Annotated in this window: 28 protein-coding genes and 1 CRISPR repeat array; of the genes, 19 read left to right on the plus strand and 9 right to left on the minus strand. The window is 50.0% G+C overall.

Annotated features, from left to right (window positions below):
* From DEF47_RS23760 to DEF47_RS23780, 5 genes are all read right to left on the minus strand, one after another.
* The coding region (locus tag DEF47_RS23760) for a type I polyketide synthase (RefSeq protein WP_287045369.1) at positions 1-2,705 on the minus strand (2,705 nt) is incomplete at its 3' end.
* A gap of 17 nt (positions 2,706-2,722) precedes the next feature.
* Positions 2,723-6,106, minus strand: a complete 3,384-nt coding sequence (locus DEF47_RS23765) for a non-ribosomal peptide synthetase (RefSeq protein WP_012189958.1) — start codon at positions 6,104-6,106, stop codon at positions 2,723-2,725.
* A 187-nt stretch (positions 6,107-6,293) separates the two neighbouring features.
* Positions 6,294-11,744 (minus strand): SDR family NAD(P)-dependent oxidoreductase, encoded by a 5,451-nt coding sequence (locus DEF47_RS23770; RefSeq protein WP_041304469.1) that lies wholly within the window; start codon positions 11,742-11,744, stop codon positions 6,294-6,296.
* Positions 11,745-11,809: 65 nt separating this feature from the next.
* Positions 11,810-16,519 (minus strand): non-ribosomal peptide synthetase, encoded by a 4,710-nt coding sequence (locus tag DEF47_RS23775; RefSeq protein ID WP_012189956.1) that lies wholly within the window; start codon positions 16,517-16,519, stop codon positions 11,810-11,812.
* A 16-nt stretch (positions 16,520-16,535) separates the two neighbouring features.
* The gene (locus DEF47_RS23780; protein ID WP_012189955.1) at positions 16,536-22,355 is read right to left on the minus strand and encodes a type I polyketide synthase; all 5,820 of its coding nucleotides are present in this window, start codon (positions 22,353-22,355) and stop codon (positions 16,536-16,538) included.
* Between the two features lie 1,212 nt (positions 22,356-23,567).
* Between DEF47_RS23780 and DEF47_RS23785 the strand changes: the two genes are divergently transcribed.
* From DEF47_RS23785 to DEF47_RS23815, 7 genes are all read left to right on the plus strand, one after another.
* On the plus strand, positions 23,568-24,317 hold the full coding sequence (locus DEF47_RS23785) for a rhomboid family intramembrane serine protease (protein WP_012189954.1): 750 nt from the start codon (positions 23,568-23,570) through the stop codon (positions 24,315-24,317).
* Positions 24,318-24,583: 266 nt separating this feature from the next.
* Positions 24,584-25,546 carry an ATP-binding cassette domain-containing protein gene (locus DEF47_RS23790; RefSeq protein WP_012189953.1) on the plus strand — a complete coding sequence of 321 codons (963 nt, stop codon included), beginning with the start codon at positions 24,584-24,586 and terminating at the stop codon, positions 25,544-25,546.
* Positions 25,547-25,560: 14 nt separating this feature from the next.
* Positions 25,561-26,322 (plus strand): ABC transporter permease, encoded by a 762-nt coding sequence (locus tag DEF47_RS23795; RefSeq protein WP_012189952.1) that lies wholly within the window; start codon positions 25,561-25,563, stop codon positions 26,320-26,322.
* Positions 26,323-26,510: 188 nt separating this feature from the next.
* The gene (locus tag DEF47_RS23800) at positions 26,511-27,854 is read left to right on the plus strand and encodes a glycosyltransferase (RefSeq protein ID WP_012189951.1); all 1,344 of its coding nucleotides are present in this window, start codon (positions 26,511-26,513) and stop codon (positions 27,852-27,854) included.
* A gap of 206 nt (positions 27,855-28,060) precedes the next feature.
* Positions 28,061-29,557: a class I adenylate-forming enzyme family protein gene (locus DEF47_RS23805; RefSeq protein ID WP_012189950.1), complete on the plus strand. Its 1,497-nt coding sequence runs from the start codon at positions 28,061-28,063 to the stop codon at positions 29,555-29,557.
* Positions 29,558-29,617: 60 nt separating this feature from the next.
* Positions 29,618-31,276 (plus strand): HAL/PAL/TAL family ammonia-lyase, encoded by a 1,659-nt coding sequence (locus tag DEF47_RS23810; RefSeq protein ID WP_012189949.1) that lies wholly within the window; start codon positions 29,618-29,620, stop codon positions 31,274-31,276.
* A gap of 197 nt (positions 31,277-31,473) precedes the next feature.
* Complete coding sequence (locus tag DEF47_RS23815; RefSeq protein ID WP_012189948.1) at positions 31,474-33,279, plus strand: CSLREA domain-containing protein; 1,806 nt, start codon at positions 31,474-31,476, stop codon at positions 33,277-33,279.
* 71 nt (positions 33,280-33,350) lie between these two features.
* Here the strand turns inward: DEF47_RS23815 and DEF47_RS23820 are convergent, their stop codons facing one another.
* On the minus strand, positions 33,351-33,953 hold the full coding sequence (locus tag DEF47_RS23820; RefSeq protein ID WP_012189947.1) for an LOG family protein: 603 nt from the start codon (positions 33,951-33,953) through the stop codon (positions 33,351-33,353).
* 198 nt (positions 33,954-34,151) lie between these two features.
* On the opposite strand from DEF47_RS23820, the gene DEF47_RS23825 reads away from it, so the two are divergent.
* The 3 genes from DEF47_RS23825 (at position 34,152) to DEF47_RS23835 (ending at position 38,539) form a co-directional block, all read left to right on the plus strand.
* The gene (locus tag DEF47_RS23825) at positions 34,152-36,131 is read left to right on the plus strand and encodes an FG-GAP repeat protein (protein WP_012189946.1); all 1,980 of its coding nucleotides are present in this window, start codon (positions 34,152-34,154) and stop codon (positions 36,129-36,131) included.
* A gap of 53 nt (positions 36,132-36,184) precedes the next feature.
* Complete coding sequence (locus DEF47_RS23830; protein ID WP_012189945.1) at positions 36,185-36,853, plus strand: endonuclease III domain-containing protein; 669 nt, start codon at positions 36,185-36,187, stop codon at positions 36,851-36,853.
* Positions 36,854-37,180: 327 nt separating this feature from the next.
* Positions 37,181-38,539 (plus strand): GH1 family beta-glucosidase, encoded by a 1,359-nt coding sequence (locus tag DEF47_RS23835; RefSeq protein WP_012189944.1) that lies wholly within the window; start codon positions 37,181-37,183, stop codon positions 38,537-38,539.
* Here DEF47_RS23835 and DEF47_RS23840 read toward each other — a convergent pair.
* Both DEF47_RS23840 and DEF47_RS23845 read right to left on the minus strand, forming a co-directional pair.
* Positions 38,531-39,865 (minus strand): DJ-1/PfpI family protein, encoded by a 1,335-nt coding sequence (locus DEF47_RS23840; RefSeq protein WP_012189943.1) that lies wholly within the window; start codon positions 39,863-39,865, stop codon positions 38,531-38,533. The genes DEF47_RS23835 and DEF47_RS23840 overlap by 9 nt on opposite strands.
* Positions 39,859-40,833 carry a GlxA family transcriptional regulator gene (locus DEF47_RS23845; protein ID WP_012189942.1) on the minus strand — a complete coding sequence of 325 codons (975 nt, stop codon included), beginning with the start codon at positions 40,831-40,833 and terminating at the stop codon, positions 39,859-39,861. The genes DEF47_RS23840 and DEF47_RS23845 overlap by 7 nt, the downstream gene beginning before the upstream one ends.
* Positions 40,834-41,272: 439 nt before the next feature.
* Between DEF47_RS23845 and DEF47_RS23850 the strand changes: the two genes are divergently transcribed.
* The 9 genes from DEF47_RS23850 (at position 41,273) to DEF47_RS23890 (ending at position 53,032) form a co-directional block, all read left to right on the plus strand.
* The gene (locus tag DEF47_RS23850) at positions 41,273-42,358 is read left to right on the plus strand and encodes a LacI family DNA-binding transcriptional regulator (protein WP_287045370.1); all 1,086 of its coding nucleotides are present in this window, start codon (positions 41,273-41,275) and stop codon (positions 42,356-42,358) included.
* Between the two features lie 96 nt (positions 42,359-42,454).
* Positions 42,455-44,248, plus strand: coding sequence for an ABC transporter substrate-binding protein (locus DEF47_RS23855; protein ID WP_012189940.1), 1,794 nt, complete (start codon positions 42,455-42,457; stop codon positions 44,246-44,248).
* A gap of 84 nt (positions 44,249-44,332) precedes the next feature.
* Complete coding sequence (locus DEF47_RS23860) at positions 44,333-45,310, plus strand: ABC transporter permease (protein WP_012189939.1); 978 nt, start codon at positions 44,333-44,335, stop codon at positions 45,308-45,310.
* Positions 45,311-45,320: 10 nt separating this feature from the next.
* Positions 45,321-46,325 (plus strand): ABC transporter permease, encoded by a 1,005-nt coding sequence (locus DEF47_RS23865; protein WP_012189938.1) that lies wholly within the window; start codon positions 45,321-45,323, stop codon positions 46,323-46,325.
* Positions 46,273-47,286 (plus strand): ABC transporter ATP-binding protein, encoded by a 1,014-nt coding sequence (locus DEF47_RS23870; protein ID WP_012189937.1) that lies wholly within the window; start codon positions 46,273-46,275, stop codon positions 47,284-47,286. Before DEF47_RS23865 ends, DEF47_RS23870 begins: the two co-directional genes overlap by 53 nt.
* Positions 47,287-47,294: 8 nt before the next feature.
* Complete coding sequence (locus DEF47_RS23875) at positions 47,295-48,338, plus strand: ABC transporter ATP-binding protein (RefSeq protein ID WP_012189936.1); 1,044 nt, start codon at positions 47,295-47,297, stop codon at positions 48,336-48,338.
* Positions 48,335-50,353, plus strand: a complete 2,019-nt coding sequence (locus tag DEF47_RS23880) for a beta-galactosidase (protein ID WP_012189935.1) — start codon at positions 48,335-48,337, stop codon at positions 50,351-50,353. Before DEF47_RS23875 ends, DEF47_RS23880 begins: the two co-directional genes overlap by 4 nt.
* Positions 50,346-51,128: a hypothetical protein gene (locus DEF47_RS23885; protein WP_012189934.1), complete on the plus strand. Its 783-nt coding sequence runs from the start codon at positions 50,346-50,348 to the stop codon at positions 51,126-51,128. The genes DEF47_RS23880 and DEF47_RS23885 overlap by 8 nt, the downstream gene beginning before the upstream one ends.
* Positions 51,129-51,229: 101 nt before the next feature.
* Entirely contained in the window at positions 51,230-53,032 is a 1,803-nt protein-coding gene (locus DEF47_RS23890; RefSeq protein ID WP_012189933.1) for a sensor domain-containing diguanylate cyclase, read from the plus strand.
* Here DEF47_RS23890 and DEF47_RS23895 read toward each other — a convergent pair.
* Positions 53,013-54,347 carry a DUF2254 domain-containing protein gene (locus DEF47_RS23895; protein ID WP_012189932.1) on the minus strand — a complete coding sequence of 445 codons (1,335 nt, stop codon included), beginning with the start codon at positions 54,345-54,347 and terminating at the stop codon, positions 53,013-53,015. The genes DEF47_RS23890 and DEF47_RS23895 overlap by 20 nt on opposite strands.
* Before the next feature lie 169 nt (positions 54,348-54,516).
* Positions 54,517-54,991: direct repeats of the CRISPR family, unit length 37 nt; unit sequence GTTTTAATCCCCTCTTCCTCGGGGCGTTGATTGAAAT.
* The last annotated feature ends 58 nt before the right edge of the window (positions 54,992-55,049 follow it).

Below are 55,049 nucleotides of genomic sequence, written 5' to 3' on the forward strand. Positions count from 1 at the left end.
TAACCACCTTGCGCCGCTTCGAGCAAGGTCGGGCCTTGGGTTTCATTATTGATAAATTGCTCAACCCAGTAGCGTTTGCGTTCGAAGGGATAAGTTGGTAGGGCCACGCGGCGACGCTTGCTGGCGCTTAGTTTGGCCCAATCGATCGCCACGCCAGCCAGCCATAACCGCCCGACCGCAGTCAACAAACATTGGGTGTCAGTTTGTTGATCTTGGGGATGGCGCATCGACTGCGCTACCACCCGTTCGGCTCCAAAGTTGGCTTGAGCGCGAGTTAAGGTTGTGAGCGTTTGGCCAGGCCCAACTTCGAGAAATAGATGAGCTGGATTTTGCAAAAGTTGGCTCATCCCAGCGCTAAATCGCACGGTCGATTGTAAATGCTCAGTCCAATAGTTCGGGTTTGACCATTGTTCATGGCTCATCCAACCGCCAGTTACATTGGAAATATAGGGAATTGTGGCTGGTTGCATGCTGATCGTCTGGGCAAATGTCGCAAATTCGGCCACAATTGGCTTGAGCAAACTGGAATGGGCTGCCACGCGAATTGGCAAGCGTCGATATTTGATCGCCCGCTGTTCTAGCTCAAACTCAAGGGCTTGAATTGCTGCAATCGAGCCAGCCACGACCGAATGTTCAGGCCCATTGACTGCCGCTAGCGAAAGTTGTTCGCCGAGCAACGGCAAAACCTCAGCTTCAGCAAGGGCAATGTTGATCATCGCGCCATCTTCAAGCTGATCCATCAAGCGGCCACGTAGCTCAACTAAGCGCAAAGCCGCCTCAAGTGAGATCGAGCCAGCCAAATGGGCCGCGGTATATTCACCCAAACTATGGCCAATCAAGGCGACAGGCTGAATGCCCCATGCCAGCCATAATTGAGCAAGCGCATACTCACTGATGAAAATTGCCAACAAACTGTAGAGCATTGTCGCCAATTGTTGCTCATGAACTTTGGCGTTTTCGCTATAGACCAACTGGCGTAGATTGGCGCTGATTTCAGGTTTAAGCATGGCCAAACAGCGTTCAACCGCCGCACGGAAGATCGGCTGAGTTTGATAGAGTTCTTGGCCCATGCTGGGATATTGTACGCCGCCGCCCGGAAACATAAACACCACCGCAGGCGTAGCCGCGCTGACTTGGCCGCTGATCATGCGCTTATCGCGTTGGCGCAAAATTTGGCTGGCTTCATCCAGCGAACGGCACAGCAACACCCGCCGATGATTAAAGGCTTGGCGGCCAACTTGTAAGGTGTAGGCAACATCAGCCAAGGCCAATTGGGGATTAGCCTCAAGGTGCTCGGCCAGATTTTTGGTGGCCGCATTCAAGGTAGCCCGATTACGCCCCGAAATCACCAGCATGTGCCAAGCGTCAGTTTCCTCGGTTGGTTCGAGCATGGGCGCTTCTTCGAGCACAATATGCGCATTCGTGCCGCCAATCCCAAATGAACTGACCCCCGCCCGCCGAATTGGCTGATCGCTTGGCCAATCACTTAATTTAGTGTTGACATAAAATGGTGAGCTTTCTAGCTCAAGTTGCGGATTGGGGGTTTGAAAATGCAAGCTGGCGGGAATTCTATTGTGATGCAGGGCCAGCACGGTTTTAATCAAGCTGGTTACGCCCGCCGCAGTATCAAGATGCCCAAAATTGGATTTGACCGAGCCAAGCATACAAAACTGCGTTTTATCAGTTTGTTGACGGAAGGCCTTGGTTAAAGCGGCAACTTCGATTGGATCGCCGAGGGCAGTGGCCGTTCCATGGGCTTCGATATAGGAAATCGTTACTGGATCAACATCAGCCACCGCTTGAGCGGCCTGAATCACAGCGGCCTGCCCATCAATGCTCGGTGCCGTGTAGCCAATTTTGAGCGCACCATCGTTGTTGACGGCTGAGCCTTTGATTACCGCATAGATCGAATCGCCATCAGCCAAGGCATCGTCGAGCCGTTTCAAAACCACGATACCTGCACCGTTGCCGTTGAGTGTGCCTTGGGCTTGGGCATCGAATGTGCGGCAATGGCCGTCTGGGGCGAGAATGCCGCCTTCTTGGGCCAGATAGCCTTGATGTTGCGGCACGGTGATCGAAATTCCGCCAGCCAGCGCGATATCGCATTGATAGCCCAACAGGCTTTGGCAGGCCAAATGGGTTGCGACCAATGAGGTTGAGCAGGCACTTTGCACGCTAAAACTTGGCCCGCGCAAATTCAACTTATAGCTGACTCGAGTGGGCAAAAAGTCTTTGTCGTTGCCCATAATCAGTTGAAACAGATCGGGAATTGTGCCTCGGCCTTGTTGGCTGGCTAGGTTACGCAGCAAGTAGGTATTGAGGCTTGAACCAGCAAATACGCCGATTAAGCCGGGATAGGTTGAGGCGTTGTAGCCTGCATGTTCCAAGGCTTGCCAAGCACATTCCAGAAAAATCCGCTGCTGCGGATCGAGCAATTCGGCCTCGCGTGGCGAATAGCCAAAAAAGGCTGCATCGAATAGCTCGACCCCTTCGAGCACCGAGCCAGCTTTGACATAGCGTGGATGGGCTAGTTGCTCAGGCGTTACGCCTGCGGCTAGCAATTGCTCGTCATCAAAAAAGCTAATGCCCTCGGCTCCAGCACAAAGCTGCTGCCAAAAGTGATCAATATCGGGAGCGCCAGCCCAGCGCCCCGCCAAACCTACCACAGCAATATCAAAATTGCCATCGGTTTCATCATAACTCATCGATATATTCCTCTCTGCTAGCGGCGGCGACGTTGACGTTGCATAGCTTGGCGCTGTTGCTGCGCTCGATTGTCGCGATCAACAAAGGTTGACGCTTGAGTTGATTGCTCGCTGTTCAAGTAAACCGCTAAACTTTGAATGGTTGGGTATTTGAATAAATCTAAAAGCACCAACTCGCGCCCCAAAAGCTCTTGCAAGCGGCTATGCACCTGCACCATTGCCAGCGAATTGCCGCCAAGGTCGAAGAAATTGGCTTGGGTGCTTAGGGTTGGCACATTTAATACTTCTTGCCAAAGTGTGGTCAAGGTTTGTTCAAGGTTGGTTTGGGGTACAACATCAACACTCGTAGCTGGATTTGGGTTGGGGGTGTGCTCGGCCAATTTGCGCTGATCGATCTTGCCGTTGGGCGTTAGTGGCATGCTTGGCAACACCACGAAGGCACTAGGCACGGCAAATGCTGGCAGTTTTTGCTTGGCATAGGCTTGTAAATCTGCCGCTAAATCGTAGCTTGCTGGTGCTTGGCTGGTTCCTGCGGCGATTTGCAATTCGCTGAGAGCATTGCTGCTGGTGCTATTTGCCACAACATAGGCAATCAGCCGCGCCGTGCTGCTAGCGTGATCGTGCACCAACACCACACTTTGCTCGACTGCTGGGTGAGCATTCAGCAGGCTACTAATTTCGCCTAGCTCGATCCGATGGCCGCGTAATTTGATCTGCTGATCGATCCGCCCAACAAATTCAATTTGGCCATCAACCCGATAGCGGCCTAAATCGCCAGTGCGATACAAACGTTGGCCTGGAGTTGAGCTAAATTGGTTGGGAATAAAGCGCTCGGCGGTCAGAGCGGGCCGTTTCAGATAGCCACGGGCTACACCAACCCCGCCAACATAGATTTCGCCAATCACGCCAACGGGCACGATCTGCTGCTGTTGATCGAGCAAATAGACTTGTAAATTGGCTAGTGGTCGGCCAATCGGTGGCGTACCTGCCAGATTTGGCTCAAGCCGAGTCAGGCTCGCGCAAACTGTGGTTTCACTTGGCCCATAGGCGTTGATTAAATTGCGCTCAACTGCCCAGCGTTGCACAACCTCATTGCTCGAAGCCTCGCCAGCAGCAATTACTGTGGTCAAACTGGGAGCTTGATCCGCTGAAAGCACTGCTAATAATGATGGTGGCAAGGTCGCTACCGTAATGTTGTGTTGGCGAATCAATGCTAGCACATCGGTTCCGGCGGCTAGGCCACCTGCTGGCATGAGCACCAAACTTGCGCCTGAAGCCAACGCCATGCCAATCTCGGAGATCGCCGCATCGAAACTGAACGAAGCAAATTGCAACACCCGACTTGCTGAGGTTACCCCAAAGCCGGCAATTTGGGCTGTTACCAAGTTGGTTAAGCCTTGCTGGCTAGCCATCACGCCTTTGGGCTGGCCAGTTGAGCCAGAGGTATAGACGATATAGGCTAAGTTGGCGGGCTGAACAGCACTGACAAGATTTTGGCTTGGCTCATTGCCATCGCAAATCTTCGCCAGATCAAGCACGGTTAAATCAGCCTGCTTGAGTTGTTGTACTTTTTCAAGCAAATGGCTTTGGGTCAAAACTAGTGCTGCTTGCGAATCGTTGAGCATCCAAGCCAAACGCTCGTTGGGGTAAGCTGGATCAAGCGGGATATACGCGCCGCCGGATTTGAGCGTGGCCAATAACGCAACCACCATCGCAATTGAGCGATCGCAACAGATGCCAACCAAGCTTTCGGGGCCAACACCTTGGGCTTGCAACCGATAGGCCAATTGATTGGCACGGCGATTAAGTTCGTGATAGCTGAGCACCTGATCTTCGCCAATCAGGGCAGTTGCTTCAGGTGTTTTGGCAACTTGAGCCTCAAATAGTTGGGCAAATGTAAGCTGCTCAGGGTAGGTTTGGCTGGTGTTGTTCCAAGTTTTGATGATTTGGGTTTGCTCAGCCGCCGTGAGCATTGCCAATTGTGAAAGTTTGGTTTGCGGTTGTTGATTGATGCTGCTGAGCAATGTGACATAATGTTGACTCATGCGGTCGATCGTGCTGGCATCAAACAGATCAACATTGTATTCAATTGTTGCGCGTAAACCCTGCTCAAACTCAAACATCGACAGTGTGAGATCGAATTTTGAAGGGCTAGCCACATCTTCCAAAATATCGAAGGCTGAATGCTGACCGCCGATCGAAACATTTTGCAGCACAAACAACACCTGAAAGAGCGCTGAACGGCTCAGATCGCGAGTTGGTTGCAGGGCATCGACCAACATTTCAAACGGCAAGTCTTGGTGGGCGTAGGCTCCCAGCGCTACTGCACGCACATGCTCCAGCAAATCGAGGAAGCTTGGATCATCAGCACATTTGACTCGCAGCACCAAGGTATTGACGAAAAAGCCGATCAGATCTTCTAGCTCACGCCGATTGCGGTTGGCGATCGGTGAACCAACAATGATGTCGTTTTGGCCGCTGTAGCGATGGAGTAAGCTGACCCATGCGCCGAGCAACAGCATAAATAGAGTTGCTTGGTGCTGTTGGCTGAGCTGATTGAGTTGATTGGTTAGTTCGGTGCTGATCCAAAAGGTATGGCGACCGCCTTTGAAGGTTTGAATGGCTGGGCGTGGGCGATCGGTTGGCAAGGCCAGCACTGGCAATTCACCAGCAAGCTGGTTTTTCCAATAGCTGAGTTGTTGATTGAGAGTTGCACCTTGCAACCATTCGCGTTGCCAAGCAGCAAAATCGGCATATTGCAAGGCCAATGGCTCGAATTGCGGCAACGGCTGTTGATTTTCCAAGGCCGTAAAAATCGCCTCAAATTCTTGGATAAAGATCTTGACTGACCACGCATCAAAGGCAATGTGATGAATGATTAGCAATAAAAGATGCTCGTCGGGACTGATGCGTAGCAAATTGGCCCGAAACAGTTGATCATGACGCAAATCAAACGGGCGTTCAGTTTCAGCTTGCATAAATTGATGTACGGCGGCTTCACGCTCGCTTGGGGTTAATTCACGTAGATCAACAATCGGTAATTCGACGCTTTCCAAGGCCATAATTGATTGCTGGGGAAGGCCATCGACCATGCTGAAACTGGCACGTAATGGCTCATGGCGTTGGAAAATCGTGGTCAAACACTGGGTCAAAATGCTCGGCAATTCAGGGTAAACGCCGCGAATCAGAATTGGAATTGAAATGTTGTATAAAGCCGCGTTGGGCTGAAGTTGCTCGATCAGCCAGAGCCGTTGTTGAGCAAACGACAACGGATAGCTGTTTTGATCAAGCCTTGGCTGAATCTGTTGGGCGGCTTTATTGGCTTTGTCTTGAATTTTTTGCAAAAGTAAGGCCCGTTTGGCTGGCGAAAGTGCCGCTAAACGCTCAGAATAATCGCTCACAATCAAACCTCAACTACACACAAAACTACCTATGTATTCCCTCACCCCCTAGCCTCCTCTCCCGCCCGCGAGGCGAGTGGGAACCCTCTAGCATGATCTATTGGATCTCTCCTCGCCCGCCGCAGTGGGAGAGGGGTTGGGGGTGAGGGAACTTAACACCTACCCTTGTAAGTCGGGGGTGAGGGCTTTACCCTAATCCTGCTTCAAGTTCGGCTTCTGATAATCCCTCAAGCTCGGCTAAGAGTGCATCCATCTCGGCTGAATCGATTTGTTCAAGTTGCAGCTCGGCGATGCAGTTGGCAAGTTCGGCGATGGTTGGCGCGGCGAAGAGTTGATACAACCGTACTTCAAGGTTAAAGCCGTCGCGCAAACGTGAAACAAGCTGGGTTGCCAGCAGCGAATGGCCGCCCAAGGCAAAAAAGTTGTCGTGAATGCCGATCTTGGGCTTGCCGAGAATCTCTTGCCAAATGCTGACCAACTGTTCTTCGATGATATTGGTTGGTTGATCGAGCGCGGTTTGTTGGTTGGTGGCATCGAGTTGGCCTAAAGCAGCCAGATCGATTGCGCCGCTACTGGTGCGTGGCAATTCTGCAACGCGATACCATTCAAGCGTGGCCGAGCCAAAATAGCTATTGGCAAGTTGGCGATAGCGATCGTGGCTGAGCGGGCCATGCTGATGGGTTGTATAAAGATTGATGCGTTGTTGCAAGGGCTGGCTGACTGCCAGATGTTGGCGCAGCGCTGGGCTATCAGCATTTAAGCCAATCATTAACAGTGGATATTGGTTTTGGCTGATGCCCGCCAAGAGCGATTGCAAACCCTGTTGCAAACCAATTACGTTGTAGCCGCGCTCGGCAGAAAGGCTGCGAATTTGCTGCGGATTATTGAGACTCATCCCAATATTGTCCCATTGCGTCCAATTTAAACAGAGCGCTTTGGGATGCGAGGTTTGGCGTTGATGCAGCATAAAGCTATCGAGAAAACTATTGGCTGCCGAGTAGGCACTAAATGTTGCTCCGCCAAAAAAGCTATTAATCGACGACATTGCCACAATTGGCAGTTCTGGGCGCTGGCTCAAGGCTCGTTGCAAGGCCCACGTGCCATAGACTTTGGGCGCGAACATCATTTCAAAGGTGGCGAGGCTTTCGTTGGTAATCCAGTGATGATCCATCACTGTCCAGTGATAAGCCAAATTGCCAGCCCCAGCAAAGTGGAAAACTCCGGCCAATGGTTGATTCCAGCGCTGTTCTGCATCATTAATTAAGCGAGCCAATTGAGCTGAATCGGTGATATCCACCGCTTGGTAATGCACATCGTTGCTAATATCGATTAGATCTTTATAAGCACGTAAGCGTTTGCTCAGGCTGCTATCGGTGCCCAAATGCTTGGCCCAATCGCTGCCCAATGGCAATTCAGTTGAGCCTGTGATCAGCAAACGAGCATTGTAGTTTTGCAGCAACCAGCGAGCAAATTGGCTGCCAATGCCGCCTAAGCCGCCAGTCACCAAATACAGGCCACCTTTGACCAGCGGCGATTCGACTGGGCTTGATTGGGCCATTTCGGCTTCAACTAACTGTGGAACGAGTCGTTGACCTGCCCGATAGGCCACCTCGGCGCTGGGCTTCGGTTGGGCTAGTTCATAGTAAATTTGTTGGCTGTTGGTGGTTGCACTTGCTGCATCAAGGTCAACATGCTGGCAGCTGAGCCAATCAATTTCTAAGGGCATGGTTTTGAGCAAACCATGAATTGGAGCCGCCGCATAAATCACCTGATCGCTTTGGTTAATCGCATGACTGCGTTGTGAAACCACGGTTAAGCTGGCTTGACTGAGCTTTTGCTTGGCCAAGGCTTGGGTCAGGAACAAAAGACTATAGGTTCCACGATATTGGGCGGCGGCCAAATCGCCAACGTGCTCAATCTCGCTTGGTAGATCACAGCTATACAAGTGAACATAATCGTGAATATTGGTGGCTGCAAGAGTGGCAGCGATCTGATGGTAATGCTCAGGATCGTGCAAATTAATCGTGTAGTGTTGACCCTGCTGGCTGAATGTTTCGCCAGCGCTGATCAAGACCCAATCGCGATGGTGCTGTTCAAGCACATCAATCAACTCACGCGCTAGCGTGGTATCGTCGCTGAAAATTGCATAGCTTGGCTTGAGCAAGGCCGAATTATGGCGCTTGCTGACAGGTTGCCATTGCTTGCTAAAGAACCAGCGTGGCAAGGTTTGCTGGTTGGCTAGGGCTAAATCGATTGGCTTGGTGATGCTGCTAAATTCGCCATTGATAAAGCGCTGGCTCAATTGCGAACGCTGAATCTTGCCAATTGCTGTTTTGGGAATATCGCTCTTAGCAACTGGCAGCACATAGCTGGGGTTGATGCCAATTTTTTGCACGACAACTTCGCGAATCTGGTTAATTTGGGCTAGCTGTTGATCAAATTCAGCCGATTTTGAAACGTAAAAAATGACCAGCGACTCCGTGCCGCCTGTATGTTTGCTTGGCACGCTACAAGCCGCCGTGTAGGAAACTTCCACGCCTTCGATTGTTTCAACCAAGGCTTCGATTTCGTGGTTGTGATAATTGATGCCATTGATGATGATTACATCTTTTTCACGGCCAGCAATTGTCAAACGCCCTTGGTGCAAAAAAGCCAAATCGCCAGTCGTAAACCAACCATCGTCGGTAAAGACTTCGCGGTTAAGCTCAGGGTTGCGGTAGTAGCCAGCGGTGATCGTCGGGCCTTGAATTTGCAAACGGCCAATCAGATCTTCGCTGAGCAATTGATTGTTGGTGTTGACAATTCGTAGTGAAACCCCCGGCAATGGTGCGCCAACTTCGACGAATGCTACACCAATGCTATCGGCGCTGGCTGGCTGAATCACCCCGGTTAATGAGGCTTGGTCGAGTTCGTGAAAGCCTGTGGTTGCCCCAAGCACCAGTTGATCGGATGAGCTGATGCCCGATGAGGTTTCGGACATGCCATAAGCGGGGTGCATAGCCGTTGCGGGCAGGCCATGGGCTTGCAACAAACCAAGAAAATTCAAGGCAGTTTGTTTATTGATGCCCTCGCCACCATTCAAAATAAAACGCAACGAGCTAAGATTGCGGCGGCGACTATTGACCCGTTCGTGCTGATCGTTGATTAAGGCATAGGCAAAGTTAGGAGACCAAGTAATTGTGGCGCGATACTGCTCAAGCAAATCTAGCCAACGCACTGGATCTTCCAGAATATAGTCGGTTTTGGCCTGAATTTGGCGGCAGCCCAAGCACACATCGTGAACGTGGAACATCACAATCCCACCAACATGATCAAGCGGCATCCAATTTAATGAAACATCATTATGATCAAAACGATTGTGTTGAGCGCTAGCCTTGGAGCGGCTAATAATATTGTGATGGCTTAATTCGACCCCTTTGGGAAGGCCAGTGCTGCCCGATGTAAACAACAACAAGGCCGAATCCTGCGGCGCGAGGTGCTGATGCTGCTGATCAGGCTGATGTTGGCGCAACTGTTCGGTGATCTGAATCGCTGGTTTTACCACGCCCAAGCCATTAAAAATGCGCTGAAGCAGGCTGAAGCTGGCTTGTTCACTAACGATCAGTGGTTGCTCCAAGGTTTGCCACGTGTTATAGAGCTTGCTCACCGCGGGGTTATTGGGATCGCTGCTGTTGGGCAAGGCCAAGGGAACCGCCGTAAAACCACCAAGCATACAAGCCCAAAATGCCACCACAAATGGCTCGTTATGGGCAAATTGCAGCACAACATGTTGGCCATGCTTCAAACCTGCCGCCCGTAAACCAGCCAAAACCGCCTCAGCATCGGCCAATAGCGCGGCATACGATTGAAACAACGCTTTGCCATCGGCTTCGATATAGCTAATGCCATGTTCAGGGTAGTGTTTGGCGGCGAGCACTAAGGCCTCAGCTAAGGTCAACGGCGCTTGTTCCGCCTTGATCAACGGTGGGCCAACTGCCAACGCTGGCTTGGCCTGAGTTGACAACATTTCAACTGGTTGCTCGCTGATCGTGCGTTGCGATGTACCAAAATTGCTAGTTTCGACCATTGGCACAAGATCGTCGATGTGCAGCGGGCTTGAAACTGGCAAGATCGGCTGAGCGACCACCGCTAGCTCTGCGCCATTAGCTGCTTGTTGCAGTTGAGCCTGCAAATCGGCAATTTGGCGGTTATCGAGCAGGTTAGTTTGGGCCAATTGTTGACGATCAAGCTGACCATCGGCGGTGCGCGGTAGCTGATCAACCTGAATCAAGCCGAGGTTTGCGAGTTGGCAGTCAAGCTGATCTTCAAGGTAATTCAGGATCTCGCTTGGCTCAACGCGCTGTTTGGCGACCACAAAGCCCGTTAATTGCTCGGTGTTGCTCAGGGTTATGCGCCGCACGATACAACATTCAACAATTGCCGGATGCTGTTCGAGCAGACGTTCTACTTCTTGGAGCAAGATTGGGGTGGCAGCCAGTTCGATCGTTGAATCAAGGCTACCGCTGATGCTCAGCCGCCCATCATCTTGCCAACGGGCCAGATAGCGCGTTTGGTAGAGTTGAGTGTCGGCAGCAAATGGGCTGGCGATAAAACGCTCGGCATTCAATTGAGCCTGCTCAAAGCCTGCAAAAACCCCTGCTCCAGCCACATATAACTCACCAGTTAAGCCGATTGGCGCGAGTTGTTTGTGTTGGTCAAGAATCAAAGCTTGGGTATGTGGTACCGGCTTGCCGCTATGAATTTGGCTTGCTGTTTGGGTTTGAGTGTTGGCTCCAACCACCGTCAGCAATTGAAAGGCTGGGAACCCATAGTAGTTGTGCCAAGCGGTTTGTTGCTGTTTGAGTTGTTGTTTGAGCGCTTCGCCATCGAGCAAGCCTTCGCCGCTACTCAAAATATGGCGCACTTTGGGCAATGCTGACTGTTGCGCGAACAGTTGGCCCAACGTTGCAAGCGTCAGCATCAAGGTTTGCGCTTGTTCATCAAGATCGTGATCGAGCGTTTCAAGTGTGCTAAATCGCAGCGTGCCGCCACTAGCAAGGGTTGCCAAACTCGCAAAGGCGCTAAAATCGTTGAATTCCTCGCCGAGCCACAGGCTTTGTTGGAAACTAACTTTGGCTTTGCTCAGATTAAAATCGATAAAACTCAGCAGATTGGTTTGGCTGAGTTGGCCTGCTTCAATCAACCCACTCGGATTCGAGGCCAAACTCAAGCCGATCAAGCTTTCGGCAGTTGCTGAATGAGGAGTGATTTCCGCTAATTCGCTATTAGCAAGTTGCTCAAATTCGATATAGTTAGCAGCTAAATTGTTGCTAGCGGCTGAGCCAACCAGCACAAATTGTTGGCGGGCCAAGACCTGTTGCAGCCGAAGCTTGGCTAAATTAGGGCTAAGCAAAGCATAGCGTGCACCCAACAGCAATGTGGCCAAAATGGTGCTACAAACATCTATTGGGTTGGTTAGCTGAATTGCGACATTGGTATTGACCCCAACCTGCTGATTGGCTAGGCCGCTGGCAATGCGTTGGGCATGCTCAGCCAGCTCGTGATACGAAACTACTTGGTCGTGATAACGCAGCGCCGCCTGGCTCGATCGTTGTTCAACAGCAGTTGCAAAACGTCGCTGGATACTCTGAAAATCCATTTCCATTTCACCCTTTGCACACGTAACCAAGGGTCGGCCTGAACCAGCCCTTGATCGACGTAGATCTAGAACAAATCGTAGTCGTCGTCGCTTCCTTGCGACCAGCCGCCGAGTAGCCGTTCTTTTTCTGCCGAACTGACCAACGAAACTTGGCTGATGCGTTGTTGTGGATCGGTGGTCATGCTGGTGAGCAATTGTTGTAACTGCTCGACCATGCGGCCAATCGTGGTGGGTTTAAACAGGTCGGTGTTGTATTCAATCCAAGCGTCGATGCTTGAGCCGTTGTCGTAGAGCACCAAACTTAGCTCAAACTTAGCCGAGTTGGTTTCAACGCTGCGCGGCGCAATCTGCACCTCGGCCAAATCGAGGTTGCTGCTCTGTGAGGCGTTTTGCAGCACCAACATAGCTTGGAAAATTGGTGAGCGATTGGCTTGTCGTTCAGGCAAAAGCTCGCTGACCAACAAATCGAACGGTAAATCTTGGTGGCTATAGCCATTTAGGGCGGTTTCGCGAATCCGTTGCACCACTTGTTGAAGCGTTGGATCGCCAGTTAAATCGGCGCGAATGGCCAGGGTATTCGCAAAGAACCCGATGATGCCCTCTAGCTCTTGGCGGTTGCGGTTGGCGATTGGCGTGCCGATAACAATATCAGTTTGATTGCTATAACGATTGAGCAAAATCGCCCATGCTGCCATCAGCAACATAAACATGGTTGCTTCGTTATCTCGCGCCAATTGATTAAGTTTGCGATACAGTTCTGGCTCGATGCTCAGCATTTCGTGTGCGCCATTGAAACTTTGTACGCTAGGCCGTGGGTAATCCAGCGGCATTTCGAGCAATGGTAATTTGCCACTCAATTGCTGTTTCCAGTAATTCAATTGGTTTTGTAAAACTTCGCCTTGCAACCATTGACGTTGCCAAGCGGCAAAATCAGGGTATTGCAAAGCTAGCTCGGGCAATGGCGAGGCTTGATTGTTGGCAAAGGCCTGGTAGAGCTTGGTCATTTCATCAAACAAAATGCCCTGCGACCAATCATCAAAGGCAATATGATGAATGCTTAGGCCGAGCACATGCTTGGTTGGAGCTAGTTTGAGCAAGCGCCCGCGCAACAGTTGATCGCGATCAAGCTGGAAGGGTTGATTAATCTCCTGCTCCAATAATTGGTTGATCGCTGTTTCTTGGGCTGCCTCAGCTAAATCACTGAGATCATGAATTGGCAATTGAATTGGCTGAGCTGCTTGGACTTGCTGAAGCGTTTGGCCTTCGTGGCTCACAAACAGGGTGCGCAAGCCATGATGGCGCTGCACAATCTCGCTCAAGGTGCGTTCTAAAGCGGCAACTTGCAAGGGGCCAGTAATTTCTAAGGCCACAGGGACAGTATAAAAACTGCTGGTTGGATCGATTTGAGCCAAGAACCAAATGCGCTGTTGGGCATAGGAAAGTGGCAAACGTGCCTGCGGATCAGCTTTGTGAATCGCGATAATTGGCGTTTGCTCTGGTTTTTGGTTGGCCTGCTCGATAACGCTGGCTAAGCCCTTGATGGTTGGGTTGAGGAAGAAATCGCGCAAGTTGAGGCTAACATTAAACACCTCGCGCACCCGTGAAATAACTTGGGTTGCCAACAATGAGTGCCCACCCAAATCAAAGAAATTATCCTGAATGCCAACTTGGGTTACTCCCAGCAAATTGCTCCAAATCGCGATCAACGATTGCTCGGTAACACTGGTTGGAGCCGCGATCGGTTGGCTGCGCTCAAGTTGTTTGGTCTGTTGTTGGCTGGGCAAAGCGCGATAATCGATTTTGCCGTTGGCAGTCAGCGGAATACGCTCAAGCATAATGAATGAGGTTGGCACCATATATTCTGGCAGGCGTTGCTTGAGAAATGTGCGCAATTGGCTAAAGCGTGGCACTTGATTAGGCTGGGTTACCAAATAGGCCACCAAGCGCTGATCATCGGCTGAGATTGTATTGACCGCCACAATCGCATCGGTGATCGCGGGGTGGCTCATCAGGGTGGCCTGAATTTCGCCTAGCTCAATTCGGAAGCCGCGAATTTTGACTTGGTTGTCACGCCGCCCCAGATATTCGATCTCATTATTAGCCAAGCGCCGCACTAAATCGCCAGTTTTATAGAGGCGGCCTGTTTCAGCAAAGGGATGCTTGATAAAGCGCTCGTTGGTTAGTTCGGGTCGATTCCAATAGCCGCGAGCCAAGCCCGCGCCGCCCACATATAGTTCGCCAGTAATTCCCAATGGCACTGGCAAACAATGATCATCAAGCACATACAGATCCAAATCGGGAATTGCCGTGCCAATCGGGCTGCTTTGGGGATTTTCAACATCGTGCATGCTCAGCGGTCGGTAGGTCACATGGACGGTGGTTTCAGTAATGCCATACATATTGACTAACTGCGGGCGTAGATCGCCATGGCGCTCGAACCATGGTTGCAATGCCCCAACGTTCAGTGCTTCGCCACCGAAGATGACATAACGCAAGGCTAGGCGCGATGGCAAGTCATGTTCAGCATCGCTGATGATCAATTGGCGGAAGGCCGAGGGCGTTTGGTTGAGCACCGTCACGCCTTCATCAACCAGCAATTGATAGAAGCCAGCGGGGTTGCGGGTGGTCATAAATGGCACGACGACCACGCGACCACCATACAGCAAGGCTCCCCAAATTTCCCAAACTGAGAAATCGAAGGCGAACGAATGGAACAAACTCCAGACATCGTGGTTGTTGAAGTTGAACCATGCTTCGGTTGAACTAAACAGTCGCGCCACGTTGCGATGGGTGATCAATGCACCTTTGGGCGTGCCAGTCGAGCCTGAGGTGTAAATCATATAGGCCAAGTCATCGAGCTGGGCGCTAGCTGGCAGATTACTGGTTGGCTGATTGCTCAGCGCTGAATCGACGGCATCAAGCACAATCAATTGCAACCCAGCTTGGGGTAATTTGTTGACACAACGAGCTTGGGTAACCACCAAGCCAACCTTGGCATCAGCCAACAACCAAACAATTCGCTCTTGAGGATGTGCAGGATCGATCGGCAGATATGCGCCGCCAGCCTTGAGAATTGCCAAAATTCCAATGATTGTATCGAGCGATGGCTCAACACATAGCCCAACCAAGGTATCTGGGCCAACGTCGAGCGTTTTGAGTTGATGGGCCAGTTGGTTGGCGCGGCTATTTAGCTCGGCGTAGCTTAGTTGGCTTTGCTCAAAGCGTACCGCAATCGCTTGCGGATTGGCCTGCACCTGCTGCTCAAAGCGTTGGTGCAAGGGCAACAAGTTTGCTTCGAGCGCTGTTGGCGTTGGCAACAATTGGGCTAGCTCAGCCTTGCCCAACATGGGTAAGCGCGAAAGCTCCAAATCGGGCGAAGCAAGCACTGCTTCGAGTAAATTTTGGTAATGTTGGGCCAAGCGTTCAATCGTCGCTGGATCAAACAGATCAGTTTTATACTCGAAATTGAGCTTGATTTGCTGATCAAGCGAGACGGCTTCAAGGCTAAGGGCAAACTTGGCCGTACCAGTTTCAATTGGCAATGGCTCAACCGAAAGCTCAGGCATTTGAAAACTATTGACCGTATCGCGCTGAAACACAAACAAGCTTTGAAAAATTGGCGTATGTGCCAAATTACGATCAGGCTGCAAAGCCTCGACCAATTGCTCAAATGGCAAATCTTGATGCTCTTGCGCTGCCAAATTCGCCGCTCGCACTTGATCCAAAAAGCTGCGGAAACTGAGGTCGCCAGCGGCTTTGGTGCGAATCACCAAGGTATTGACGAAATAGCCGATTAAGGCTTGCAAATCGTTGTAATGGCGATTGGCGATCGGCATGCCGACCAGCAAATCGGTTTGGTTGGTGTAACGAAAGAGCAGGGTTTTCCAGATGGTGAGCAAAATAATGTTGAGTGTATAGCCCTCGCTGCGACTCCAATTGACCAATCGTTCAACCAAATCGGCACTCAATTGCACCCGATAATGTGCGCCACGCGACGATTCAACTGGTGGATAAGGCCGATCAGTCGGTAATTGCAGAATTGGCAATTCGCCAGCGAGTTGTTCTTTCCAATATTGCAGTTGCTGCTCCAACACCTTACCTTGTAGCCAATTGCGTTGCCAAACCGCATAATCGGCGTATTGAATTGGCAAGGCTGGCAAGCTGCTTGGCTCGCCAGCATAGGCCGCATTCAGCAAATGATTCAATTCGGAGATGATCACTCCAGCTGACCAGCCGTCAAAAACACTATGATGCACACTGACCAATTTGATATATTCGTGATCGCGGATGTGCAGCAACAGCACGCGCAATAATGGCCCAGTTTGCAAATCAAACGGCAGCTGGGTTTCGGCTTGAATCTGCGCTTGGATGGCGGTATCGCGCTCAGTTTCGGCCAGATCGCGTAAATCGACCACGCTAAACCCTGGCTTAAGCTCAGCATGGATCTGCTGATGGGGCACTGTATCAACCAGCAAAAAGGTCGTGCGCAACACCTCATGGCGCTGGGCAATGGTGTTGAAGCCTGCTTGCAAGGCGGCAATATCAAGCTTGCCACGGTAGCGCACCCCATAAACGATGTTATACAGCGGGCTGGTTGGGTCCCACTGATACAACACCCATTGGCGCTCTTGGGCAAACGATAACGGCAGCGTATTGGTTGTCCGTGGTTGGGCAACCAAGGCTGGTGGCTCGTTGGCTGCTTGTTGCAGTCGGCGAATCAACAGCGCTTGTTTTTCTGGTGGTAATGCAGCAATTTTTGCAGCAAAATCAGTCATGTGAAATCTCCATACCTCACCCAACCAGACGAGATTTAGCCTCATCAGTGGAGAGTTGTTCTAATTCAGCAAGTATTTGAGCGATCTGGTCGTGATCGCTTTGCTGTACTTGTTCAAGTAGCACCTGAAGCGCATCATCGCGGGTTTCAGGCGATGCAAACATCTCCGATGATAGTTCTAGGGATAGTTGTTGATTGACATTGGCAACAATTTCATCAATGCTGGGACCCTGAATCAGATAGGCAACCGACAAGGTTACGCCAAGATTTTGGCTAATACTGGTTTTGAGTTCAATTGCCATAATCGAGTCGAGGCCGAGGGTATGGAGTGCTAGTTGGCTGTCCAGTTTTGATGGATCAAGCTGCATAACCTTGGCAATCAATTGTTTGAGTTGTTGAGTTATCAACGCTTGACGTTCGCTGGGCTGGGTCTGTAAAACCCGTTGGCGAAATTCATGCTCTTGGGTTAAATTGCTGGCTGTTTGAGCAATGGTGGTTGACGGCGCAAGTGCCGCAAAGAAGGGTAGGGTTGCGACAACCTGATTATTTTTGAGCCACGTTGCCCAATCGATCTCAGCAATCGTCGTCTGAATTGCTTGATCGTTGATCAGCTGCTCCATTGCAACTAAGGCTTGTTGGGGTTGCAGTAGTTGCACGCCATGGGCTTCAAAAAGTTGTGGATTAAGTTTGGCGGCCATTCCCACCTCGGCCCATGGCCCCCAATTAATGCTTAGCCCAACCAAGCCTTGGCTGCGACGATAGGCTGCCAGGCTATCCATAAAGCTGTTGGCGGCGGCATAATGCGCTTGGCCAACCGAGCCAATGCTGGCCGCCAGCGATGAACAGAAGATCATAAAATCAAGTGGTTCTTGGCTGAAAACTTCGTGCAAGGCCCATGCGCCAGCAACTTTGGGCGCAAAAACGCTGGTCAGGGCACTTGGCTGCATGCGATAGAGCATTTGATCATCAAGCACACCCGCAGCATGCACAATCCCACGAATGGCAAGGCCAGTTTCGGCGCGATATTGCTGCAAAAATTCGGCCAAGGCCGCCTGATCGGCTACGTTGATTGCGGCATACCGCAGGTTCGCCCCAGCTTGTTCGAGTTGGCTGAGTGCATTCACAAGTTGCGATTGCTGCTCGGATACAGCGTTATGGCTTGGTTGCAAAGGTCGGCGACCAAGAATAATCAAGTTGCTCGCACCCTTGGCCAGCATCCAATGGGCAATCTCCAAGCCCAAACCACCGCTACCACCAGTAATCAGATAGGCCGCTTGATTGCTCAACTTGAGCGTGGTTGACTTGGTGATTGGGCGTTGTTGCAAGCGAGCTACCAACTGCTGTTGATTGCGCAAGGCCTGTTGATGCTCGTTGGCGCGTTGCAACAGTGTCTTGGCCAGTTGGCTTGCTTCGTTGCTTTCAGCCATTGGTGCAAGGTCGATCAAGCTTGGCGCTAGTTCGGGGTGTTCTAAGGCGGCGCTGCGCACCATTCCCCAAAGCGGTGCTTGTGCCAGATTAATAACTTCGTGATCGAGCACGGCCTGTGCTCCGCGCGTGACACACCACAAGCGTGGCGTGGCGCTGCCTGAATCGCTGAGTGTTTGCAGCAGGGTTAACATTGCCAAGCTTTGCTGGGTTGCGCTTGTGACTGGCGCGTGATCATTGCTAGCGGCCAGTGGCCATAAACAAACGATTTGTTGATAATTGGCTTGTAACTGGGTTTTGAGCCAATCGCCTAAGCCATTGGCTTCGATTGATTGTTCGAGGCAATCGACCTGCTGGCCATGGGCTGCCAAGCTGTTGCTCAACTGTTTGGCGAATTGATCGTGGGTATTGGCCAAAATTAGCCAACGTTCAGCGGGATGCTCAATAGTTTGGATTTCGATCGGTTGCCAGCGATAGTCATACAACGCTTGTTGGGGTTGGTTGGCATTCCGCGCGGCAGCCACTTGGAATAACTTCAAGCCAGCGATTTCTACCACAACTCGCCCTTGGGCATCAGCAATCACCAAATCTGCTTCATACATCAGGGTTTCATCAGCAGGAGCCGAGCGCAACGCCGCATGACACCAAGCTTCGGCGGGAATTCGATCAAGCACATTCAAGCGCTCAAGCGCAATTGGCAAGTAGGTTTGATCGTTGGTGTGTTGGGCAAGCATCACCGCAACGAGCTGGAAAGTGGCATCAAGCAAGGCCGGATGCAGCTGATCGTGCTGGGCAAGTTGGCCGATTGCTGGTGCTAATTGCAATTGGGCCAAGGCCTCAGCCTCGCCGCGCCAAATTTGGCTGAGCGATTGAAACGCTGGGCCATACACCAATTGTACTGCTTGCATGCGAGCATAATGTTCACTCACTGCGATGCTTTCGGTACAGCGGGCTTGCAATTCGTCGAGGGCAAGATAGGCTGAATGATTTACAGGTGTGGCATTATCAAGCGCATTGGCGGTTGCATGCAATTCCCAAGGGCTATCTGGCTCGGCGGCTTGGCTCAAAATTTGGAGATTAACGCCATTATCATCAGCGTTGCACACCAGTTGGACGGTGCGTTGGCCTTGGTTTGGCAAGATCAATGGCTGTTTGAACACCAAGTTATTGATTGTGACATGGTGTTGCCCTCGACTCCGCAGGGCGGAAACGATCATCTCAACATAGGCCGCGCCAGGCAACAACACCTGTTCTTGCACCACATGGTCGGCCAAATAAGCCGGATAGTTGGCGGCTAAATTGGTTTGCCAAAACTGACTTTGATTGACTGCTGAAGCGATCGAAAGACCCAGTAACGGGTGTTGAGCGCTGGTGGTAGCCTGAAGGTTGCCCGCTAAGAGCGCTGGCACAAACCCACCACGGGCCGACGTTTGATTGCTGCTTGCTGGCAAAAGCTGATCGAACCAGTAGCGTTCACGTTGCCAAGGATAGCTGGGCAAGGTGCTGCGCTGGCGTGGCTCGGGATAAACTTGCTGCCAATCGGGGCTATAACCAGCCACAAATAAGCGCCCAAGCGTCTCAAACAGTAAATCCAATTCAGCTTGATCGCGGCGTAACGAGCTAAACACTTGGGCTGACTGCTTGAAATGTTGGATGCTGCGCAACATCGATTCGCCCAAAACCGGGTGTGGGCTGACTTCCAAAAATGTGTCGTAGCCCTTGTCGAGCAAATTTTTGATCGCGTTGGCAAACAAGAATGGTTCACGCAGATTACGACCCCAATAGCCCTCGCTGTAGAGTGCTTGCTCGGCAAATGTGCCAGTCACGGTTGAAACCAAGGGAATTATAGGTGCTTGTGGTTTGAGCTGGGCCAAAGCGGCGTTTAATTCAGGAACTAGTGGCTTCATCTGTGGGCTATGAAAGGCAATATCAACCCCGCGCACCAAGCGAGCAAACACATCGTTATGCTGCAACGAGGCAACTAATTGCTCTAACGTGCTCGGATCGCCCGCCAAAATACACGAGGTTGGGCTATTGATGCCAGCAATTGCTACCTGTTGTTCGCGGCCAACCAACAGCAAGCGGGCTTGTTCGAAGGTCAATTCGACGGCGGCAGTTTTGCCTTTGCCCGCAACCTGCTTCATCAAACGGCTGCGATGATAAACCACTTGCACCGCTTCATCGAGCGTCAGCACGCCGCTAACATAGGCCGCAGCGACCTCGCCCAAACTATGCCCAACAATCGCCGCTGGGGTAATGCCCCATGATCGCCAAAGCGCTGCGAGACTGACTTGCAAGGCAAAAATCAGCGGTTGAGCACGATCAGTTTGGTTGATCTGCTCAGCAGCTTGATCATCGCGCAAGGCCTCGATCAACGACCAACTAGCGTAGTTACGAAAAGCTTGATCGCAGGCTTCGAGGGTTTGGCGGAAGATTGGTTGTTGGGCCAGCAGACCGCGACCCATGCCAACCCAATGCGATCCTTGCCCCGAAAATACCCAAACCAATTTGTGAGCTTGTGAACGATCTTGGGTGATCAAACCAGTGGCGGAGCGGCCTTCGGCGAAATCGTTGAGCTGTTCGCTTAGCAAAGCTGGGCTGGCTGCATATACGGCAATGCGATGATCAAGCTGGCTGCGCCCAACGCTAGCGCTATAGCAAATATTGGCAACTTCGCTGGGGCTGGCGGCGGCAATCTGGCTGGCATAACGGGCTGCAAGTTGCCGTAAAGCTGGCTCGCTTTGGGCTGATAATGGCAATAACAATGGCCAAGCATCGTTGCTGCTTGGGCTTTGGGTTTCGCGAATGGGAGCCGATTCGAGCACCACGTGGGCATTTGTACCCCCAAAACCAAAGCCACTAACCCCTGCCAAGAGCGAGCCACTAGCATTGGGCCATGGCCCACGTTGGGCTTGAACCTGCAAGCGGAGTTCTTCAAAGGGAATCATGGGATTGGGGGTTTCAAAGTGTAAACTTGCAGGCAAGAGCTGATGCTTCATTGCCAGGGCGACCTTAATCACCCCGGCAATCCCCGCCGCAGATTCACTGTGTCCGATATTGGTTTTGACCGAGCCAATCGCACAGGGTTGTTGGGCTGAGCGTCCGACTGCCAAAACTGCGCCAAGCGCTTGGGCCTCAATCACATCGCCAAGGCTTGTGCCCGTGCCATGAGCTTCAATGTATTGCACTGCTGCGGGGTTAACTCCAGCACGACGATAGGCTTCTTGCAGCACAACCTCTTGCGATTGACGGTTGGGTGCCATAATCCCGTTGGTACGGCCATCGCTATTGACGGCGCTGCCACGAATGACTGCATAAATTGGGTTGCCATCGGCCAAGGCTTTTTGCAAAGGCTTGAGAATTACAATGCCTGCGCCGTCGCTACGCACAATTCCATTGGCGCGAGCATCGAAGGTTTTGCAGCGGCCATCGGGCGATAAAGCTCCAGCTTTGGAGAAAAATAGATTGCCATCAGGCAACAAGCTGGCATTGACCCCGCCAGCAACCACCAGATCGGCTTCGCCCGTTTGCAATGCTTGGCAGGCCATATGAATTGCGACGAGTGATCCCGAGCAAGCTGTGTTGATGTTGATACTTGGGCCTTGCAAATTCAGCACATACGAAAGCCGATTGGCCAAAATGCTGTGGGCTGTACCTGGGCCAGTGTAGGCATCGATAATTTCGGGGTGGCTGAATAAAATTCGGCCATAATCTTCGCTGACTGAAGCAATAAAGACCCCAGTTTTGCTGCCAGCCAATGCTTGCGGCGATTGACCAGCATCTTCGAAGGCTTCCCATGTGCATTCCAACAACATGCGCTGTTGCGGATCAAGGTGAATGGCTTCGCGGGGCGAGATGCCAAAAAAGCCTGCATCGAAATAATCAGGCTGATCAACAAAGCCACCCCAACGGGTGTACATCGTGCCGGGCACACTGCGATCGGGGTTATACACGGCCTCTAAATTCCAGCGCTCGGCAGGAATTTCGGTAATTGCATCGCGACCATTAATCAGTAAATTCCAGTATTCGGCCAAATTGCGAGCACCAGGAAAGCGACAACTCATACCGATAATGGCAATTGCATCAGCATTTTGGTCGGAATCAGCCACGGTTGCGACTTCAGGCTGTTCAGTACCGATCAGCGCTGGAACCAACGTTGCAATGCTTGGATAATCCCAAAGCAATGTTGGTGAGAGCGAACGCCCCAGAAACTGCTCAAGCTTACTGATTAAACTAAGCGCTTGGATTGAATCGATTTGATAGTGCGCAAAAGGCAAGCGCACATCAATTTCATTCGAGGAAACGTTTAAATAGGTACAAAAGTGATTTACTAACCACTCAGTTAATATTTCTGCGGTTGTTTCGATTGTTTCAGGCTTGATGCTATCCGTTCCAGATGGTAGGTTGTTCATAGTCATCCTCTGTAATGTAGCATTGTGCGATAAGGTTTAATCGAAGTTGTGAGCATCTATATACTGGAAGTTACATCAGATTGAAATCGGTCTTTATATGTATTGAACTGTTAAACTTCCGCTACTTGCTAGAAGTATCAGAATTAATGTACCTAAGACGATCTGAATCTTATCTATTAAATAAGTAATTTATATTAGAATAAGATTCAGGTTTTATGGTAATAAATAGCTTAATGATGTTATAATTAAGTAAAATTGAATAAATTTACTCGATGTAAATTCTAAATAATTAATTTAGAACAATCTAGATTTATAAAACTGTATTGATCGGTATGATATTGAAGTTTCATGCTGATCAATAATCTAATGCTGTAAAGCTATTCGAGTAAATGTATATTATACAAACTATCCAAAAAAGTTTCCACGACTTATTGTGCAAACTATCTAAATTTAGCTGTAGCTATATACATTTACATCGTTAAATAAAAAGCCTGAGTATCTGTTATCTTGGTAAAGGTGTAGGATGAAATAAGAGGATTTACCTTGATTAAACAGGAGAGTTTGCTATTTATAATGAGCTGATTGTGAAGCCCTAAAATGTACTATTTTATTTGTTAAGTCGAGTTAACTTGAGGTTAAGAGATTAACACAAGCCTAGCTCGACCAACGATTTTTAGCACAATTGACTTACAACGCGCCTATTATAGTTAGACTTCATTAACATTGTCAAGGCAGATTAAAATATATCTAGGCATGCTTGTGATTTGATTGAGCATGTATATGCAGTAGATTTGGGGTTCTTGCATAATTTATTTTCTTAGGTTATTATCCACGCTGTGTGCGAAGATTCGTTAAATTTAAGCTTAATTTGTTGATGTATCGCCAGCAACATAAATCAGCCCTAAGACTCATTAATTTTGCGACTATTTGCCAGAAGTCATCCTAAAATCGATCATAAAACATCTTCCAAGTAGTTGCTGATCAATTAAGCTTTACATTGTACGATTTAATCAGTTATCGATTGATTTATCGGTCTATAGACTGATGTGCAATCGCCACGATTCGCCAAAGCTGCATCACAAAACAACATTTTTGCCCCAGCTTGGGTTGTGATCCCAAATCCTGTCCTTTGGTTTTGCCACTGGCAGATCAGCAATTTGATGACGTTAGTTGATTTAGCTAGCCAATCGATTGAGGAGTAGCAACAACAGCATGAACATATTTGATCGATTAAGCATGATTGGGTTGGGTTTGCAGGCCACCAAACAACTTTTTGCCCTCAGCGAACATGCAACCGTTGACGATAGCGCCCTAGAATCAACTGACGCTGCCGATTTGCTGCCAGTTGGTGCATTGTTGGTGCCAGTTACCGATAGTTTGGTCAAGGTGGCGGTGCTGTATGGGCTGAGTGGCCTGAGTGCGTTGATGAATGCCAACTCAAGCAAAGCCGAGACCAAAGCAGGCTGGGGTGCGTTTCAAAAATCGCAGCTTAACGCAGGCCAAGTTTGGCGAATTCTCAGCTATAGTTTGGTTCACCCGAGCTTCGCTGCGGCCCTTCGTGAAGGTGCTGCCGTCAGCATTTTGGGCACAGCAACCACCCGCTTCCAATCGTTTAGTCTCGCCTTTTCAGCAGTACGGCTGGGTATTTTTGTGCCACTGCTGGTGACCGCGCCCCAAGCTGACGACGATGCTGTGCTGACGAATATGTCTGGTTCTTCCTACTGTTTGTTGGGGGTCTTTTTGGCTTCGCTGGCAACCGATCGCCAGCGCTTGACCTTCCGCTCGCAACAAGATGTCTTGGCTGCAACTGCTTTGGGTGTGCTTTGCTCGCAGATGTTATCGGGGCTGTTGCAATCAAAAGGTTCTGCCCGCAAAGCTGGTTTGGCCTCGCTGGGCGCAGGAGTCATCAGCACCTTGATTATGCAGATCGTGCGACGAGTTAACGCTAATAAACCTGAATAGTCATAAATAATCCCAAAACCTAGTTTGGGAGACCAATAGGGTGCTCGCTAGGCAACGAAGCCGACGCTAGCGCCATGAATATGCTTGCGCCATCTGCTGCCGCATCTCACCCCTGGCGTACTATCAACCTGAAACACCAGGTTGCTCGGTGAACAATTGTTCTAACTGAACATAACGTTTGCCGCCAATTCCTCGTTCCATCATGCGGTCGAGGCTTCCAATGCTGAAAACGGTCTATCACACATGAACCTCAACGGAGCAGCTTGATGATTATTCTTGAAACCAAGGAATTGGCCAAAAGTTTTCGGGTGCGTGGACGCTTAGTCGAGGCCGTCAAAGGTGTAACGATGAATGTCCAAGCAGGCGAGATTTTTGGATTTCTCGGGCCGAATGGGGCCGGTAAAACGACCACGATGCGCATGTTAACGACCTTGCTCAAGCCAAGCAGTGGTCAGGCAACGATTGCTGGCATCGATCTGTTACAACATTCGCGCCAGGTTCGCGAAAAAATTGGCTATGTGAGCCAAGCTGGCGGCGCTGAGGGTGCTTGTAGCGCTCGCGAAAATTTGATTTTACAAGCCCGTTTTTATGGCATAACCCCTCACGATGCCAACGTTCGAGCCAACGAATTATTGGCAGCGCTTGATCTTGAACAGATTGCTGATCGCCCAAGTAGCAGCTACTCCGGGGGGCAACGCCGCCGCCTCGATTTGGCCTTGGGTATGGTGCATAAACCCAAATTGCTCTTGCTTGATGAGCCGACTGCTGCGCTTGATCCGCAAAGTCGGGCTTGGTTGTGGGCTGAGGTGCGCCGCCTGAATGCCGAGGGCACAACGATTTTTATGACCACCCACTACCTTGATGAGGCCGACGCACTCTGCCAACGCTTGGCGATTATTGATGATGGTCGGATTGTGGTTGAAGGTACACCCGATGCCCTCAAACGCCAGATCGTCGGTGATACGATCACCTTGGGCTTGCAATTTCAACCTGAAATCGGTCACACCGTTCAAGATCTGTTGCAACAGCAGAGCTATATCCATTCGCTGGAATATGCTGAGCAAACAATTCGCTTGGTGGTTGATCGCGGCTCCGAGGCCTTGCCATTAATTTTGCGGCTGATCGATGATGCCAATGTGCAAGTTCAAACCGTCGAACTTTCGCGCCCTTCGCTGGATGATGTTTTTCTTAAGCAAACTGGTCGTTCATTACGCGAGTCTGCCAACTAGCTCGAGGATATTCAATGCAATCGCTACGTGATACATGGCTGCTGTTTAAACATTATCTCACCATGACCATGCGCAACCCAGTAATGGTGATTGTCGGCCTTTTTCAACCAGTGGTGCAATTGTTATTATTTGCACCCTTGTTAGAGCCAATTGCTGGGACTGAGGGCTTTCCCGAAGGCGGCGCAATCGGAGTTTTTACCCCAGGTTTGCTGGTGATGTTGGGCATTACTGGCTCGTTGTTTGTGGTATTTGGCTTTATTGCCGAGTTACGGGCGGGCGTGCTTGAGCGCATGCGGGTTACGCCGCTGAGCCGTTTGGCGCTGGTGCTTGGACGTTTGCTGCGCGATGTCACGATGTTGCTGCTGCAAGCCTTGGTGCTGGTTGGCGTGGCATGGCTGATGGGCTTGCGGGCTGATCCTGCTGGCGTAGCACTTTCGCTGTTGATTGTGGTGCTGCTGGGCTTGTTGGTTTCTTCATGCTCATATGCGGTTGCGCTCATTTTGCAGGATGAAAACACAGTTGCCTCGTTGCTCAACTTTTTGATCTTGCCAATTTTGCTGCTTTCAGGCATTACCCTACCGCTCACTTTAGCGCCCGATTGGATTCGCAATGTCGCGGGAGTTAATCCATTTGCCTATGCTGTTGATGCCTCGCGGGCCTTGTTTATTGGCCAACTTGAGCATCCGGCGGTTTGGCAAGGCTTTGCAGTGATGGGCGTATTGTCGTTCTTGGGTGTTTTTTGGGCGGTGCGCTCCTTTCGTCAAGGCGTGGCCTAGTTGCGCTCCCTCACCCCCTAGCCCCCTCTCCCGCCCGCGAGGCGAGGGGGAACCATCAAACCAAACGCCCCTCGCCCACCGCAATGCGAGAAGGATTAGGATGAGGTATCTAACAACTGACCCCTACCGCCGTGGGAGAGGGTAAGGGAACTTAACAGCGATTTCACCATAACGGGGAGTATGATCGAATGGCGACGATTGTTATCAGTATGTTTCCCGAAGAAGGCCATCTTATTCCTAGTTTCAAGCTTGGCAAGAGCTTAAAAGCCCAAGGTCATCAGGTTTATTATTTAGCCTTGGCCGATTTTGAGGAGTATATTCGCAAGCAGGGTTTTGAATATTTGCCCTTGTTTGCTGAGGATTTTCCCAAGGGCTTTCGTGCTCAGCAAACCGAGCGAATTGCGAACACCCGTGGCCGAGCCTTTTTGAAAGAGGTTTCACAAACGGCGTTTTATCTCAAGTTGTTTCAAACTGTACATGAAGATCAAAATCCAATCAAGCGTAGTTTGTTGGAAATTGGGACAGATTTATGTCTTTTTGATGGATTTTTGGCCCCGCTGAGCCTTATGGCGCGGCATGCTGGGCTGGAAGTAATTAGTCTGAGTATTAATATTAATCTTCCGCAGGCCGCCAATTATCCGCCAGTTGTCACCAATATTGTGCCCGATAACACGCCTGCCTCGCTCTCTAAAGCTGGCATGGCTTGGAAATTTAGTGGGCTAGCAATCAAAATAACCAACCTTTTGATTGGCTACAATTTCCAGAAAAAGCTAACCGAACTGGCAACCCACTTTGGGTTTTCAGCCGATTTAGTTGTGCCAGCGGCCCTCTTTCCACGCTTGCGACCCCAACTTGAGATACCCGAACTCGTGCTTTGCCCGCAAGCCTTTGATTTTCCACGGCCAAGCGTTGAGCAAGGGATTTTCTACTGTGAGCCATCAATCGATCTTGATCGCCAAGAAGCGGCCTTTGATTGGTCGCAGATTGACCCCAACAAGCCGCTGATTTTTTGTACCTTGGGCAGCCAAAGCCATATCTACAAGCCAAGTCGGCGCTTTTTTCAAACCGTGATCGACACCATGCGCAGTCGCCCCGATTGGCAATTGATTATGGCGCTCGGCCAGAAATTTCAAGCCCATGAATTTGCCAATGTGCCAGCCAATGTGCAGTTGCTGCAATGGGCTTCGGTCGAGCAAATTTTGCCGCGCACCAGCGTGATGATTACCCATGGCGGGGTTGGCACGATTAAGGAATGTGTCTATTTCAACGTGCCAATGGTGGTTTTTCCAGGCAACCGTGATCAACCTGGCTATGCGGCGCGGGTTGTTTACCATGAGCTAGGTTTGATGGGTTCGATGGGGAAAGTTTCGGCCCAAGCGCTGGAAACCATGCTCAACCAAGTGATTCAAAATCCTAACTTTAAACAACGAGTTACGGCAATGGGCGAGGAATTTCGCGCCTTGGAAGCTGCTAGCCCAGCGCTGGAATTAATTCAAAGCAAATTACCGCATACCCGAACCGTTGCCTCGTAACCTTGCCCCTAGGCAGTGCCGCCTCTGGTGCTCAATTAAGGCTGATTCCTAGGTTATTTGTTTGCGATCAACTGAGGTGTTTGCTGATTGAGGTTGGCAGCGATGCCACTTCCAGCGATCACCCCGTAGGCTTTGCTTTGTGCCAATGTGCTGATATTGAAGGTTGGTCGGCCCAACCATGAATTGATAAGGAAAAGATACAGCAGATGAATATTGCCCAGCATATTGAAAAAGCGCGACTTCACAGCCCCAACAAGCTAGCGCTGATTTTTGAACATACCCACTATAGCTATCAAGAACTTGATCAACAAGCCAATCAAGTTGCTAATGGCCTAGCCCAACTTGGCATTCGGGTTGGTGAACGCGTCGCGCTTTTTTTGCCCAATATTCCTGAATTTATGGTTGGCTATCTTGGCATTATTAAACTCGGTGCAATTGCCGTTTCGTTGAATGTGCAACTTCAGCGCGACGAGATTAAATTTATTATCAACGATAGCCAAGCTACAGCGATGATCACCACGCCCGAATTAGCCCAACGTGTGCCAACTGCTGAATGCCCAAGCCTCAAGCATGTGCTCGTTACTGATTCAGCTGATGCATCGACAAGTTTAGCCAGATTAATTGAATCAGCGCCCAAGGAATATCAAGCTCGGGCTATGCAACCACATGATCCAGCTGCGATTGTTTATTCATCGGGTACGACTGGCTTTCCCAAAGGTGTAACCCTCTCGCATCATAATATTATCTCGAATATGCAGGCTAAAAATCGCTATTGTGATATGCGCTCAAGCGATAGCTTATTGCTGTGCGTACCACTTTTTCATTGTTTTGGCCAAAATGCGATTTTTAATAGTGCCCTGAATGCTGGAGCCACGATTGTATTACACCGCAGCTTTAATCTTGATTTAGTGTTGCGTTCAATTCAAACCGATCAGGTGACGATGTTTTTTGGTGTACCAACGATTTATCTGTTGTTATTGAATAAAACTGAGCCTGAGCAATTTCATGCTGTGCGCTATTTCTTCTCAGGAGCCGCAATTTTGCCCGTTGAAATTGCTCAACGTTGGTATGCGAAATATAAATTACCAATTCATGAAGGCTATGGCTTAACTGAAACCTCACCATTTGCTGCCTATAACCATATCTCCAACTATAAACTTGGCTCGGTTGGCGTACCAATTGAGCAAGTTGAGATAAAAATCGTCGATATTGAAACTGATGTTGAAGTATTGCCCGATGAGGTGGGGGAAATTATTATTCGTGGCCCAAACGTCATGTTGGGCTATTGGAATAACCCAACTGCAACCGCACAAGCAATTCGCAATGGCTGGTTTCATACTGGCGACCTTGGTAAAAAAGACCAAGCTGGTTATTTATTTATCGTTGATCGTTTGAAAGATATGATCAACGTGGCTGGGATTAAAGTGTATCCCGCTGAAGTCGAAAACGTCATCTATCAATTACCCGAGGTTGCTGAAGTGGCGGTCTATGGGGTTGCCGATGCGATTACTGGCGAACGAGTTGAAGCCCAAATCGTGTTTAAACCCAAGCAACAGCTACCAATTCAAGCAATTATCGCGTTCTGTCGCCAGCATATGGCGAGCTTTAAAGTGCCAACCGCCATCAAAGTCGTTGATTCAATTCCCAAAAACCCGACCGGCAAAGTGTTAAAGCGGCTCTTACGCAACGAGGCTGGAGCCTAAGTTCGAAAGGTTTAGGACATGTTAGAGCGACTATCGACAAATTCAACGTTGGAGAACCAAATGCGCCACCAAGTAACCCTAACAGGTGCAGGCCTAACCATTGAGGACGTTGTTCGCGTGGCTCGCCATCATCAACCTGTTGGGCTAACCGATAACCCCGAGATTTTGCAGCGAATTGAGGATTCGTGTGCTTACATTAACGATGCTGTCAAAGCTAGCAAGCCTGTGTATGGTGTAACAACTGGCTTTGGCGGTATGGCCGATGTGGTTATTTCGTCCGAGGAAGCTGCCGATTTGCAGAATAATGCCATTTGGTATCACAAAACTGGCGCTGGCAAATTGTTGCCCTTGGCCGATGTACGGGCGGCGATGTTGCTACGCGCCAATTCGCATATGCGCGGAGTTTCGGGCATTCGCTTGGAAATTATCCAACGCATGATGACGTTTTTGAATGCCAATGTCACGCCGCATGTGCGCGAGTTTGGCTCAATTGGGGCTAGCGGCGATCTTGTGCCATTAATCAGCATTACCGGAGCCTTGCTTGGCACAGATCCCGCCTTCCGCGTCGATTTTGATGGTGAGAATATTGATTGTCTTGAGGCTTTGGAACGGCTCAACTTGCCACGCTTGGAATTATTGCCCAAAGAAGGCTTGGCCATGATGAATGGCACATCGGTGATGACTGGGATTGCTTCGAATGTGCTGCATGATGCGCGGATTTTGCTGGGCTTGGCACTCAATATCCATGGGTTGATGATTCAAGGTTTGCAAGGCACCAATCAATCATTCCACCCGTTTATTCATCAGCATAAAGCCCATACTGGTCAAGTTTGGGCCGCCGACCATATGCTACAAATTTTAGAAGGCTCGGCGTTATCGCGCGATGAGCTTGATGGACGACATGAATATCGCGAAGGCGATTTGATTCAAGATCGCTATTCATTGCGCTGTTTACCGCAGTTTTTAGGGCCAATTATTGATGGCATGGCCTATATCACCCATCATTTGCGGGTCGAAATCAACTCGGCCAATGATAATCCTTTAATTAACACCGAAGCTGGCGCAAGCTATCATGGCGGCAATTTCCTTGGTCAATATATTGGCGTGGGCATGGATCAATTGCGCTATTACATGGGCTTGATGGCTAAACACCTTGATGTGCAAATTGCCTTGTTGGTTTCGCCACAGTTCAACAATGGCTTATCGGCCTCGTTGGTTGGCAACACCGACCGCAAGGTCAATATGGGCCTCAAAGGTTTGCAAATTTCGGGCAACTCGATTATGCCAATTTTGGGCTTTTTGGGTAACTCGTTGGCTGATCGGTTTCCAACGCATGCTGAGCAATTTAACCAAAATATCAATAGCCAAGGCTTTGGTTCGGCCAATTTGGCCCGCCAAACGATCGAAACCTTGCAACAATATATTGCGATTGCCTTGATTTTTGGGGTGCAAGCGGTCGATTTACGCACCTTCAAGCGCACTGGGCACTATAACGCAGTTGAAACGCTTTCGCCGATGACCGCCAAGCTCTACAGTGCGATGCGTGAAGTAGTGGGTAAGCCGATTTCGCACGAACGCCCCTACATTTGGAACGACAACGAGCAAGCTTTAGAACAACATATCAGCGCGATTGTCAGCGACATCACCAACGATGGAATTATTCCCCAGGCAATTCAAGAAACCTTAGATAGTTTGCGCTCAATTATTTTATTTGCCTAATATTCGCTTAAACAGCTGAATCAAGCAGTTGCGCCAATTTCTAGCCTGTTATGGCAGAAATTGGCGTAATCGGTTAATCGAGTCATTCAGCTACAAAAACTCCACAAATGTGCCCAAAAAAGCCGAGCTTTTTAGATTGTGTTTATATCCACCATCGCCGATACTAGCCTTGCTGTTACTTTGGCTGTGGAGGGTTTATGGGTTCTTTTGTCCGTGGATTGCTGGTTATGGTGAGTTTCGTGAGCCTGCTGGGTTTGATGTTGCCCGCCCAAGCAGCGAGCCTGCAAACCACCTTTGTGGTAACAACGGCGGATGATGATTTTATTGCCGATAATGGCACATGTTCGTTGCGCGAGGCGCTTTATGCCGCCAATACCAACCAAGCCTATGATGCATGCCCAGCTGGTGGGGCGAATGATACGATTCAGCTCGCGGCGGCAAACTATCGTTTAACCCGTACTGGCATGAATGATGAGACTGGTGTGCTTGGCGATTTGGATATTTTGAGCGATTTAACGATTACTGGGGTGAGTTCGGCCACCACGATCATTGATGGCATGGAAAGTGATCGTGTGTTGGATATCTACACCGCAACCGTTACCCTGAACAATCTACAAATTCGCAATGGTTTTGTGGATAACGATGATGAGCTTGGGCGCTATTACGGCCATGGCATTTTGCAACGCTATGGCAATCTGCAGATTCAATCGAGTTTGATTGAACGCAATGGCTTGCTGCGTTCGACGATGCTGGCAAACAATTATGGTGGTGGCATTGCTAGCCTGAATGGAACCCTCAGCATCGTCGATAGTACCATTCGGAGTAATGCTTTACGCTCATATGTTGATGGGTTTGATGAAGGTAGTGGTCATGGAGCCGGCTTATACATCAGTAGTCAAGCGGTTACTATTACCAATTCGCTTTTTGATAACAATCAGCGTGGTTTTGGGCCGGCGATTTATATGATCAAGGGCAATTTAAGTCTGCTGAATAGCGTGATTCAACGTTCATCCGATAGTCATCAAACCTCGGCTGCGATCAATGTGCTGGGTGGGCAGCTAAGGATAACGGGTGGTGGGTTGTTGAATAATACGCCACAGGGCTTGTCGCTGCGCGGAGCAAGTAGCGCCACGCTTGCTGATACCACCTTTGTTGGAAATGGCTCTAGTGATCCGAATGCCCGTGAATGCTCGCGTGGTGGAGCAATTTATAACGCGGCAACGCTTTCGATTATGCATAGTCGCTTTATTGGTAATTATGCTGATCTCGGCGGAGCACTCTATCAGCATGCTGGGAAGGCAACGCTGCTTGATAGTGAATGGGTTGAAAACCGTAGTAGTGGTGGTGTTCGGAATGATGAAGAGTGTTTTGGTTATGGTGGCGCAATCTACCAAAATTTAGGTGTGGTAACGCTTGACACCAGCACGATCGCCCATAATTACTCGTTTCATACTGGTAGCGGGATTGCCCAACTCCAAGCGACCGCCATAATGACAATTACCAATTCAACGATTGTTTCTAATACCAATCGCTACTATGAATATGATCCGGAATATCCAGATATGCGAACGGCGGGTCTCTATGCAACTGGCCGCATGAGCCTAGGCAATACAATTGTGGCCAATAACTATAATACAAGTGTAGCTGATGCCTATGATTGTATGGGCACGGTTCTGAGTCTTGGCCATAACCTGTTGGAGCATCCCCGCCCGCAAGCAATGTATCAATGTATCTTTCAAGCGCAAGCGAGTGATCAACTTAATCTTGACCCGATCCTCGATCAATTTGATTTTCATTCGGGCACAACTCGGAGTTATAGCCTTAATCCGCTAAGTCCAGCGATTGATGCTGGTGCTGATTGTGGCCCGTTTGATCAGCGCGGAATTCCCCGCCCACAAGATGGTGATGGCGATCTGCAAGCGGTTTGTGATATTGGCGCATTTGAATATAGTTTGCCTGCGCCAACCCGTTTTATGCTGTTTGCACCCTACATTAGCCAATAGTTAAACAATCAGGCGGGGATGTTTGATTCATCCCCGCCGAATGGGTTGCCTAAAACCGTTAAATTTAGGGCTTAGAGTTCATCACGTTCAAGCCATTTGGCAATGCTGGTGGGTGCTTTAAAATTCAGCACATCGTGCAATACTTCATCAAGCGTGCTGCGAATTGAAATAAACCGCCGATGTTCAGGAGCCACAAAACCCTCAGTCACCGCTCCTTCGATAAAGGCCAGCAGCGGGTCATAGTAGCCTTTGACATTCCAGACCACAATTGGTTTGGCGTGGATGCCAAGCTGGGCCCACGTTAAAATCTCAAATAATTCCTCGAACGTGCCTAAACCACCTGGTAGCGCGATAAAGGCGTTTGAACGTTCGGCCATCATGGCTTTGCGTTCGTGCATGCTGCGCACCACGAATCGCTGCGATAAGCGCGGATGGGCTACTTCCTTCAAAAACAGGCCATCGGGAATGATGCCTTCAACATAGCCACCAGCTGCTAGCGCACTGTTGGCCAAGATTCCCATTAAGCCGTTCGAAGAGCCACCATAGACTAAGCCTAAACCCCGTTGGGCTGTGGCGATACCGAGTTCCCTAGCTGCGTCGCTATAGTCGGGCTGCGCTCCATTGCGCGAACCACAGAACACACACACATTAAATTCTGGACGTTTAATCGTCATACCAATGCTGCTCCTTGTGTTGTTCCCTGCGGCAGACTTTATCATAGCATGGAACCGCCTGAGCTTATTGCAATAGGCTGAAATTCATTTTTTGCCACTCCACAACGTTAGATTAATAGCCCACAAATTAACCCTTGAGCAGGCTGGGGCGGTCTGCTATGCTGCCCAAGCCGTTGCGAAATAAAAAAGGAGCAGTGCATGGCTTTTCATTCTGATCAAACGCTACCGACTATGCGAGTTGCTCGCCGAATTATTGCTGGATTATTGTTGTTGGCTGTGGTTATTGGGTTGGCGCGAGTTGGGCGGTTTGTCCATGCCCAACCAGCCCAATCAGCGAGCCTCCACGCAAGCGATTGGCAAGCTATTAGCGAACTGTTACCCCCCAACCAACAAGCCTATCTCAAGGCCTCGAATACCAATCTTGGCGATCTGTTTAGCTCAAGCGTGGCGATCGATGGCAATACAATTGCGATTGGTGCGCCCAATGAATCAAGTTCGGCAACTGGAATTAATGGCAATCAACAGGATAATAGTGTCATTAGTTCAGGTGCAGTTTATATTTTTGTGCGTACTGGGACCACCTGGAGCCAGCAAGCCTATATTAAAGCCTCAAATCCCGATTTCAATGATCTATTCGGTCATAGCGTGGCATTGTCTGGTAATACCTTGGTGGTTGGGGCGGTCAATGAATCAAGTGAGGCCACCGGAATTAATGGCAACCAAACCGATAACAGCGCGATGAATGCTGGGGCCGTTTATGTGTTTGTGCGCAGTGGCACGACTTGGAGCCAGCAATCCTATCTCAAAGCTTCAAATGCTGAAGCCTTTGATCAATTTGGCTGGATTGTCGCGCTTGATGGCAATACCTTAGCGGTTGGGGCTAATCTTGAATCGAGCAATGCGACTGGAGTTAATGGCAACCAAGCCGATAATAATGCTGTCCGTTCAGGAGCAGCCTATATATTTGTGCGCACTGGCACGACCTGGAGCCAACAAGCCTATCTCAAAGCCTCAAATACCGAGGCCAACGATAATTTTGCGATGGCACTTGACCTAAGCGGCGATCGCTTGGTGGTTGGGGCGGTCAATGAAGATAGTGCTGCCACTGGCATTAATGGTGATCAATCCAATAATGATGCAGCTAGTGCTGGCGCAGCCTATGTTTTTGTGCGCAGTGGCACGACCTGGAGTCAGCAAGCTTACCTCAAAGCCTCAAATACCGAGGCCAACGATTTCTTCGGCGAGAGCGTGACGATCGATGACTCAACCGTAGCAGTTGGCGCATGGTGGGAAGATAGTTCGGCTACGGGCGTTAATGGTGACCAAAATAATAATAATACGACCTTTTCAGGAGCAGCCTATGTCTATAGCTTTGATGGTATGAGTTGGAGCCAGCAAGCCTATATTAAAGCCTCAAATACTGATACTGAAAATTATTTTGGTCATGCATTGGTGTTGCGTGGCGATCGGCTGATTGTTAGCGCCTATGCTGACGATAGTGCGGCCATTGGCATCAATGGTGATCAACAGAATGCTGATGCTGGCGGTTCTGGAGCGGCTTTTGTCTTTGCACGAGTTGGTACGGTGTGGAGCCAGCAACACTATTTGAAAGCCTCGAATACTGGAGTTGAAGATACTTTTGGCTATACCATGGCAACCGATGGTTTAAGTTTGGTGGTTGGTGCAAGGTATGAAGATAGCAATGCAACCGGAATAGATGGCAACCAAGCTGATAATAGCGCCGATTTGTCTGGTGCGGCCTATGTGTTTAGCCTAGCACAATCGGTTGCCTATTTACCATTGGTCTTTAAACGGATGACGACCCTGATTGCTACGATTAATCCTAATACGATTCCGATTCGCCCGATCACTGTTCAAGGCGAAACCTTTTTGAGCTCAAGCTTTATATTGCCCAGTGATTTGCCTGCAACTGGTACGTATTATCTTTCGGCGAGTCCGACGAGCGTTATGCCGAGCTTAGTTGATGATGCGGTGGTATTGTCTGCCAACAGCACCCAGATTTTTCGCCATGAATATTCAACCCCTAATTCAGCGATTGTAACTGTGCCCTATGCGACCCTCGCTCCGTATGCTGGCCAATCAATCACTGTTCAATTTAATGATGTTTATGGCAGCGTGGTTCAGGCCTCGCCAATGTATCTGATTTGGGTTCCATAAGATTGATTGCTATGGTAGGCTAAGAAGACAAGTGCTAGTTAGAAGGAACAGTGATGCTCAACCCTGAGAAAGTGCTTGAAACGTTACACATATTGCGTGAACGCTTTGGTCCACGCGTCTTGCATACTCAACGTGATCCACTTGATGAGCTGGTTTTGACGATTCTTTCGCAAAATACTTCCGACCGTAATAGTGGTCGGGCTTTTCGCGAACTCAAAGGGCGCTACCCAACGTGGGCGGCAGTGCTCAACGCCGAATCAAGCGAGTTAGAGGAAACAATTCGCGTTGGTGGGTTGGCTAAAATCAAGGCGGCGCGGATTCAAAATACCTTGGCGGTAATTTTGGAGCAACGCGGCGAATTTAGCCTCGATTTTCTGCGCGAGCTAGGTTTGCACGAAGCGCGGGCTTGGCTGACCGCACTGCCGGGCATTGGCCCCAAAACGGCGGGCTGTGTGCTCTGTTTTGCCTGCAATCAGCCCGCCATGATCGTCGATACCCACATTCATCGCGTGGCCAAACGGGTTGGCATGATTGGGCCTAAAGTTTCTGCCGATGCTGCCCACGATTTGCTTGAGTCGGCTGTGCCAGTTGATCAAATGTATCAATTTCATGTCAGTGTGTTGTTGCATGGCCGCCAAATTTGCCATGCCCAACGCCCAGCCTGCGAGCGCTGCCCATTAACCGAGATTTGCGATTTTTATCAAGCCAATTCAACATCATAGCTGGACTTGATGTAGGTCGATTAGCACGAATGTGATCAACAAAAACGATTGCGTTCAGCAGAAATGCGCCACTCCAAGCAGTTTGTTCGCCAATAAAACATATTCTTACTAGCGCTAGCATGTTTTAATCATTTTGCTAGCGCGATTGTTGTGAAAATACGCGAAACCTGCTAAAATCTGCTTTGAAACCGATTCCAAATATGGGTTTTAAGCGATATCAAACCAAAAGCTGCATTGCCAAGCGTCGCAACCTACCGTACAATAGTTGGCGTGGGGCAATGTAGCTAGAGTATGCAGACAAAGCATGTTTGCAAGGAGTACTCCGGCATGACTCAGCGTGCCTTTCCTTCCGATTTCCTCTGGGGTTCCGCCACATCGTCGTATCAAATTGAAGGCGCTGCGTTTGCCGATGGCCGTAGCGAATCGATTTGGGATCGTTTTTGTAAACAACCAGGCGCTATTTTAGATCAATCCAATGGTGATATTGCTTGCGATCATTACAATCGCTATCGTGATGATGTTGCTTTGATGGCGCGTTTGGGTCTACAAGCCTATCGATTTTCGGTGGCTTGGCCACGCGTGTTGCCCAATGGACGTGGTGCGGTCAATCAGGCTGGCCTTGATTTTTATCGGCGCTTGGTCGATGAACTACTGCAACACAACATTCGGCCATTTGTAACGCTCTACCACTGGGATTTGCCGCAAATTCTCGAAGATGCTGGCGGTTGGCCTGAGCGGGCTACGGCTGAAGCTTTTGTTGAATATGCCGATGCGGTCAGCCGTGCCTTGGGCGATACTGTCAAAGATTGGATTACTCACAACGAGCCATGGTGTGCAGGGTTGCTCGGCTACCAAATTGGCGAACATGCTCCAGGCCGAAAAAATTGGAATGACGGCTTGAAGGCCAGCCATCATCTTTTGCTTTCGCACGGCTGGGCGGTTGATGTAATTCGGCGCAACGTACCACAGGCTAGCGTTGGGATCACGCTGAACTTTACGCCAGCGATGCCTGCTTCACGTAGTACCGAAGATTTGAATGCAACCCGCCACTTTGATGGTTTCTTCAATCGCTGGTTCCTCGACCCAGTGTATGGCCGCGAATATCCTGCCGATATGGTGCGCGATTACACTGAACTTGGCTACTTGCCTAATGGCCTCGATTTTGTTCACGATGGCGACTTCAAGGCCATGGCCGCAACTACCGATTTCTTGGGTGTAAACTACTACAGTCGGGCGGTGATTCACGATCCCAAAACTGGAACCGCGCCCAAACTAGATTCCGAATATACCGATATTGGCTGGGAAGTGTACCCTCAAGGCTTAGGCGATTTGCTCAAGCGCTTGGCCTTTGCCTACAACCCAGGCAAAATTTATGTGACTGAAAATGGTGCTAGCTACAACGATGGCCCTGACGCGCATGGCGAAGTCAATGATACCCGTCGCACCCAATATTTGCACGATCACCTGAGCGTTTGCTCCGATGCAATTGCTGCTGGGGTGCCATTGGCGGGCTACTTTGTCTGGTCATTGATGGATAACTTTGAGTGGGCCAAGGGCTATAGCCAACGCTTTGGCGTGATTTGGGTCGATTACGAAACCCAACAACGCATCCCCAAGGCTAGCGCTCATTGGTATAGCCGTGTGGTCAAGGCCAACGCCGTCCAACCATTGGAAGTTTTAGCCTAAGTTTTCGTTCGTAGCGGCGGATTTGCGCTTGTTGCTGATCCGCCGCAACCCATAGCACGCCCCAATTCCAACCCCTAACCAAACGCCAATTCCTATCAATGTACGCCACGGCCAACTTGCCCCATGCAAAGTTAATGGTTGGCGATATTCCATGCGTTTGGCGGCAAATTGAGCACTAGCTTGGTCTTGATCTATCGCAAATCGGACAAGCGCCTGCTCGAACATATTGCCTTGTTGTGCTAAATCAAGTTCGTGATAGGTCATTTGCTGCTGCTCGGCCCAGGTTTGAGCCTGTTGATTCGGGCCAAACCCAACCAAACGATCGATGTGCGTAGCTGCTTGATAGCGTGGGATCAGTTGTAAGCCATGGGCTGAGCGAATGTTTGGCTCTGCGCCAATTGTCCGAAAATCGTAAACCCACGAACCTGTATAAACATCGAAAAAGGCTGCTAACGCTAGCTCGTCAACCCCTTGGCTGAGCCAAATGCCCAGCGTTTGCTTGGGCCAATAGAATGCCGCATTCAGCAGATAAACACTATCGCTTGGGGTTATGCTGAAAGGCTGCATTGTAGCATGTTCAAGGTAGCTTTGGTCTGAATAATTGATCATGTCGGCCAACTGCTGACTTACATCTGCACCATGCATTTTTTGCAAGAAATACAGGGTTGCATCAATCCCCGAGGTTAATCCGGCTGTGGTGATTATCTGTTGATTGATATCGACATAACGTTGATTATTTTGCCATTTAACCTTGGGATAGCGCTTTTGTAAACTACTCAGATCGGCCCAGTGGGCGGTGGCTGGCAAGCCATCGAGCAATCCGCTTTCAGCTAAAACCTCAGCCCCAGTACACCATGACATCACCGTGCTGGCTGCTTGGGATTGTTGGCGCAGCCATGCCAAAACTGGTTGATTTTGGCTGGCCTGAATTTCAGTAATTGCAGGCACAATCACTAGCGCTGGTGGTTGCTTGAGCAACGTTGCAAGGCCTGCAAAAGAATAATCAGGCAGCAAATCAAGCCCACCGCTGAGGCTGCGCACGCTGCTTGTTTCGGCCACTGTATAGACATTATACAAGCCTGTTTTGGCTAATAAGGCATAGGGTGCGAGCACATCGGTAATTTCGCTAACCGTATTGCCAAGCAGAATTACGGCGGTTGGTTTTTGGGCATCATATACTATTGGCTGTGATTGAATGTTGGGTTTATCGCTGCGAATACTCATCGCCACCTGCATTGAATAATAGCTGCCAATGCTGGCGGCTAACAATAACGGTAGGCAAGCTAGCAGCAAATAACCGAGGCGCGTAAGCTGACGTTTTAGCATTGATTTGGCTCCTGAGTATGCCGTGATTGGGTGGGATTTGTGCCAAAGTAGCGTTGCCAAAGCCGCCGAAAATGGCGAGTATCGCTGAACCCAACTTGCTGCGCGATGTGTTCAATGCTCCAAGCGGGGTTATGTAGTAAATTGGCGGCTAGCTCTAAACGTAATTGTTGTTGATAGCTAATGGGTGTTAGGCCAAGCGTGGTGCGAAATGCCCGATTGAGTGAGCGAACACTTAATTTGGCGATTGCAGCCAGTTGTTCAAGGCTGATCGTTTCGGCTAAATGTTCGGCAAGATAGTCTTGAACCCGATGAACTCCGATATGCAGATGGTTGCGATATTGCAAATAGACGCTGTGCTGGGTTTGCTGGCCGCTGCGTCGCAGATACAGCACCAATTGGCGGGCGATTTTCGCTACCAACAACGCATCATAATCTTGTTCAACCAGTGCCAAGGCCAGATCAATGCCTGTGCTAATTCCAGCGCTGGTGATAATTCGATCAGCTTGAATATATAACACATTTTGGCGTACTTGAGCTTTGGGATAGCGTTGTTGTAATAATTCCAGTGCTGACCAATGGGTTGTGCATGGGCGATTATCGAGCAGGCCTGCCTCGCCAAGCACAAATGCGCCACTACAAATTGCGGCAATTCGACAGCCAGCCGCAGCGCTAGCCTGCAGCCAATGTGTAATCTTTGGATCGATTGGAGTACTGAGATCGGCGTAATAATCGAGCTGCACCCCCGGAATCAAAATCGTGGCTTCTGGTTGGATTTCGGGTAAGCCCGATTGGGTTTGTAGTACCAAACCTTGGGCACTGGTGACGACTGAATCTATACCACAAAATATTAATTGATAGTTTGCGCCTTGCAACATTGCCTCAAAAAACACTTGGCTTGGGCCAGCGCAATCGAGCAATTGCACATGCGGCAAGAGCAATACATAGATTGGCCTGATCGATTCCTGCATGGCGACTCCTTCGGACTAGTTGGGTAGAATCTGGCCATAAGCATAACCAGCGATCAGCCGTGCTACAAGGCTCAATCGCGCCAATCAGCGGACGGATTTGGCCAATTTGATCCACGAAGGACACGAAGAGCGCGAAGGTTAAGTTTTTAGCCACAGATTGCCACAGATTTGTATGATTATTTTGCTGTGCCACATGCTTGAACCTTGACTACTGGCCCCTGATCCCTGAATCCTAGCCCTTTTTTGCCTTTTGCCTTTTGACTTCTGACTTATCTCAGCCTACTTGACGAAAGTATATTGCATCGTTTACAATCATTTCTGTAAGCGTTTGCAAGAATAAAAAACCGAACAAGCCTCTCTAGGTGCAAAACCCCACAATCGTTCTGTAAATGCTTACAATTCACAATCCAGTTCGCAGATGCAAAGGCGCAACAACGCAATGAGCAAAAAACTCGAACAACCAACCCAAACCCTAAAAACGCCCCGAGGCCGCCGCCCGAATGGCAATGGCCTTAGCAGCACCACGATTATGGATGTGGCGCGTGAAGCTGGTGTCTCGTATGCAACTGTCTCGCGAGTGGTCAATAACAAAGAATATGTTAAATCGGATACTCGTGAACGGGTGCTGAAAGCGATTACAAGCTTGGGCTATGTCGTCAACCAGCAGGCCAGAAGTTTGGCTGGTGGGCGCTCATATGCAGTTGGGTTGTTGGTGCGCGATCTTGGCTCAAGCTATATGGGTGAAATTGTGCGCGGGATTGACGAGTCGCTCAGTGCTGCTCAATACAATCTGATGCTCTATACCACCCATCGCCGCAAAATCAAAGAACGGATTTACGTCAACAATTTGATCCAGGGCATGACTGATGGGCTGCTCTTGGTTTTGCCAGAAAACCTTGAAGCCTATTTGGAAACTCTTGATCAGACCAACTTCCCCTATGTCCTGATCGATCATCAAGGGCTTGACGAGCGCACTCCAGTGGTGATTACCACTAATTGGCAGGGTGGCTACGATGCCACGCGCTATCTGATTGAGCTTGGTCATCGACGGATTGGGTTTCTGACGGGCATGATGGATATGCGCAGCTCGCAAGATCGCCTGAGTGGTTATCAAGCAGCGCTGCGTGACCATGGTTTGCCAGCCGATCCACAACTCGTGTATGAAGGAACCTATTATCAACCTGAAGGCTACGCTGGGGCACAAAGCCTGTTGCGGCTGCCAGAGCCACCAACAGCAATTTTTGCCTCGAACGATGTAATGGCCTTTGGGGTGATGGAAGCGGTTCGCGATGCCGGATTGCGGATTCCAAGTGACATCTCGGTGATTGGCTTTGATGATATTGCGCAAGCCTCGCAGGTAGCACCGCCATTGACGACGGTCGCCCAGCCATTAGAACAACTGGGACGCGAAGCTGTTCGAATGTTGCTAGCTCGGATCAATAATCCTGAGCAACCGATAGCGCGTACCATTTTGCCAACTACCTTGATTATTCGCCAATCGTGCGACGTTCCTCGGAACGTGTAACGCGACAAAGTTGTCGCCCGCCTGTGACGTAGGGCCCACTGAGCAGCGCGGGTGTGTGGATAGAACGATCTATCGCATACAGAAAGGGTATCCACCATGAAGCTACGGTTTCCTGCGTTGATGTTGCTGGTTATTATCTTTACCAGCATGTTGGCCGCATGTGGTGATGCGTCAACCCTCACACCACAAGCAACTCAAGCACCAAGTACAACCGCCCCAGCCGCTACTGCAACAGAAGCTCCTGCCACGGGCAGCACCGATCCAACCGCCGAACCAACTGCTGCTGCAACCACAGATACCGGTTCCACGAGCAGTGATGGCAAACTATTTTTGACGGTTTCAGACCAACAACAATCAACTTGGGTGCGCAATTTCAACCCATTTGCTAGTGATAACCGCTGGCCAACTGCCGCCGGGATTTACGAGCCAATGTTTATTTACAACATTGCCACCGGTAAAATCGAGCCATGGCTCGCCACCGAATGGGCTTGGAATAGCGATAACACCGAGTTGACCTTCACTATCCGCGATGGCGTGAAGTGGTCAGACGGCGAAGCATTTAGCTCAAAAGACGTTGCCTACACGCTCAATTTGATGAAAGAAAACGAAAAGCTGCAAGGCAATGGCCGCGCTGCAATGCGTTTTGTTGATAGCGTCGCTGCCGATGGCAATAAAGTTGTCGTGAAGTTCAGCGAAGTTTCAACCATCGCGCTGTATGATATTGGCCATCAAATGATTGTGCCAGAACATATCTGGAGCAAGATCGCTGATCCAGTGACCTTCACCAACGAAACTCCAGTTGCAACCGGTCCATTCACCGAAATCATCCGCTTCCAAGACCAAATCTGGGAACTTGGCAAGAATCCAAACTACTGGCAAGCTGGCAAACCATATATCGATGGTATTCGCCAACCAGCCTACCCCAGCAACGATGCCGCCAACTTGGCAACGATCAATGGCGAAAACGACTTGGCTAGCAACTTCATTCCTGATGTTGAAAACACCTATGTCGCCAAAGATCCTGAAAACAACCACTACTGGTTCCCACCAGTCAATGCGCCAGTGATGTTGCTCTTGAACACCACCAAGGCTCCATTCAACGATCCTAACGTGCGCAAAGCGATCAGCATGGGCTTCGATCGCCAACAAATTACTGAAATTGCTACCTACAGCTACAACGGCCCTTCAGATGCAACTGGTTTGCCTGAATCGTTTGCTGATTGGAAAAACCCTGAAGCCGTTGCTGCTGGCGATTGGGTCAACTTTGATGTTGAAAAAGCCAATGCAATGTTGGATGCTGCTGGCCTGACCCGTGGCGCTGATGGGATTCGCGTATTGCCCGATGGCACGCCAATGACCTACGATATCAACGTGGTTTCTGGCTGGACCGACTGGGTGACCACCGACCAAATCATTGCTGAAAGCTTGAAAGAAATCGGCATCAACGCCACTACCCGTACCTACGACTTTAGCGCTTGGTTCGATAAAGTTCAAAAGGGCGAGTTTGATATGTCGATTGGCTGGAGCAACAATGCCCCAACCCCACTCCAATTCTATCGTGGCTTGATGTCAGGTGAAACCGCCGATACCCCAATTGGCGAAGCCAACGGCGACAACTGGCACCGCTATGGTAATCCAAAGGTCGATGAATTGTACTCACAATTTGTCAAAACCTCAGACCCAGCCGAACAAAAGAAAATCATGAACGAAATTCAGATGATCTTTGTTCAAGAAGCCCCAGCTATCCCAATTATGCCAAACATCTATTGGGGTGAATACAACACCAAACGCTTTACCAACTTCCCGAACGAAGAAAACCCCTATGTCTTGCTTTCATCGTTCGCCCAACCCGACCGCTTGATCCTCTTGACCAACATCAAACCAAAATAAGCTGTGTCTGGTTTGGTCGTGTGCTGGAGCCACTAGGCTCCAGCACCAACCCGACCCAGGCGCGAAACCCTGAAAGGAAGAACCATGCGTTTCTTGTTGCGACGGCTGGGCTTTTACGCGGTCGCGGCTTGGGTCTCGCTTACCGTCAATTTCTACCTACCCCGGCTTATGCCTGGTGACCCAGCCTCGGCTATCTTCGCCCGTTTTCAAGGCCGCCTACGCCCTGAAGAAATCGATTCGCTGCGCAAAGCTTATGGCCTAAGCGATGCCCCTTTGCTTGAACAATATTTCAACTACTTGAGAAGTTTGAGTCGCGGAGAGTTTGGCATCTCGATCAATTTCTTTCCGGCCCAAGTTACCGATGTGATTTCAACTGGATTTATGTGGACTATCTTGTTGGCTGGTTTAGCCACCGTGATTAGCTTTTTCTTGGGCAATGTCTTGGGGATTATCGGCGCTTGGCGGCGCAATGGCATCCTCGATTCGGTCGCTCCACCTTTACTAACCTTCATCGGCGCATTTCCCTACTTCTTCTTAGCCATGATTGCGCTGTATTTCCTTGCATTTCAAGCAGGCTGGTTCCCGTTACGACACGCCTATAGCGATGCGCTATCGGTTGATTGGGGCAGCCTCACCTTTATAAAGAGTGTTATCTCGCACATGATTTTGCCAGCAAGCTGTATTGTGCTGGCCTCGATTGGCGGTTGGATGCTCGGCATGCGCAATACCATGGTTGGGATTCTCTCCGAGGATTACATCACCATGGCGCAGGCTAAGGGTTTATCGCAACAACGAATTATGTTTAGCTATGCTGCCCGCAATGCCTTATTGCCAAATGTTACCTCGTTTGGGATGGCACTCGGCTTTGTGCTCAGCGGCTCCTTGCTCACCGAAATTATCTTTGCCTATCCAGGCTTGGGCTATTTGCTGTTGCAAGCAGTTCGCAACTTGGATTACCCATTGATGCAGGGCTTGTTTTTGATGATTACGTTTGCGGTGCTTGGGGCCAATCTGTTGGTTGACATATTGTATGTGTGGCTTGATCCACGCACTCGACGCTAGGAGTTGTGCCATGCAAGCATCACCGGAGAAAACCTTGGCTTCAAAGGCTGCCGAAACTTCCAAAACAAGCCGTCCATGGTTGGCACACTGGCCGTTGCTACGGGCATTCTTGCGTAATCGCAAGGCGATGCTCGGCGTAAGCATTATGTTCTTCTTTGTGATGGTGGCCCTGCTGGCCCCATGGATTGCCCCAGGCAACCCCAAAAAGATGGAAAGCCGTGCCCACTTGGCCCCAGCTTGGATCGCTGATAAGCCTGCTCCAGGTGGCAAAACCTTCTTACTTGGCACAACTGGTCAAGGCCAAGATGTGTTTCGTCAGCTGGTTTGGGGCTCACGTTTATCGCTCACGGTTGGCCTGAGTGTCGGCATTGCCTCAACGATTTTGGGCACAATTATCGGCTTGACCGCTGGCTATCTGGGTGGTTGGGTTGATGATGTGCTCTCATTGTTGACCAATGTGATGCTGATTATTCCTGGTATGCCGTTGTTGGTTATTCTTGCGGCCTTTCTCAAGCCAGGGCCGGTGACCGTTGTAATGGTGCTGACCATTACCGGGTGGGCTTGGCCAGCCCGCGTTATGCGTTCGCAGGTGCTTTCGCTTAGGGCCAAAGATTTTATCGCGGCCTCGGTGGTGAGCGGCGAACGAACTCCACGGATTTTGTTTAGCGAAGTCTTGCCAAATATGTCCTCGGTGTTTGTTGGGAGCATGGTTGGTTCGACGGTGTATGCAATTGGCGCTGATGTTGGTTTGGCCTTCCTTGGCTTGACCGATGTTGGCACAACCAGCTGGGGCACGATGCTCTACTGGGCGCAAAATAATGCTGGCATCTTGACCGGAGCTTGGTGGACATTCGTCCCAGTCGGCATTTGTATTGCCTTGTGTGCCTTTGCCTTAACCATGCTGAACTATGCCCTTGACGAAATTACCAACCCTCGCTTACGTGCCGAAAAGGAGACCACTCATGGCAAGCGCTCCCGTGCCAACGTCCTTGTCACCCCAGTCATCCGCAAGTAGTGCGGCTGAGCCGTTGCTCGATGTTCAGAACCTATCGGTCGAATACCAGACGTTGCGCGGCCCAGTCCAAGCTGTTTCCAACGTTTCGTTTAGCATCGGCCAAGGCGAGGTTTTTGGCCTTGCTGGCGAGTCGGGCAGCGGTAAATCGACAATTGCCCACGCAATTATGCGGATTTTGCATTCGCCCGCAGTGATTACTGGTGGCAATGTGCTATTCGATGGCGATGATGTGCTTGAAATGGATATGGAAGGCCTCGAAGCGTTCCGTTGGCGCGATATTTCGATGGTGTTTCAAAGCGCCATGAATGCGCTCAATCCAGTTTTGACCGTTGGCGAACAGATTATCGATGTGATCCAACGCCATCAGCCTAAAACGACCAAGCAACAGGCCAAAGATCGTGCCGCCGAATTGCTTGATATTGTGGGGATCGATGGGAAGCGGGTTGATGATTATCCGCATCAACTTTCTGGTGGTATGCGCCAACGGGTGGTGATTGCGGTTGCCCTCGCACTCAAACCACAGTTGATGATTATGGACGAGCCAACCACCGCGCTTGATGTGGTGGTGCAAAAAGATATTATGCAGCAAATCGAGTATCTCAAAAAAGAGCTTGATTTCTCGATTTTGTTTATTACCCACGACTTATCGCTGATGGTCGAGTTTTCCGACCGCATCGGTGTGATGTATGCTGGCGAGATTGTCGAAATGACTGCTGCTCACGAGCTATTCAACAAGCCTATGCATCCCTACACCCAAGGCTTGATGGCTTCGTTCCCTGCCTTGGTTGGCCCCAAGGAAACCCTGACTGGGATTCCTGGTTCGCCGCCAAATATGCTCGAACCACCAAGCGGTTGTCGCTTTCACCCACGCTGCCCCAAGGCGATTGCTCAGTGTTCACTGCAACAACCAACCCTACGCGAAGTTGAACCAGGCCATTTTGTGGCTTGTCACTTGTACTGAGGTGCATCATGACCAAAACTGTGTTAACTGCTGAGCAGTGGAAATTAGCTGAATCTCCCGACCCGGTGGTCTTGGAAGTGCGCAATTTGACCAAACGCTTTCCAGTTGGTGGTCTGTTTCGCAGCAAACAGGTCCATGCCTTAACCGATGTGTCATTTGCAATTCGCCGTGGTGAGGTGTTGGCGGTCGTGGGCGAATCAGGCAGCGGCAAAAGCACCGCCGCTCGGTTGATCGCTCGCTTGATGGAGCCAACCAGTGGCGAGATTATCTTCCGTGGCCAAAATGTGCTGCAAACTGAGAAACGTGGTGCTTCGCTGAGCTATCGCAGCGGCGTACAAATGATTTTTCAAGATCCATTTGGCTCGATGAACCCAACCCACTCGGTGGCGCATCACATTATGCGACCATTGCAAATTCATCATAAAGTTGAGCGACGCAGCGATTTGTTGCCACGAGTGCATGAGTTGCTGGCGACGGTCGGCCTGAATCCACCAGCCGATATTGCCAATAAATACCCACACGAGTTATCTGGTGGGCAACGTCAACGGGTGGCGATCGCCCGCGCCTTGGCCGTTGATCCGGAAATCGTGCTGGCCGACGAACCAATTTCGATGCTCGATGTTTCGATTCGGATTGGCGTTTTGAATTTGATGGCCAAGCTCAAAAAAGAGATTGGCATCGGCTACCTCTACATTACCCACGATATTGCCAGCGCCCGCTATTTTGCCGACCGGATTATGGTGTTGTATGCAGGCCAAATGATGGAAGGTGCTGATAGTGACGAGTTGATCGGCAACCCCGCCCATCCCTATACAAAATTGTTGCTTTCGGCTGTGCCAAACCCCGAAGTGGCGCTTGGTCAGCGTGAAGTTGTCGCCCGTGGTGAGCCGCCTTCCTTGATCGATCCGCCGCCTGGTTGCCCATTTGCGGCGCGTTGCCCTCAAGTCAAGGATGTTTGTCGTAAAGTAATGCCCGATGTGCAGACGATTGCGCCAAATCACTGGGTTCGTTGCCATTTGTATGGTGAGGGCACTGGAGGAACTGCGGCATGAGCGTGACGCTGACTGCCAACGGTCTTGCAGTCAATGGTCAGGAAGTGCCGGTTTATTCCGGCACTATTCACTATTGGCGTTTAGAGCGCGACCGCTGGGACTATATTCTCGACCAAGCTAAGGCGCTTGGGTTTTCGATGATCGAAACCTACATTCCTTGGGGCGTGCATGAAACCGCTCCCGGTCAATACGATTGGGGCCAAATCGATCCACGCAAAGATCTCGCGGCCTTTATGCGTTTGTGCCATGAACGGGGAATCTGGCTCATTGCGCGGCCTGGGCCATTGATCAATGCTGAATTGACCGACTTTGGCTTTCCCCAATGGATTTTGGACGATCCAGCGATGCAAGCTCGCACCGTGCTGGATACCATGCATATGAGCTTAGCAGCGGGTTTGCATCCACCACATCAATTTCCCGTGCCATCGTATACCAGCCCTGAATATTTGGCCGCCGTGGGCGTTTGGTTCGACCACATGTGCCAAGTGATTGTGCCGCAACTTGCGCCGCATGGGCCAATTGTCGCGGTGCAAAGCGATAATGAAACCTGCTATATGTTTCATGAGCAAGCTTATGCGACCGATTACAGCCCTTCGTCGTTGGCCTTGTATCAAGCAATGTTGGCTGAGCAATATGGCGCAATCGAAGAATTGAATCAAGCCTATGCGACCAACTATGCCAATTTCAGCGAAGTGATTGCGCCGCGCGATGCCGATATCGCCAGCCGCCCCGATTTAGTGGCTCACCTCGATTGGGTGCGCTACAAAGAAGTGCATGTTAATTGGATTGTCGCGACCATGGCCGATATGCTGCGTGAGCGTGGCGTGGTTGATGTGCCATTATTCCACGATGTAGCCTTCCAGTATCGCACGCCGCTGGATATTAACGCCATGGAAGCCAACGGCCATGTCGATTGGGTTGGGATCAACTATTATCGCCAACCACAAGGCTTTGATGGCGCGATCACCTTAGTGCGCTATATGGCTGGTACCACGCGCCTGCCGTTTATCCCTGAATTTGGCAGCGGCTTGTGGATTCACCATGCGCTCACGCCACGGCCTGAAGAAGCAGAATTTGTAACTTTAGCGGCCTTGATGTATGGAATTAAAGCCTTCAATTTCTATATGTTGGTCGAGCGTGATCGTTGGTTGGCCTGCCCAATCACTCGTCATGGCGATTATCGACCGGAATATGCGCAATTGTTTGAGCGCTTGATGGGCTTTTTGCAGCAGCAACAATGGTGGAACTTCCAGCGCAAACCTGAAGTTTTGGTGCTGATGAGCTATGATCTTGGGCGCTATTGGGCCGCCACTTCAACCTTGCACTATGGCCATGTTGATTTACTCGGCCTGCCGCCAGCATTAAATCGGGTCGAATTGGATTTGGGCTTTAGCACCGATCTCGAAGTTGAAAGCGACGATTTTCATCCGCAAAGTTGGTATGGCTCGTTGCGGAGCACGCTCGATGCCAACCATATCGACTACGATTTGAGCGATAGCCATTTGCGCAGCTCACGAATTGCTGACTATAAATTGGTGTTTGCCCAGAGCGTCGATTGGATGAGCCGCGCCGATCAACAGCGGTTGTTGCAGGCTGCCGAAACTGGTGCAACCGTTTGGCTTGGCCCGACCTTGCCAACCCTTGACGAATACTTCCAGCCCTGCACAATCTTGGCTGATCAATTGGCGGGCAAACGCCAAGTTGCCTTGGGCAGTGGCCATTTGGGCTTACTGAGCCAAGCCGAATTAGGCGCATTTTGTGCCGAAGTTGCAGCGGGTTTGCCTGTACGGCCCCAAAACCCTCAATTGGCGGTTACCAGCCATCGTCACCAAGGCCGCGAAATTCTGTTTGTAGCCAACCCAACCGCTGAAACGATTAACTCAAGCTTGGATTTTGCCCATCCTGTGCGCTTAACCAGCTTGTGGGGAGCATTCGCTGGCGCTGATCTTCAACAACAGCAGCCGATTAGCCTAGCAGCCTACACGATTGCAATTGTCGAGGTGCAGCATGATTGATCGTTTTTGGCAGGTGTTGGATCTTGACCCAATCACATGGCGCAATATTGGGCGCTTTATCGAGGTTGGCAAATACATCCAAGCTGCGCGGCCTGGCGAACATGGCTTATATGTGCTCCACGATGGTCAGAACATTTTACGGGCGGTTGATAGCAACAATCATGTGCAACGTGAAATTACTGGCAATTTGACTACCACGCCCCAAGCTTTAGCCGAAGAATTAGCGAGCGAAGGGCGTTGGGATCGGGTGCATGTGATTAGTAAGCAGCATTTGGCCGAGGTTGCCAAACAAGCTCAACAACCTGAGCAACGCAGTTTGAGTATGCCAGCGTACTATCATTTGGTCTATTCGTTGCTCTGGGGTGATGGCCAAGGCTATGTCACGGTTCCGCCGCCAGCAGGCCATTGGAACTATTGGACTTATCGTGGCATCGAGCAATTTGTGACCCAACTTGGCTCAGAGGCAGGTATGGCGCTGTGCGTATTTGATGGTGAACAATTGGCGATTGGCCTGATTGCTGAATTGCGCAATGGACAAGTCGCCTATGTGACAACTTTCGATGCCTATGCGGCTGAAGCTGCACCACAATTGAGCGCAACTGGTTTGGAGCAGCTATGGCAATTGCTCGAACAACGCGGCGTGCCAGCGGCAGCAGCATTAATCTGTAGCCGAGCAGCTTTTGAAGCGTGGTTGGTTGTGCCCGATAAAATTGCCAGCTTACGCCAAGCGGCTACAGCTGGTGAGGCTTGGTGGCGCTTGCGCGAGGCATTGTAGCAAAGCTATAGCTCAAAAACACCACTGAAGAGTTGCATCAATTGCCATGAAATACTATGATGCATGCAACGAATTTTTAATCATTACACTGCGTGGCAAGCATGAATCATGCAACAACTTTAGCGGCCTTACATGCTGCATTGGCCGAAATTCATAATCCAATGCAGCATGTCGATGTACTTAACCGATTAGTTGCCGAACTCCGTTTAGTTGACCATGAACAGGCTTGGGCACTCAACCATCAGGCCGAAGGTTTGGCGCGGATGGCGGGCGACGATGGCAAGCCTTATACTCAAGGGTTGATCGATTGTTTCTATTGGCGTTCTAAACTGCTGTTTAGCGAACAATCGTATCATCAGGCGTTAACCTACCTCTTTCGCGCCAGCAAACTGTGCCAATTAACCCCGCCCCGCCAGCCTAACCCGCATTGGCTTGATATCTTAGATACCAGTTTTCAATCAGCCTCGCTTGGCTCAGAAGATAGTGATGCATTTTTAGCTAGCGGCATTCACAGCGCGGCGGTACATAATGCCTTGGGCGTGTTGTTGATTGTGCTGGGCAACTATACCGAAGCTTTGCAATATTTGCAGCGGGCCAAACGCGATGCGATCCAATTAAATGATCAATGGTTTGAGGCTTTGGTCTGCAATAATTTGGGCTTTTTGCATTGCGAATTGCAAAGCCCCGAAATTGCCCTGAATGATCTTGCCCATGGTTTACGTTTGCTTGAAGCCATGGCCCAATTTCCGGCGCATCTGCGCATGCGAGCCGAAATTCTCGATAACAGCGGGCGGGCGGCGTGTGCCTTAAAGCAATTTGAGCAAGCTGTGAGCTATGGTGAGCAAGCACTGGCACTCTATCACGAAATCGATTGGCAACATGGCCAGGCCGAGTGTCATAATAATTTGGGTTTAGCGTATGCTGGGCTTGATCAACAAAATCGAGCAATTGAGCATTTTATGCAAGCCTATGAATTAGCTTGTGGCTCGAACAATATTCACGAAGCAATTGAAGCCTTGATTCGCCATGGAGTTTTGCTTAATCGAATTAAACATTATCAAGCCGCCCGCGTGATTCTTGAGCAAGCTTTGATTTCAGTCAATCCTACAATCAATCAACAAAAAGTTTATCGGGCACATCAAGCTTTGGCTGATACTTATGAGGCTTTGGGTGATTTTAAAGCCTCGTTGAAGCACTATAAAGCCTATTATGAATTAAAAGATACGGTTTTTAATGAGCAATCAGTGCGACGAATGCAAGTGTTGCAAACGATGTATCGTTTAGATGAAGCTCGTAATCAAGCAGCGCTGTATCATTTGCAAAATGATGATTTACATCAACAATTAGCTGATATTCAACAAATTAATTTGCAATTGGCTGAATGGGCTAAAACTGACTCACTGACCGAAATTCTCAATCGACGCGGCTTATACGAACAAATCGACCTCGCTTTGCAACATCAACAAACTGATGCCCAAGGCTGGGCTTGGATTATGTTTGATATTGATTTTTTCAAGGCGATTAATGATAGCTATGGCCACGATAGCGGCGACGAGGTGCTGCGCGGGATTGCCCAACGAGCGCGATTGGTGCTGCGCCATAGCGATGTCTTTGGGCGCTATGGCGGTGAGGAATTTTTGGTCTTTTTGCCGCATACCTCGATGCAAGAAGCCATTGTGATTGCCGAACGCTTGCGCACGGCGATTGCCAACACGCCGTATGTGGTTAAGCAAACTGCCGTCAATGTGACAATTAGCCTTGGAATTGCCTGGACAGAGCAAGTTGATGACCCTGAACGCCTGACCCAATTAGCCGATCAAGCGTTGTATCGTTCCAAGGCGGCGGGGCGCAATTGTTATACAATTGAGCGTTTTGATGCGCCAGTTAGCCAACTTTCAGCGTGATGCGTTGCTCAGAGGCGATTGCTAGTGTATTGGCAAGCGTCAGCAAATGTTCGTTGATATAGGCGCGATCGAATGGCTCAGTGATGGCTTGATCGGCTCCCCGCGTGATGATGCAGGCTTGCTCCCAGAGCATGGCCCGACGTTCTTGATCGTTACATGCTAGCGCAACTTCATTCAGTAACACCAACAAACGGGCAGTTACGGCGATTTCGCCTTTGGCATATTGGCGAATTTGGTTGAGCGCAGTGCCTAACATCTGGCGAAATGTAATTGTATTCGCAACCACCCGTAGCTGATCAAATTCGTCGTAGCGACATGGCGATTGCTCAGGGCGACGAATGGCCTGCGCCAGTACATCGCTCAACAAATCGATCGCATTAATCGCGGTGCTGGGGTCATTGACCGCAGGCGAAATCGCTTTGAGCGCAATATCCACGAGCTGGCGAATGCCAAACAACACATCATCAAACAACGTTCGTTCTAAACCAATCTCAAACACATCTTGAAATTCAGCGATGCTATCGGGATCAAGCTCACGTTGCGGAACCATGTGTAAGAGTGGATTGCCAGTTGGCACAAAATCGCCGACCGCCCGATCCATATAAATCACCACATCGAAGCGCTGAGCTAGCTCCAACAAAGGCACAGGATCGATCGCCTGAATATAGCCACCCTTGGCATTGTAAATCGTGGTTGGGGTTTCATTGGGGATTGGCGGTGGCGGAATTTGCTCCATCGCATGGCCCAGTGTTTCGGGGAAGCGCCGATCCAACACATCGATTGTGCGTTCGGCAGCGCGGGCAATCAAGACACTGGCTTGAATCGTCTCGGCGATGTGGTGTACAAAATAAATAAAGGCCACAATACTCAAGAGAGTTAACATAATGCTAGTGGCAAGTGAGAGAATCGGCACAAAGACAAACGATGCTTGATCGTTAATCTGGCCCAGCACCAGCAAACTATAAATAAATGTGCCAATAAATGTGCCCAGCACATATTGCGAAGGCGTATCGCGCATCACATTACGAATAATTCGCGGCGAAAATTGCTGCGACGCTAGTACCAAGGCTACCATAATGATCGAAAAGGTAACGGTGGTGACGGTGAGCATCGAACTGGTGACAGAAGAGAGAATCGCCCGCGCATCGTCGATCCCAGCCCGTAGAAAAGCCACATGATCAAAATCGAAAACTCGATCAAGTTCAACTGTGAAAAAGGCCAAAATAGCCGAGCCAATTGCCATGAGCGTGGGCCGAAACCATAACGATGAATCCAGCTTATGATACTGATTTTCGAGTTCGCGAGTTATGCGCATAGAGCCTCTAATGTGTGGAATAAGCAGTGTGGAGCATGGGCGCTGGGCCGTGTTGATCTTGCATCAAATTGTGGGTTTTGGCAAGTTTTGGTTGTGGCAATAACTCCGCTTCCTCGGGGCGTTGATTGAAATTTCGGCCTGGAAGATTGGCAAAAAAGCCACAACGTGGGTTTTAATCCCCTCGTCCTCGGGGCGTTGATTGAAATGCAATCAGCATCGAAGGGGACCACTTGGCAATGAGTTTTAATCCCCTCTTCCTCGGGGCGTTGATTGAAATCCATCGAAAATGCGATACGCAAAGTCCAGGCTTAATGTTTTAATCCCCTCTTCCTCGGGGCGTTGATTGAAATGTCGCAACAAATTTCCGGAAGCAATTTCCGGGATTTTGGTTTTAATCCCCTCTTTCTCGGGGCGTTGATTGAAATACACCTATCTTTTTGGCGAGTTGAAAAAGATAACTAAGTTTTAATCCCCTCTTCCTCGGGGCGTTGATTGAAATGCTTGCGCTGCATCAACTGTGGCGCTTATGGTAAGGGTTTTAATCCCCTCTTCCTCGGGGCGTTGATTGAAATACCACGCCGTGGTCGGATGATCAGATTCAGGGGACGTTTTAATCCCCTCTTCCTCGGGGCGTTGATTGAAATGCAGGACATCCTGCAGCTTGGCTATGTACAGTCTGTGTTTTAATCCCCTCTTCCTCGG

This window comes from Herpetosiphon sp. (genome assembly GCF_003512625.1).
Lineage (GTDB): Bacteria > Chloroflexota > Chloroflexia > Chloroflexales > Herpetosiphonaceae > Herpetosiphon > Herpetosiphon aurantiacus.

Coding starts and splice junctions, on each gene's coding strand:
- DEF47_RS23820 (WP_012189947.1), bottom strand. CDS start 33,953: ATGACGATTAAACGTCCAGAATTTAATGTGTGTGTGTTCTGTGGTTCG.
- DEF47_RS23795 (WP_012189952.1), top strand. CDS start 25,561: ATGCAATCGCTACGTGATACATGGCTGCTGTTTAAACATTATCTCACC.
- DEF47_RS23825 (WP_012189946.1), top strand. CDS start 34,152: ATGGCTTTTCATTCTGATCAAACGCTACCGACTATGCGAGTTGCTCGC.
- DEF47_RS23895 (WP_012189932.1), bottom strand. CDS start 54,347: ATGCGCATAACTCGCGAACTCGAAAATCAGTATCATAAGCTGGATTCA.
- DEF47_RS23890 (WP_012189933.1), top strand. CDS start 51,230: ATGAATCATGCAACAACTTTAGCGGCCTTACATGCTGCATTGGCCGAA.
- DEF47_RS23850 (WP_287045370.1), top strand. CDS start 41,273: ATGAGCAAAAAACTCGAACAACCAACCCAAACCCTAAAAACGCCCCGA.
- DEF47_RS23865 (WP_012189938.1), top strand. CDS start 45,321: ATGCAAGCATCACCGGAGAAAACCTTGGCTTCAAAGGCTGCCGAAACT.
- DEF47_RS23790 (WP_012189953.1), top strand. CDS start 24,584: ATGATTATTCTTGAAACCAAGGAATTGGCCAAAAGTTTTCGGGTGCGT.
- DEF47_RS23800 (WP_012189951.1), top strand. CDS start 26,511: ATGGCGACGATTGTTATCAGTATGTTTCCCGAAGAAGGCCATCTTATT.
- DEF47_RS23775 (WP_012189956.1), bottom strand. CDS start 16,519: ATGACTGATTTTGCTGCAAAAATTGCTGCATTACCACCAGAAAAACAA.
- DEF47_RS23875 (WP_012189936.1), top strand. CDS start 47,295: ATGACCAAAACTGTGTTAACTGCTGAGCAGTGGAAATTAGCTGAATCT.
- DEF47_RS23780 (WP_012189955.1), bottom strand. CDS start 22,355: ATGAACAACCTACCATCTGGAACGGATAGCATCAAGCCTGAAACAATC.
- DEF47_RS23785 (WP_012189954.1), top strand. CDS start 23,568: ATGAACATATTTGATCGATTAAGCATGATTGGGTTGGGTTTGCAGGCC.
- DEF47_RS23805 (WP_012189950.1), top strand. CDS start 28,061: ATGAATATTGCCCAGCATATTGAAAAAGCGCGACTTCACAGCCCCAAC.
- DEF47_RS23855 (WP_012189940.1), top strand. CDS start 42,455: ATGAAGCTACGGTTTCCTGCGTTGATGTTGCTGGTTATTATCTTTACC.
- DEF47_RS23815 (WP_012189948.1), top strand. CDS start 31,474: ATGGGTTCTTTTGTCCGTGGATTGCTGGTTATGGTGAGTTTCGTGAGC.
- DEF47_RS23880 (WP_012189935.1), top strand. CDS start 48,335: ATGAGCGTGACGCTGACTGCCAACGGTCTTGCAGTCAATGGTCAGGAA.
- DEF47_RS23870 (WP_012189937.1), top strand. CDS start 46,273: ATGGCAAGCGCTCCCGTGCCAACGTCCTTGTCACCCCAGTCATCCGCA.
- DEF47_RS23845 (WP_012189942.1), bottom strand. CDS start 40,833: ATGCAGGAATCGATCAGGCCAATCTATGTATTGCTCTTGCCGCATGTG.
- DEF47_RS23835 (WP_012189944.1), top strand. CDS start 37,181: ATGACTCAGCGTGCCTTTCCTTCCGATTTCCTCTGGGGTTCCGCCACA.
- DEF47_RS23830 (WP_012189945.1), top strand. CDS start 36,185: ATGCTCAACCCTGAGAAAGTGCTTGAAACGTTACACATATTGCGTGAA.
- DEF47_RS23860 (WP_012189939.1), top strand. CDS start 44,333: ATGCGTTTCTTGTTGCGACGGCTGGGCTTTTACGCGGTCGCGGCTTGG.
- DEF47_RS23770 (WP_041304469.1), bottom strand. CDS start 11,744: ATGGATTTTCAGAGTATCCAGCGACGTTTTGCAACTGCTGTTGAACAA.
- DEF47_RS23810 (WP_012189949.1), top strand. CDS start 29,618: ATGCGCCACCAAGTAACCCTAACAGGTGCAGGCCTAACCATTGAGGAC.
- DEF47_RS23885 (WP_012189934.1), top strand. CDS start 50,346: ATGATTGATCGTTTTTGGCAGGTGTTGGATCTTGACCCAATCACATGG.
- DEF47_RS23840 (WP_012189943.1), bottom strand. CDS start 39,865: ATGCTAAAACGTCAGCTTACGCGCCTCGGTTATTTGCTGCTAGCTTGC.